The 57,671-nt window shown below is 41.7% G+C and carries 55 protein-coding genes and 2 pseudogenes (2 of these 57 cut by a window edge); 29 read left to right on the top strand and 28 right to left on the bottom strand.

Annotated elements, in window-relative coordinates; all coding sequences use genetic code 11:
- The 4 genes from hpnI to H6G96_RS18430 form a co-directional block, all read left to right on the top strand.
- Positions 1–384 carry the 3' portion of a bacteriohopanetetrol glucosamine biosynthesis glycosyltransferase HpnI gene (hpnI, locus tag H6G96_RS18415; RefSeq protein ID WP_190912787.1) on the top strand. 810 nt of this gene lie to the left of the window's left edge, so the window shows 384 of its 1,194 coding nt (coding positions 811–1,194); its start codon lies beyond the left edge, outside the window; its stop codon occupies positions 382–384.
- Positions 385–399: 15 nt separating this feature from the next.
- Entirely contained in the window at positions 400–2,052 is a 1,653-nt protein-coding gene (locus tag H6G96_RS18420) for a B12-binding domain-containing radical SAM protein (protein ID WP_190912788.1), read from the top strand.
- Between the two features lie 304 nt (positions 2,053–2,356).
- A complete protein-coding gene (hpnJ, locus tag H6G96_RS18425) occupies positions 2,357–3,811 on the top strand; it encodes a hopanoid biosynthesis associated radical SAM protein HpnJ (RefSeq protein ID WP_190912789.1) in 1,455 nt (484 codons plus the stop codon).
- Positions 3,812–3,934: 123 nt separating this feature from the next.
- Positions 3,935–4,540 carry a CDP-alcohol phosphatidyltransferase family protein gene (locus H6G96_RS18430; RefSeq protein ID WP_190912790.1) on the top strand — a complete coding sequence of 202 codons (606 nt, stop codon included), beginning with the start codon at positions 3,935–3,937 and terminating at the stop codon, positions 4,538–4,540.
- A gap of 167 nt (positions 4,541–4,707) precedes the next feature.
- On the opposite strand, the pseudogene cysC reads toward H6G96_RS18430, so the two are convergent.
- From cysC to H6G96_RS18445, 3 genes and pseudogenes are all read right to left on the bottom strand, one after another.
- Positions 4,708–5,273: pseudogene (gene cysC, locus H6G96_RS18435) on the bottom strand (adenylyl-sulfate kinase).
- Between the two features lie 117 nt (positions 5,274–5,390).
- A complete protein-coding gene (locus tag H6G96_RS18440) occupies positions 5,391–5,825 on the bottom strand; it encodes a hypothetical protein (RefSeq protein WP_190912791.1) in 435 nt (144 codons plus the stop codon).
- Positions 5,826–5,994: 169 nt separating this feature from the next.
- Positions 5,995–8,979 carry a valine--tRNA ligase gene (locus tag H6G96_RS18445; protein ID WP_190912792.1) on the bottom strand — a complete coding sequence of 995 codons (2,985 nt, stop codon included), beginning with the start codon at positions 8,977–8,979 and terminating at the stop codon, positions 5,995–5,997.
- Between the two features lie 193 nt (positions 8,980–9,172).
- On the opposite strand from H6G96_RS18445, the gene H6G96_RS18450 reads away from it, so the two are divergent.
- The 4 genes from H6G96_RS18450 to H6G96_RS18465 are packed head-to-tail and all read left to right on the top strand — an operon-like array spanning position 9,173 to position 13,027.
- Positions 9,173–9,484 carry a hypothetical protein gene (locus H6G96_RS18450; protein ID WP_190912793.1) on the top strand — a complete coding sequence of 104 codons (312 nt, stop codon included), beginning with the start codon at positions 9,173–9,175 and terminating at the stop codon, positions 9,482–9,484.
- Between the two features lie 7 nt (positions 9,485–9,491).
- Positions 9,492–10,754, top strand: coding sequence for a glutathionylspermidine synthase family protein (locus H6G96_RS18455; RefSeq protein WP_190912794.1), 1,263 nt, complete (start codon positions 9,492–9,494; stop codon positions 10,752–10,754).
- 30 nt (positions 10,755–10,784) lie between these two features.
- Positions 10,785–12,056: an AmpG family muropeptide MFS transporter gene (locus H6G96_RS18460; RefSeq protein WP_190912795.1), complete on the top strand. Its 1,272-nt coding sequence runs from the start codon at positions 10,785–10,787 to the stop codon at positions 12,054–12,056.
- A 14-nt stretch (positions 12,057–12,070) separates the two neighbouring features.
- Positions 12,071–13,027: a BadF/BadG/BcrA/BcrD ATPase family protein gene (locus H6G96_RS18465; RefSeq protein WP_190912796.1), complete on the top strand. Its 957-nt coding sequence runs from the start codon at positions 12,071–12,073 to the stop codon at positions 13,025–13,027.
- 26 nt (positions 13,028–13,053) lie between these two features.
- On the opposite strand, the gene H6G96_RS18470 is transcribed toward H6G96_RS18465, so the two are convergent.
- The gene (locus tag H6G96_RS18470) at positions 13,054–13,794 is read right to left on the bottom strand and encodes a dienelactone hydrolase family protein (RefSeq protein ID WP_190912797.1); all 741 of its coding nucleotides are present in this window, start codon (positions 13,792–13,794) and stop codon (positions 13,054–13,056) included.
- 123 nt (positions 13,795–13,917) lie between these two features.
- Here H6G96_RS18470 and H6G96_RS41435 point away from each other — a divergent pair.
- From H6G96_RS41435 to H6G96_RS42405, 4 genes and pseudogenes are all read left to right on the top strand, one after another.
- Positions 13,918–14,022 (top strand): annotated as a pseudogene (locus tag H6G96_RS41435) (ATPase); the annotation flags it as partial.
- 151 nt (positions 14,023–14,173) lie between these two features.
- On the top strand, positions 14,174–16,285 hold the full coding sequence (locus H6G96_RS18475) for a tetratricopeptide repeat protein (RefSeq protein WP_190912798.1): 2,112 nt from the start codon (positions 14,174–14,176) through the stop codon (positions 16,283–16,285).
- Complete coding sequence (locus tag H6G96_RS18480; RefSeq protein ID WP_190912799.1) at positions 16,263–17,846, top strand: DUF2357 domain-containing protein; 1,584 nt, start codon at positions 16,263–16,265, stop codon at positions 17,844–17,846. The genes H6G96_RS18475 and H6G96_RS18480 overlap by 23 nt, the downstream gene beginning before the upstream one ends.
- A gap of 22 nt (positions 17,847–17,868) precedes the next feature.
- A complete protein-coding gene (locus H6G96_RS42405) occupies positions 17,869–18,000 on the top strand; it encodes a hypothetical protein (protein WP_277932933.1) in 132 nt (43 codons plus the stop codon).
- Positions 18,001–18,201: 201 nt separating this feature from the next.
- On the opposite strand, the gene H6G96_RS18485 is transcribed toward H6G96_RS42405, so the two are convergent.
- Positions 18,202–19,473, bottom strand: a complete 1,272-nt coding sequence (locus tag H6G96_RS18485; protein ID WP_190912800.1) for an FGGY-family carbohydrate kinase — start codon at positions 19,471–19,473, stop codon at positions 18,202–18,204.
- A 157-nt stretch (positions 19,474–19,630) separates the two neighbouring features.
- Here H6G96_RS18485 and psaM point away from each other — a divergent pair, with 157 nt between their 5' ends.
- Entirely contained in the window at positions 19,631–19,762 is a 132-nt protein-coding gene (gene psaM, locus H6G96_RS18490; protein WP_190912801.1) for a photosystem I reaction center subunit XII, read from the top strand.
- 252 nt (positions 19,763–20,014) lie between these two features.
- On the top strand, positions 20,015–20,425 hold the full coding sequence (locus H6G96_RS18495; protein WP_190912802.1) for a hypothetical protein: 411 nt from the start codon (positions 20,015–20,017) through the stop codon (positions 20,423–20,425).
- Between the two features lie 219 nt (positions 20,426–20,644).
- On the opposite strand, the gene H6G96_RS18500 is transcribed toward H6G96_RS18495, so the two are convergent.
- Positions 20,645–21,370, bottom strand: coding sequence for a tetratricopeptide repeat protein (locus H6G96_RS18500; RefSeq protein WP_190912803.1), 726 nt, complete (start codon positions 21,368–21,370; stop codon positions 20,645–20,647).
- Positions 21,371–21,772: 402 nt separating this feature from the next.
- Here H6G96_RS18500 and H6G96_RS18505 point away from each other — a divergent pair, with 402 nt between their 5' ends.
- Together H6G96_RS18505 and H6G96_RS18510 are read left to right on the top strand one after the other, a co-directional pair.
- A complete protein-coding gene (locus tag H6G96_RS18505; RefSeq protein ID WP_190912804.1) occupies positions 21,773–22,237 on the top strand; it encodes a hypothetical protein in 465 nt (154 codons plus the stop codon).
- 6 nt (positions 22,238–22,243) lie between these two features.
- Entirely contained in the window at positions 22,244–22,801 is a 558-nt protein-coding gene (locus H6G96_RS18510) for a glutathione S-transferase family protein (protein WP_190912805.1), read from the top strand.
- 49 nt (positions 22,802–22,850) lie between these two features.
- On the opposite strand, the gene H6G96_RS18515 is transcribed toward H6G96_RS18510, so the two are convergent.
- The 4 genes from H6G96_RS18515 to H6G96_RS18530 all read right to left on the bottom strand — a co-directional run bounded on the left by H6G96_RS18515 (position 22,851) and on the right by H6G96_RS18530 (position 25,783).
- Positions 22,851–23,342, bottom strand: a complete 492-nt coding sequence (locus H6G96_RS18515; protein ID WP_190728108.1) for a YajQ family cyclic di-GMP-binding protein — start codon at positions 23,340–23,342, stop codon at positions 22,851–22,853.
- A 108-nt stretch (positions 23,343–23,450) separates the two neighbouring features.
- Positions 23,451–23,849, bottom strand: a complete 399-nt coding sequence (locus tag H6G96_RS18520) for an MAPEG family protein (RefSeq protein ID WP_190912806.1) — start codon at positions 23,847–23,849, stop codon at positions 23,451–23,453.
- A gap of 87 nt (positions 23,850–23,936) precedes the next feature.
- Complete coding sequence (locus tag H6G96_RS18525) at positions 23,937–24,440, bottom strand: DNA recombination-mediator protein A (protein ID WP_190912807.1); 504 nt, start codon at positions 24,438–24,440, stop codon at positions 23,937–23,939.
- A gap of 248 nt (positions 24,441–24,688) precedes the next feature.
- Complete coding sequence (locus tag H6G96_RS18530) at positions 24,689–25,783, bottom strand: DRTGG domain-containing protein (protein ID WP_190912808.1); 1,095 nt, start codon at positions 25,781–25,783, stop codon at positions 24,689–24,691.
- Between the two features lie 283 nt (positions 25,784–26,066).
- Here H6G96_RS18530 and H6G96_RS18535 point away from each other — a divergent pair, with 283 nt between their 5' ends.
- On the top strand, positions 26,067–27,047 hold the full coding sequence (locus H6G96_RS18535; RefSeq protein ID WP_190912809.1) for an aldo/keto reductase: 981 nt from the start codon (positions 26,067–26,069) through the stop codon (positions 27,045–27,047).
- Positions 27,048–27,163: 116 nt separating this feature from the next.
- Here the strand turns inward: H6G96_RS18535 and H6G96_RS18540 are convergent, their stop codons facing one another.
- Entirely contained in the window at positions 27,164–27,664 is a 501-nt protein-coding gene (locus tag H6G96_RS18540; protein ID WP_190912810.1) for a fatty acid hydroxylase, read from the bottom strand.
- A gap of 436 nt (positions 27,665–28,100) precedes the next feature.
- Here H6G96_RS18540 and H6G96_RS41440 point away from each other — a divergent pair, with 436 nt between their 5' ends.
- From H6G96_RS41440 to H6G96_RS18545, 3 genes are all read left to right on the top strand, one after another.
- Positions 28,101–28,247 (top strand): ribbon-helix-helix protein, CopG family, encoded by a 147-nt coding sequence (locus H6G96_RS41440; protein ID WP_242063320.1) that lies wholly within the window; start codon positions 28,101–28,103, stop codon positions 28,245–28,247.
- A 116-nt stretch (positions 28,248–28,363) separates the two neighbouring features.
- Positions 28,364–28,492 carry a hypothetical protein gene (locus H6G96_RS42410; RefSeq protein ID WP_277932936.1) on the top strand — a complete coding sequence of 43 codons (129 nt, stop codon included), beginning with the start codon at positions 28,364–28,366 and terminating at the stop codon, positions 28,490–28,492.
- Positions 28,493–28,781: 289 nt separating this feature from the next.
- Positions 28,782–30,902: a DHH family phosphoesterase gene (locus H6G96_RS18545; protein ID WP_190912811.1), complete on the top strand. Its 2,121-nt coding sequence runs from the start codon at positions 28,782–28,784 to the stop codon at positions 30,900–30,902.
- A 122-nt stretch (positions 30,903–31,024) separates the two neighbouring features.
- On the opposite strand, the gene H6G96_RS18550 is transcribed toward H6G96_RS18545, so the two are convergent.
- The gene (locus H6G96_RS18550) at positions 31,025–31,156 is read right to left on the bottom strand and encodes a photosystem II reaction center protein Ycf12 (RefSeq protein WP_196510408.1); all 132 of its coding nucleotides are present in this window, start codon (positions 31,154–31,156) and stop codon (positions 31,025–31,027) included.
- A 226-nt stretch (positions 31,157–31,382) separates the two neighbouring features.
- Here H6G96_RS18550 and H6G96_RS18555 point away from each other — a divergent pair, with 226 nt between their 5' ends.
- From H6G96_RS18555 to H6G96_RS18565, 3 genes are all read left to right on the top strand, one after another.
- Positions 31,383–31,733, top strand: coding sequence for a YkgJ family cysteine cluster protein (locus tag H6G96_RS18555; RefSeq protein ID WP_190912812.1), 351 nt, complete (start codon positions 31,383–31,385; stop codon positions 31,731–31,733).
- Between the two features lie 125 nt (positions 31,734–31,858).
- A complete protein-coding gene (locus tag H6G96_RS18560; protein ID WP_190912813.1) occupies positions 31,859–32,287 on the top strand; it encodes a TMEM165/GDT1 family protein in 429 nt (142 codons plus the stop codon).
- 87 nt (positions 32,288–32,374) lie between these two features.
- Entirely contained in the window at positions 32,375–32,677 is a 303-nt protein-coding gene (locus tag H6G96_RS18565; RefSeq protein ID WP_190912814.1) for a TMEM165/GDT1 family protein, read from the top strand.
- A 137-nt stretch (positions 32,678–32,814) separates the two neighbouring features.
- Here the strand turns inward: H6G96_RS18565 and H6G96_RS18570 are convergent, their stop codons facing one another.
- Entirely contained in the window at positions 32,815–33,741 is a 927-nt protein-coding gene (locus tag H6G96_RS18570; RefSeq protein WP_190912815.1) for a cobalamin-binding protein, read from the bottom strand.
- 448 nt (positions 33,742–34,189) lie between these two features.
- Between H6G96_RS18570 and H6G96_RS18575 the strand changes: the two genes are divergently transcribed.
- Positions 34,190–36,415 (top strand): ATP-binding protein, encoded by a 2,226-nt coding sequence (locus tag H6G96_RS18575; RefSeq protein WP_190912816.1) that lies wholly within the window; start codon positions 34,190–34,192, stop codon positions 36,413–36,415.
- Between the two features lie 52 nt (positions 36,416–36,467).
- Here H6G96_RS18575 and H6G96_RS18580 read toward each other — a convergent pair whose 3' ends face one another.
- Complete coding sequence (locus H6G96_RS18580) at positions 36,468–36,785, bottom strand: hypothetical protein (protein ID WP_190912817.1); 318 nt, start codon at positions 36,783–36,785, stop codon at positions 36,468–36,470.
- A 350-nt stretch (positions 36,786–37,135) separates the two neighbouring features.
- Here H6G96_RS18580 and H6G96_RS18585 point away from each other — a divergent pair, with 350 nt between their 5' ends.
- Together H6G96_RS18585 and H6G96_RS18590 are read left to right on the top strand one after the other, a co-directional pair.
- On the top strand, positions 37,136–38,218 hold the full coding sequence (locus tag H6G96_RS18585; protein WP_190912818.1) for a class I fructose-bisphosphate aldolase: 1,083 nt from the start codon (positions 37,136–37,138) through the stop codon (positions 38,216–38,218).
- A 251-nt stretch (positions 38,219–38,469) separates the two neighbouring features.
- Positions 38,470–39,636 carry a pyridoxal phosphate-dependent aminotransferase gene (locus H6G96_RS18590; protein WP_190912819.1) on the top strand — a complete coding sequence of 389 codons (1,167 nt, stop codon included), beginning with the start codon at positions 38,470–38,472 and terminating at the stop codon, positions 39,634–39,636.
- 979 nt (positions 39,637–40,615) lie between these two features.
- Here the strand turns inward: H6G96_RS18590 and H6G96_RS18595 are convergent.
- The 4 genes from H6G96_RS18595 to H6G96_RS18610 form a co-directional block, all read right to left on the bottom strand.
- Positions 40,616–41,824 carry a NupC/NupG family nucleoside CNT transporter gene (locus H6G96_RS18595; protein WP_190912820.1) on the bottom strand — a complete coding sequence of 403 codons (1,209 nt, stop codon included), beginning with the start codon at positions 41,822–41,824 and terminating at the stop codon, positions 40,616–40,618.
- Positions 41,825–41,985: 161 nt separating this feature from the next.
- Positions 41,986–42,810 carry a M90 family metallopeptidase gene (locus tag H6G96_RS18600; RefSeq protein WP_190912821.1) on the bottom strand — a complete coding sequence of 275 codons (825 nt, stop codon included), beginning with the start codon at positions 42,808–42,810 and terminating at the stop codon, positions 41,986–41,988.
- 143 nt (positions 42,811–42,953) lie between these two features.
- Entirely contained in the window at positions 42,954–44,876 is a 1,923-nt protein-coding gene (locus H6G96_RS18605) for an Hsp70 family protein (protein WP_190912822.1), read from the bottom strand.
- 14 nt (positions 44,877–44,890) lie between these two features.
- Positions 44,891–45,796, bottom strand: a complete 906-nt coding sequence (locus H6G96_RS18610; RefSeq protein WP_190912823.1) for a hypothetical protein — start codon at positions 45,794–45,796, stop codon at positions 44,891–44,893.
- Between the two features lie 254 nt (positions 45,797–46,050).
- On the opposite strand from H6G96_RS18610, the gene H6G96_RS18615 reads away from it, so the two are divergent.
- Together H6G96_RS18615 and H6G96_RS18620 are read left to right on the top strand one after the other, a co-directional pair.
- Positions 46,051–46,842 (top strand): SAM-dependent chlorinase/fluorinase, encoded by a 792-nt coding sequence (locus H6G96_RS18615; protein WP_190912824.1) that lies wholly within the window; start codon positions 46,051–46,053, stop codon positions 46,840–46,842.
- 158 nt (positions 46,843–47,000) lie between these two features.
- Entirely contained in the window at positions 47,001–47,222 is a 222-nt protein-coding gene (locus H6G96_RS18620) for a hypothetical protein (RefSeq protein ID WP_190912825.1), read from the top strand.
- 258 nt (positions 47,223–47,480) lie between these two features.
- Here the strand turns inward: H6G96_RS18620 and H6G96_RS18625 are convergent, their stop codons facing one another.
- The 10 genes from H6G96_RS18625 to H6G96_RS18670 form a co-directional block, all read right to left on the bottom strand.
- Positions 47,481–48,143, bottom strand: coding sequence for a Na(+)/H(+) antiporter subunit B (locus tag H6G96_RS18625; protein ID WP_190912826.1), 663 nt, complete (start codon positions 48,141–48,143; stop codon positions 47,481–47,483).
- Positions 48,140–48,718, bottom strand: a complete 579-nt coding sequence (locus H6G96_RS18630) for a DUF4040 domain-containing protein (RefSeq protein ID WP_190912827.1) — start codon at positions 48,716–48,718, stop codon at positions 48,140–48,142. Before H6G96_RS18630 ends, H6G96_RS18625 begins: the two co-directional genes overlap by 4 nt.
- The gene (locus H6G96_RS18635) at positions 48,711–48,989 is read right to left on the bottom strand and encodes a monovalent cation/H(+) antiporter subunit G (RefSeq protein WP_190912828.1); all 279 of its coding nucleotides are present in this window, start codon (positions 48,987–48,989) and stop codon (positions 48,711–48,713) included. Before H6G96_RS18635 ends, H6G96_RS18630 begins: the two co-directional genes overlap by 8 nt.
- On the bottom strand, positions 48,986–49,243 hold the full coding sequence (locus H6G96_RS18640) for a hypothetical protein (protein ID WP_141699846.1): 258 nt from the start codon (positions 49,241–49,243) through the stop codon (positions 48,986–48,988). Before H6G96_RS18640 ends, H6G96_RS18635 begins: the two co-directional genes overlap by 4 nt.
- Complete coding sequence (locus tag H6G96_RS18645) at positions 49,240–49,629, bottom strand: Na+/H+ antiporter subunit E (protein WP_190912829.1); 390 nt, start codon at positions 49,627–49,629, stop codon at positions 49,240–49,242. Before H6G96_RS18645 ends, H6G96_RS18640 begins: the two co-directional genes overlap by 4 nt.
- On the bottom strand, positions 49,614–51,053 hold the full coding sequence (locus tag H6G96_RS18650; RefSeq protein ID WP_190912830.1) for a cation:proton antiporter: 1,440 nt from the start codon (positions 51,051–51,053) through the stop codon (positions 49,614–49,616). Before H6G96_RS18650 ends, H6G96_RS18645 begins: the two co-directional genes overlap by 16 nt.
- A complete protein-coding gene (locus H6G96_RS18655; RefSeq protein WP_190912896.1) occupies positions 51,050–51,385 on the bottom strand; it encodes a cation:proton antiporter subunit C in 336 nt (111 codons plus the stop codon). The genes H6G96_RS18650 and H6G96_RS18655 overlap by 4 nt, the downstream gene beginning before the upstream one ends.
- 211 nt (positions 51,386–51,596) lie before the next feature.
- Positions 51,597–53,012: a cation:proton antiporter gene (locus H6G96_RS18660; protein WP_190912831.1), complete on the bottom strand. Its 1,416-nt coding sequence runs from the start codon at positions 53,010–53,012 to the stop codon at positions 51,597–51,599.
- Between the two features lie 82 nt (positions 53,013–53,094).
- Positions 53,095–54,795 carry a SulP family inorganic anion transporter gene (locus H6G96_RS18665; protein WP_190912832.1) on the bottom strand — a complete coding sequence of 567 codons (1,701 nt, stop codon included), beginning with the start codon at positions 54,793–54,795 and terminating at the stop codon, positions 53,095–53,097.
- A gap of 1,027 nt (positions 54,796–55,822) precedes the next feature.
- Positions 55,823–56,566, bottom strand: coding sequence for a response regulator transcription factor (locus H6G96_RS18670; protein ID WP_190912833.1), 744 nt, complete (start codon positions 56,564–56,566; stop codon positions 55,823–55,825).
- 156 nt (positions 56,567–56,722) lie between these two features.
- Between H6G96_RS18670 and H6G96_RS18675 the strand changes: the two genes are divergently transcribed.
- A protein-coding gene (locus tag H6G96_RS18675) for an alpha/beta fold hydrolase (protein WP_190912834.1) crosses the window boundary here: on the top strand, positions 56,723–57,671 show its 5' portion. It continues 116 nt past the right edge of the window; the window shows 949 of its 1,065 coding nt (coding positions 1–949); the start codon lies at positions 56,723–56,725; its stop codon lies off the right edge, out of view.

The following is a 57,671-nucleotide window of genomic DNA, read 5'->3' on the forward strand; positions in this document are numbered from 1 at the left end:
ATTCAGCGACAGATACGCTGGTTGCTGTGTACACGAGTTTCTCGTCCCTGGGGATATTTAGGGCTGATTTTCACCTATGGCACATTTACTAGTCTGTTGTTGTTAATTACTACGGGAGGGTCAATTTTTGCTTGGGCTATATTAGTCATCACCTGGATGATGCGGTTATTTATGGGCTGGTTCGTTGCAGTCAAGGTTCTTAACGATGCGGTTGCCAAAAAATTACTCTGGCTAATCCTTATTCGCGACTTGATCAGCTTTGTTCTCTGGTATTATTGCTGGGTTAACAATACATTTGAATGGCGAGGGCGGCAACTAAAGTTGACAAAAGAAGGTAAAGTGATGCCAATAACAGCTGATGCTGCCAAGGTAATGTCTATTTAACTACTGAGAATTACGATGACTGATATTATAAAGTCTTCCAAGAACTCAATTCCTGTAGGAGAAACTTTACAACCATCTGCTACTACTAAGAAAACAAGCTACGTTCCGCATCATCATCGACGGATACTCTGCATCTTTCCCAGGTACAGCCGTTCGTTTGGCACTTTTCACCATGCCTATCCACTTATGGGTGTTAAGGCTTTTATGCCTCCTCAAGGAATTTTAATCGTGGCTTCCTATTTACCGAAAGAGTGGGAAGTCCGTTTTATTGATGAGAATGTACGTTTAGCTACCAGGGCTGATTACCAATGGGCTGATGTGGTGATTGTCAGTGGAATGCATATCCAAAAACCACAGATTAATCAAATTAATGAACTTGCCCATAGAGCAGGCAAAATTACAGTTGTAGGTGGCCCTTCGGTATCTGGTTGCCCAGAATATTATCCTGAGTTTGACATTTTACATTTGGGTGAGTTGGGAGATGCAAGCGATCGCATGATCGAGTATCTAGACCAAAACTCGGAACGTCCCCAAGCGCAAATTCGCTTTGAAACCAAGGAACGTTTGCCCCTAACAGAGTTTCCCACTCCAGCTTATCATTTGCTGAATATCAATGATTATTTTCTGGCAAATGTGCAGTTTTCTAGTGGTTGCCCTTATCACTGCGAGTTTTGTGATATTCCCGAACTCTATGGCAACAATCCCCGAATGAAAACACCAGAGCAAGTAGTTGCCGAGTTAGATGCCATGCGACAATCTGGCAATCTGGGAGCAGTGTACTTTGTCGATGATAACTTTGTTGGCGATCGCCGCGCCGCCATGAAGTTGCTTCCTCACCTGATTGACTGGCAAAAACGCAATGGCTACCCCATCCAGTTTGCCTGTGAAGCAACGCTCAACTTAGCTCAAAGCCCAAAACTGCTGGAGATGATGCGCGAAGCTTATTTCTGCACAATCTTTTGCGGTATCGAAACACCAGAACCAGATGCTCTCCACGCTATTTCCAAAGACCAAAATCTAAGTATGCCAATCTTAAAAGCCATTCAGGTTTTAAATAGCTATGGCATGGAAGTAGTATCAGGAATCATCATCGGGTTAGATACAGATACACCAGAGACAGCAGACCGAATTATCGAATTTATTCGGGCATCGCAAATTCCCATGTTGACAATTAACCTACTTCATGCATTACCTAGAACTCCTTTATGGCGGAGGTTAGAAGCAGAAGGACGACTTGTGTTTGATGAAAGCCGTGAATCAAACGTTGAGTTTTTGATGCCTTACGAGCAAGTTGTTGAGATGTGGCGGCGCTGCATTACAACAGCTTATGAGCCGGAATTTTTATATGAGCGGTTTGCCTACAATATGGAAAATACTTATCCAAACCGCATCGAAGTTCCTAACAGCCCATCTCGCGCTTCTGCGGCTAACATTCGCAAAGGTTTAACTTATTTAGCTAATATTTTGCTGCGGATAGGCATATTTAGTAACTATCGTCAGACTTTCTGGAAAATGGCCAAACCAGCACTAAAAGCAGGTAATATTGAAAACTTGATTCACGTTGGACTTGTTGGACATCATTTGATTAAATTTGCCCAAGATTGTGCCAAAAACGAAGAATCGGCTTCATTCTACTCTCAAAAAGTCCTTACCAAAGTTCGTAGTTAACTGTCAAAATATCATTTTGCTAAAAAGCAAAAAAAGATAAATTAGACTTATCAGTAAACACTTTTATTGATATATAACAGTCCTAAATCATTCGTGAACATCTCTATTTCCGATCTCTTCGTGTTCTCTGCGTCTCTGCGGTACCCTGCGGGAAGCCGCTACGCGTCTACGATTAAAAAATATTTTTCCCTAAAGAGAAAAATAGAAAATTTAATAAATGATTTAGGACTGCGATCGCATCTGCTGCTCTTTAGGTCTTATCCTAAAAAAGTATCAGTTAAAACCTCCAAAAAGGAATATACCTGTGAAAAAAACTTTGTTTCTCAGCCCTCCTTCCTTCGATGGGTTTGATGGCGGTGCAGGTTCGAGATACCAAGCCAAGCGCGAAATTACTTCCTTCTGGTATCCTACATGGCTGGCGCAACCCGCAGCCCTCGTGCCTGGTAGCAAACTTGTAGACGCGCCCCCACACGATCAAACAGTAGAAGATGTGATCGAAATTGCTCAAGATTACGAGCTAATTATCATGCACACCAGCACGCCTTCGCTGCCTAATGATGTAAAGTGTGCCCAAACAATCAAGGCTCAAAACCCGAATGTCAAGATTGGCTTGATTGGAGCGCACGTAGCAGTATTACCAGAGCAGACGCTGGGTGAAAACCCAATCATTGACTTTGTATGTCGTCACGAATTCGACTATACCTGCAAAGAAATAGCAGCAGGTAAAAATTGGGAAGAAATCACAGGTTTAAGCTACCGCGATCGCCAGGGTAATATACATCATAATCAAGACCGCTCTTTGATTCACGATTGGGATTCAATGCCCAGTGTATTGCCGATTTATCACCGCGATTTAGATATTACAAAATACTTTATTGGCTACTTACTGCATCCATACATTTCCTTTTACACTGGGCGGGGCTGTCCGGCAAAATGTACCTTCTGCCTTTGGCCGCAAACAATTGGTGGACACTTGTATCGGACTAAAAGCCCAGAAGCAGTTGGGCGCGAAATGGAAGAAGCCAAAGCGATTTTCGGTGACAAGGTGCGAGAATATATGTTTGATGACGACACCTTTACTATAGATAAACATCGAGCGATCGCAATTAGCGAACATATGCAACGACTTAAACTGACATGGAGTTGCAACGCCCGGGCCAATCTGGACTATGACACCCTCAAACAACTACGCAATAATGGCTTACGCCTACTATTAGTAGGATTTGAATCTGGCAATCAGCAAATTTTGGATGGGATTAAGAAAGGAATTAAGCTAGAAGTCGCACGGAAGTTTATGGAAAATTGTCATAAACTTGGCATTACCGTACACGGTACTTTTATCATTGGTTTACCCGACGAAACCCAAAAAACAATTGAAGAAACGGTGCGCTTTGCTTGCGATATTAGTCCTCATACAATTCAGGTTTCCATCGCAGCCCCCTATCCTGGAACAGAACTTTATCGCCAAGCACAGGAAAATAATTGGTTTAGCAATAATTCCTTAGTTGCCAATTCAGGAATTCAAATGTCTACATTGCAATATCCAAATCTCTCCAGTGCTGAGATTGAAGATGCAGTTGAGAGGATGTATCGTAAGTTCTACTTCCGCCCTAGAGCGATTATTCCAATTGTCAGTGAAATGCTCAGTGATCCTCAAATGTTAGTGCGCCGCCTGCGTGAGGGACGGGAATTTTTCTCTTACTTGAAAGAGCGTCGTACCCAAGCAACTGCTAAACCAGAATCAGTAGTTGTTAGTTAGTTGTTGGTTATTTTTATGGAGGAATTGACGATAATCCAACCAAATAAGTTATGAATTATCAATTATTAATTAAGTGATTACTGGTATACATATTCAAATACCACATCAAGTTCAAGTTCATCTATGACCATCAAGCCTTGGGATGCTCAACTTGCTTATTGGCTAGTTCGACCTCTAAAAGACAGTTGGATAAACCCCAATCATCTCACCACAGTGAGACTTGTGACAGGGTTGGCGGCTGCGGTAGCACTCGCAGTTGGCGATGCCATTTGGGCAAACATTGGAGCAGTGCTATTTGCTTTATCCAACTTTCTAGATCATACAGACGGTGAATTAGCTCGTTTGAGTGGAAAAAGCAGCAAATGGGGACATCAGTATGACCTTGTTAGTGATGCCATCATCCACATTCTTTTGTTTGTGTGTATTGGATATGGTCTTAGGGAGGGGAAATTTGGTTGGTGGGCGTTGTTTATGGGAATAGTATCTGGTGTGTCTGTTGCTTGCATCTTTCATTTGCGAAACCAAATGGAACAGCGTTTGGGCAAAGATGCCAGCCGTCAACCAAATTTCGCCGGGTTTGACATTGAAGACGTGCTGTATTTGTTTCCCATAGTTACCTTACTGGATGGACTAGAGCCGTTACTAATAGCAGCTACAATCGGGGCACCCACCTTCGCTGTATGGGTAATTTGGCAATTTCTGACACTCGCACAGCCTAAATCAAACTAGTACCGCAAGGCGGAAGTCAAAAGTCAAAAGTACTATGGAATCTACCATGAGCAGATGATAGACAATATAAATTAGAAGATGGATTTACTGCTTGAAGCGCTCGATTCCGAAAAACTGATTGCGCCGGCCATAACCTATCTCAACACAAAAAGTAGTTGAGTATTTTTTTATTTGTCAGTGCCTAAATCATTCACTTTAGCAACTATATAATGCAACTCTTCCAGCTTTTCTAAGACCTTAGTTGAACTTTCGGCAACGCTTTCTTGGTTAGTTTTGCATTCGACTTCAGGACGGAGTGGTATTTCATAAGGATCATCAATACCAGTGAAGTGCTTGATCTCGCCGGATCTTGCTTTTTATATAATCCTTTTACGTCTCGCTGTTCACAAACTTCTAATGATGCATTGACATAAACTTCAATGAAATATGGAATAGTTTGGCGCACTTCTTCTCGAATTTCGCGGTAAGGTGAAATTGCCGAAACCAATACAATTACATTATTTCTGGCAAGAAGATGAGCCACAAAGCCAATGCGCCGAATATTCTCTTCTCGATCCTCTTTACTGAAACCCAACCCTTTACATAGGTTTTGACGTACTGCATCGCCATCTAAAACTTCAACTCTGTATCCCTGTATCCGCAGTTGTTTCTCCACGAATTTACAGATAGTAGTTTTACCTGCACCACTTAGACCAGTGAACCATACTGTCACGCCATACTCATATTGTCTCATCCTACCTCTACCGCATACTTAAAATGGCACACCAAAAAATGCTTTTTTAGGTAATTTCAGGTCAATAAATACACACTGAGGGCGCTGTAGCTTTATGAGCAATACAATTGCAAACTTTTAACTTTCCTCTTGGGGATAACCATTTTTCTCACGTTTGAGACTTTCTTCTAGAGCTTGAATTTGTTCACGACGAGCTTCCAATTCTAAGGAACGCCGTGCTAAGTCTTGGTTTTGCAACGTCAAGGATTGTCGCCAATGTTCTGCTCGCTCGGCTTCGTGCTGCAAAAATTCTGGGGTAATGCCGATGGTAAGGTAGCTTTGTACCAGATGCAGTACCCAGTTGGTAGCGTCTTCTATTCTTTCAATGTCCCCTGTATGGGAAAGTTCTACTAAAACAAGCAAGTTTTCACTCATAATCTTTCCCTTTCCTAACAGAATGAAAGCCTCTTCTGGAATTATCGCCCACAAGTTATCAGCTTCTTGACGCGCCAATAAGCGTAACTGGTGCTGGTCTAAAAAATCGTTTTTACGCACCTGGGCTAGATATAGCATGAGGGTCGCTTCGCTCCAATTAAAAATTAAAAATTAAAAATTAAAAAAGTTTAATAAAATAATAAGTCCCAGAATTGAGATTTGGATCTTGTTAATTGGTAACGGGTAATTGAGAATTATTAACACTCCCATTACCCATTACAGTTATCCTAGGCCACGCAGGCCATGCCTACATTAACCCCTTCAGACGCTCGCGCAAAATTTCAGCTTGCTTCTGTGCTTCTGCTAAGGCATCCCGCGCCCCTTGTACCACGTCGGCTCTAGCTCTATCTACGAAACTAGGATTGTTTAATCTGGTACTCAGGGATTGAACTTCGGCTTCAGCTTTACTCAAGCTTTTTTCTAGTTTGGCACGCACAGCTTCAATATCTACCACACCGCTTAGAGGAATTAGCACCTGTATTGTACCAATTACACCTGCGATCGCATTTTCTGGTTCTTGTGATTGCTCTAATTCTTTCTGCGGGAAAAACTGTGTCCATAACTTTTGTCTAGCTTGGGCAGTTAATAAATTTTGGCTAACAAACCTCGCTGTGTAACCAAAACCGACTAGTTCAAAGAAAGTTCCGACGATGGGAATGTCATCAATGGCATTTCCCGCAGCTAAACCCAATCTACCAAAGATAATAGCCACGATAATTAAGCCAATTGTCTTCAAACCCTTTTGAGGTTTTTTCGCAGTAATAGTTTGGTTTTCTTGCTTGTCGGTAATAGTTAAAGTCTCAACTTTCGCCAAATCTTTAATATAATCTTGTCCAGCAGTGAGAACTTGCCGCTCTTTCTGGCTTTCGGTTTGCAAATTCGCTGTCACTTTTACCCCTGGCTTAATATCTGCTTCAGCACGCAAATTCCGAATTGTGCGGATAGTAGCAATCAGTAATTCAAACTGTTCTTCCAAGGTTGAATCAATCAAGTTTGCATCTATCTGGGGATAGACTTGTAACGGTAAAGTTTGCGGTGAATCTGCTGATTGTTGGGTGAGAGTTTGCCAAATTTCTTCGGTAACATGAGGCATGAAGGGATGAAGCAGTTTCATAATCCCTTCTAGTATGTAGCCGAGGGTTTGCTGTGCTACCCGCCGCGATACTGGGTCTGCATCTGCTTGCAATCTAGATTTCACTAGTTCAATATATTGATCGCAGAAATCACCCCAGATGAATTCGTAGAGTCCTTTTGCTGCTTCCCCTAAACCATAATTATCGATGTAATCGGTGGTTTGTTTGATAACTTGATGATACCGCGAGATAATCCAGCGATCGCTCAATTCGGTAGCTACTGGGTTCCCCAATTGTTGCGGCGTTTGTCCATCCAAATTCATCATCACAAACCGGGCAGCATTCCACAACTTATTTGCAAAGTTGCGCGATGCCTCAACAGAAGGCGATTCATCCTTTTTGCGATCATATTCTAAGCGGATATCTTGACCAGCACCAGCCACTTCCCTAATTAAGGTATACCGCAAGGCATCAGTACCATATTTGTCAATTAATAACAACGGGTCAATGCCATTACCTTTGGTCTTTGACATCTTCTGACCTTTTTCATCCAGCACTAAGCCGTGGATGTAAACTGTTTTGAAAGGTATTTGCTGCGTAAAATGCCCAGCCATCATAGTCATTCTGGCTACCCAGAAAAAAATGATGTCAAAGCCTGTTACCAAAGTAGTAGTCGGGTAATAAGTTGCTAAATCCTGAGTTTGTTCTGGCCAGCCCAAAGTCGAAAATGGCCAAATTCCAGCAGAAAACCAAGTATCTAGCACATCTGGGTCTTGTTCTAGCTTGACATTTTCACCAAATTGTGATTTAGCTTTTTCCCAGGCTTCAGTTTCCGATTTTGCCACCACAAAGGGCGTATTATCGGTAATTTGCCCATCCGTTTCACTGACGGCGTACCAAGCCGGAATTTGGTGTCCCCACCATAATTGGCGAGAGATACACCAATCAGTGAGTTTTACTAGCCAATCACGATAAACCTTTGTCCAGCGTTGGGGGACAAACTCTGGAGAAGTTTGCTGGTCGAGGAATTCGAGAGTGTTGTCAGCTAGGGGGCGAATTTTGACGAACCACTGAGTCGAGAGGAGGGGTTCAATAGGTACTTTACCGCGATCGCTGTAGGGAACGGTATGCTTATAATCTTCGATCTTCACCAAAAAGCCATCTGCTTCTAGGCGAGAAACGACATTCTTTCTAGCAACAAAGCGGTCTTGTCCTTGAAACTCCCCAGCATTTGCATTGAGAGTGCCGTCTTTGTTCATAATGTTGATAAACGGCAGATTGTGACGCTTACCCATGTCAAAATCATTGAGGTCATGGGCAGGAGTTATCTTCACGCAACCCGTGCCGAAAGTGGGATCAACATATTCATCGCCAATGATCGGAATTTCTCGTTGTAGAATTGGCAGAGTTACAGTTTTGCCGATGAGATGTTTGTAGCGATCGTCATTGGGATTAACCGCTACAGCCGTATCACCCAGCATCGTTTCTGGTCGAGTTGTCGCCACCTCTACAAAACCGGAACCATCGGTGAGGGGATAGCGGAAGTGCCAGAGATTTCCATTTACTTCTTGATTTTCTACTTCCACATCAGACACAGCCGACTGAGAAGCAGGACACCAGTTAACTAAATATTCACCACGATAAATTAAGCCTTCCTCGTAAAGCCGAGTAAACGCCTCCACAACAGCTTTAGATAAACCCTCATCCAGGGTAAACCTTTCCCGTGACCAGTCCACCGAGACACCCAAGCGGCGTAGCTGATTCAGAATCGTTCCCTCAGACTCCGCCTTCCATTGCCAAGCGCGTTCTAAGAACTTCTCGCGCCCCAATTCGTAGCGAGTCTTACCCTCTTTTTTGAGTTGCTTTTCCAGCATACTATGCACCGCGATGCTGGCGTGGTCAGTTCCGGGTAGCCACAGGGTATTGCGCCCCTGCATCCGGTGGTAGCGCACGAGGGTATCAATCAACGCACTTTCAAAAGCGTGACCCATGTGCAAACTGCCAGTGACATTCGGCGGTGGAATGACGATGCAGTAGGGTTCGCCGCCTTTGTTGGGGTCAGCTTTGTAAACTTGGTTGTCTTCCCAGAATTTTTGCCACTTGGCTTCAGTGGAAAAGGGGTCGTAGAGACTGGGGAGATTGGGAATAGTTGCGGTCATGCTGGGCAAACTAACTATGGAAGGACTCTAATAAATTTTGCCACAGGGTTGGAGAGGGTTTGTTTAGCAATTCTCTAAATCGTGGATATACCCTTAAAAAATCTATCTGGAAATGCGAAATCTATTTTTGACCCTTGTAGTTATCTTGCATAAATTCCGTAGCTGACATCTGTATATTCATCCAGAAAGACTCATGAAATTGAAACCAGGTTTATTTCAACTCATAGTGTTTGTTATGACTGTATCCCTACTTGCTTCTTGTGCGACAACCCCAGAAGCAAGACAGTCAGATTGCATCTCCACAACGTCGGCGAACGCTAAACAACAACCCAATAACTGTTCACCCTCATCTAATGGTAGCGGCAGATCGAGTGGTTACTCTGGTGGGAGTAGCATTAGAAGATCCGGTTTTGGTGATTCATCGGAGTCCGGGACTTCCAGAGGTTCTTCTAAGGGCCGTAGTGGTTTCGGTAGTTTCGGTCGCGGTGGTCATGCGGGTGGATAAAAGAGTTATGAATATTTTCAACAGTCCTCAACGAAAGCGTCTATTTCAGTCAATGAAAATGGGTTGGTACAACTTTGCTCCTATTGAAGAAGGAACAGGTATACCTCTAACTGACCAAGAAACACCTTACGCTCTTTATTATTGCCATCAAGTTTTACCGCAGACGATACAAGAAATTCAGCAAGCATCGGAATCAGTCGGTAGTGTTTTAACGCAAGTGTGGCAAATTATCCGCACTCTTGATGAGGATACACTACTTTACTATGGATTTCCGGAAGCTACCATCAAGTTAGTTAAATATGACTTCCTTGCACCATTTTGTATGCGTCTTGACTGGTGCTGGAATCAAGAAAAGGGGATAAAAAAGGTAGTAGAAACTAATCCCCAAACTCCTAGTTTTTGGTTTGAGTGTACGGATGGCAATAATAAAGTCGCCAGACATTTTGGATTGCAAGAACCAGATTTAAATGCTCAAAAAATATTAAAAATAACACTTAATCAGCATATAAATAGAGCCGCATTAAATTTGGGTAAACCAATTACAGACTGTCGCGTAGCATTTACAGCTCTGAATAATGCCGAAGATTTAGGTACTATGCGATGGCTAAGAAATTATTTGGAGTCAAAAAGTAGCATTTTACCCTTAGAATATCTTGGCATCAAAGATGGTGAATATCTATTTGACCAGAGAACAAAAAAACCAATAGATATACTCTTTATGTGGTATCCAGTGGAATGGCTAATCCATGATACTGATGAAAAAGGTGAAAGATTATGGCCGGCTCTAGAGCAACTAATTTTTGATAATAAAATTGTGATTGTGAACTTCGGTTCTGCCTTTGCACTGCAACCAAAAAGTATATTTGCTCTAATTACAGATTTGGGATATGACTTTTTTTCTGGCAAAGATGCTGGGACAGTCTGGGAATATTTTCCTAAAACATCACTGAGTGCAACAGCAATAGGTAATTCATACTTTGCCAAACCTATTTTAGGAAGAGAAGGTGAAGGAGGATTTGCAGTTAATTCAGGAAACATCTCTGTGCGTAGTAATAATAATGACCCTTGGTATACACAACAGAATTATGTCTATCAAGAGTTATTAGAATTTCCTAAATTAGAAATTGATGGCAAGTCAATGACTCAGGTTTGGGGAGCTTGGCTATATAACAATGGTAATGACAAATTTATATCTGGAGGTGTAGGAATGCGCCTTTCTGAAGGGGAAATTACAGATAACTTATCTTATTGGTGTCCGATTGGATGCTAATTTTAATAACACCGATAATTAGAGGCAAACATGAAACCTCAAACCACCACCCCTTCGCCCTGGACATACATACCTACCCTCTACTTTGCCTCTGGCATACCTTACATTATCATCAATACAGTTTCTGTAATCTTTTACAAAAAGCTCGGAATAGATAATACTCAAATTGCCTTGTGGACAAGTTTTCTCTATCTACCTTGGGTCATCAAAATGTTTTGGGGCCCAATTGTCGATATTTATTCTACCAAACGTCAATGGATACTTTATACCCAATTTGCGATGTTCGCTTGTTTGGGTTTGATAGCCTTCTCCTTGCAACTGCCAAATTTCTTTTTCATCTCCCTTGCGATATTAACAATAGGAGCATTTATTTCTGCAACTTATGACATTGCCACAGATGGCTTCTATCTGCTGGCTTTATCTCCAGAACAACAAGCCTTATTTGTTGGCATTCGCTCACTGTTTTATCGAATGGCTGTCATTTTCGGTTCTGGAATATTAGTAGTCTTAGCAGGTCATCTTGAAGTGTCTCTGAACAACATTCCCTTAAGTTGGACTATAGCCATTGGCTTCTCAGCTTTAATTTTAGTAATCCTGTTTATTTTCCATCGCCTAATTTTACCTTTACCTGAATCAGATAACCAACGACAAATACAAGCTAGGGAAAATATACCTTTTTGGTCAATCATTAGCTCATACTTTTCTCAAGATAAAATTATAAATATTTTAGCATTTATATTGCTTTACAGACTTGGCGAAGCAATGCTTGTGAAGATAGCCTCTTTATTTTTATTAGACAAACCAGAAGTAGGCGGCTTAGGGTTATCAACATCAGATGTCGGGCTAGTCTACGGGACATTTGGGGTAATATCCTTAATCTGTGGAGGAATTTTAGGAGGCTTGCTAATTTCTAAATATGGATTAAAAAGATGTTTATTCCCTATGGCTTTAGCATTGAATTTACCTAATATTTTTTATGTGTATATGGCTTACACTAAGCCTTCACTAACATTAGTCTATCCCTTGGTTTCATTGGAGCAATTTGGCTATGGTTTTGGATTTACAGCTTTTAGTGTTTATTTAATGTATATTTGCCAAGGTGAATATAAAACTTCTCATTTTGCTATCTCCACTGGCTTTATGGCTTTAGGAATGATGTTACCCGGATTAGTTAGTGGTTATTTACAAAAAGCACTTGGTTATCCATTATTTTTTGTCTTGGTCTGTTTGCTCACGATTCCTGGAATGATTGCTCTGTTTTTTATTCCTTTAAAAGAAGAACCGAAACGTCAGAATAATTAATATTATTACAGTTCATGAATTATGTTTTGGGAATAGATGGCGGCGGTAGCAAAACTATTTGTGTTTTGATGAATGATTTGCGTCAAGTGTTAGGTCGCGGTGAAGCAGGGCCATCTAACTATCAGAGTATAGGTATTGAAGCCACTTTACAATCTATTCAAATAGCAATTCACAATGCGGTTGAGACAGCAATAATTACAAATACTCTAAAGATTGACGCGATATGCTTGGGTTTAGCAGGTGTAGGTCGTGCAGCAGATATAGAAATAGTAAAAGGTTTAGTTAAAGAATTACAGAATAACAAATTGCCTATTACTTGGGCATTACAGCCAGCCAATATTGTAATTTGTAACGATGCTTTGATTGCCTTAGTTGGTGGAATTGGTCAGCCTGTAGGAATTGTGGTTGCAGCTGGTACTGGTTCGATAGTTTTCGGACGAAATAATGAAGGATATACTAAGCGAGTCGGCGGCTGGGGGTATATTTTAGGAGATGAAGGTAGCGCTTATAAAATTGCGATCGCAGGCATGAACGCAGCATTAAAATCTTATGATGGACGAGAGATTTCAACAAGTTTGCTAGAGGGTTTCAAACAGCATCTTGATTTAGAAAGTATAGAAGATTTAATAGAAGTAGTATATCGGCGAGAATGGGGAGTTAAACAGATAGCTGCTTTAGCACCAGTTGTAGATTTTGCAGCAGCGTCAGGTGATATAGTAGCGAATCTCATAATTGACGATGCTGTAAAAGAGTTAGTAAAAGCTACATCTACAGTAATTGATGCGATTTTTACTACTGACTCAGTTTTAGAGGTAGTTACAACGGGAAGTGTATGGCGCGGTAGATGCAAGATCCATGAAAGATTTGCAGCGTCTCTTGTTAATAATTTTCCTAATGTAAAGGTGATATTTCCGAGGTATGAACCTGCTTATGGTGCTGGTTTGTTAGCATTGCAGACAACTCAAAATTGACGCGAAGAAAGCAATAATAGGAGTTTTTAGTTTGCAAATATGCGCCCCAAAAAAGTTACTATTTCAGACCAAGCTGCGGTGGTAGCACTAGAATCATAACGATAACCGTCGTCGCGCATGAATGTATGTTCTGCTTCATACAAGAAAACTTGGTGAGGTATGTTAGCATTCTCAATTGCTTTTATTATGATTTGGCGATCGCTATCTGGTATATGAGGGTCAAGAGTACCAAACACCATTAGCATCTCGCCTTTGATTTCACTTACCCTCTGGATTGTATCGGCTACCTCTTTACCCAGTTTGCCACTGGGAATACCAGTCGGGTAACAGCAGATACAAGCCCGAATTTCGCTTTGAAATGCTGCGCGGAAAGCTAAATGTCCACCAATACAAAAGCCGAGAGTGCCTATTTTATTTGGAGAAACCGCACTCTCTGTTTTCAGAAATTCAATCACAGCAAGGCAATCGGCATCATAATCAGCTACCGAGGTTCGACGCGCATCGTCATTTCCCCGCATCCTTCCAAGATCGTCTGGCTCAATTACTAAACCAACTGGCTCAATTCGGTGAAAAATTTCTGGCGCTGCTACTACATAGCCGTATCCTGCTAAGTAGTTAGCTAGACGAATCATTGCATCACCTAACTGATAAATATCACTGTAGAAGACAATACCAGGGTATTTTCCTGCTGCTTTGGGAGCCGCTACATAAACACGCATTAAGCTGCCATCTACTCTTAATTCAACATTGCACTTAGTGATTTGCACTTTTTTGTCTCCGTGTTACGCTTGCTGTCATTAGCTTCTACACTGTAGCGCCGCAGCATCCGGTTACTTTCAACTTACAATTTGGGGTTCTTTTACCATCACTGCGATCGCTTAATATCCCCAGTTGTTAAGAAGCTTTCTGAGGTAAAAGTAATTTTTCCGAGGTATGAGCCTGCTTACGGTGCTGGTTTATTAGCGTTACAAAGGTTAGCGGGGGAAGCGAAATGAGAAAGCGATCGCATTTTAACAAAGAAACCAACCGCAGAGGCTCAGAGAACACAGAGAGGTTAAAAGTGCGATCACATTTCCAAACCAGTAAAGTAGTTGTATGTAGTGTAATATGTCACAATAATAATTTTAGTTATTGTTATTAGGCCAAATGACAGAAGTTTTTGTAAATCCAGAATGCCCATTTTCATTAAAAAGTTTTGACCTTCTTACACAATTAAAAGAACATTCAACAAAAAAAGCTTTTTATTTAAGAAATGAAAAAGATTTCAAAAAATATATTGAACAACCATTTGAGCAGCTGTACCAGCTTGTTATTGCTCAATTATCAGGTGAAATAATAAAATACATTAATACAGATACTCAGTTAGATAATGATTTAAGTGAGCCATTTTTTGAATACAATTTGTTTTCAAAAACAATGGAACTTCAATGGAATAATGCTCATTTTTTTATACGAATTATTCAATATGGTTTATGGGTTGGTTTATATATCCCTGAGAAAAGTTTAAGTAGAAAAAAATTTATTCAAAATGTACAACATAACACAATTCTCAAAGAAATACTACTCCAAAATATACGAATAGATGATAATTTTTCTCTTTTTTCTGAATCTAGTCAGCAGATTAGTAAAATTAATCGTTTAGCTGACTGGTTAAAAATTGTAGCTCGGCAAAAGACCGCTACTAAGTGTATTCAAGTTACTAAGTATATTGCATCTGATGAAATATTAAATTTTGAATATCAACAGCTAACTAATGAAATAAAACAGATGTTTGAAGGCATTTTCCCACTATTTTTGGCTGCAACGTGTGATGAACCAATTACAGCGATTGAAAAATATTTAGCTCAAATTAATATAGTTGCTCAATATTACTTTCTAGAAGGAGTGAATAAACATAAAGAAGGAAACTATCAAGATGCTATTGAAAAATTTGATCTAGCTTTAGAACAAGCTCCCAATTCAGCTAATGTTTATCGATATCGAGGAAAAGTAAAAGCTGAATCGGGATATATTGACGATGCTATATCTGACTATAATTATTTACTACTTATTCAACCTAAAGATTACGCAGTTTACGATGAGCGAGGTCATATTTACTATAAACTTGAAAATTATGATAAAGCCCTTGATGATTATAATCAATCTTTACATATTAATCCTAATTTCGCTTTAGCCTATTACCATCGAGGACTTACCTATTTAGAAATTAATAATCAACAAAAAGCTCTTGACGATTTATGCAGAGCTACAGAATTATTTTACAAGGAAAAAGACGTGGATAATTACGAAAAAGCGCAGCGTATCCTTAAAACTATTTATCCAGACTATTCTGAACCTTTGTTTACAGAGATTAATCAAAATATCCGTTCTAAAGGTCTGCGTATTTCTGAAAGTATCTTGCGACGCTACCACTTAGCTCTCAAAACGAGAAAATTTGTAATTATTTCAGGAACTAGCGGGACTGGAAAGACTTGGCTTACCAAAGCTTACGCTGAGGTAGTAGCGGCTGAATACCTTTTAGTTCCTGTAGCTCCTAATTGGACTACTAACGAAGATTTGCTCGGCTACTTCAATCCAATGGACAAAGAATACCATTACACTGCGTTTAGCCATTTTTTAGAAAAAGCAGCCCAAGAGTATGAGCAAGCTCAAACAGAAAAACGCACCCCCAAACCTTACCATTTAATCTTGGATGAGATGAATTTAGCACGGGTAGAGTATTACTTTGCCAAGTTTCTCTCAGTTATGGAAGTTAGGATGCGTGAAGGACTAGCCCAAATTGAACTTGCATCCGAAAAACAAGTTTTGTTACCACCTAACCTTTATTTTATCGGCACAGTCAATGTAGACGAAACTACTCACAATTTTGCTGACAAAGTTTATGATAGAGCGCAAATGATAGAAATTGAGGTTTGCCGTAATGATTTATTTGAGCATTTGGGTGAAGTTGAGTATCGTGAAATTTTAATGGAAGTTTGGGATAATCTGCATCTAGTAACCCCATTTGCTTTTCGTGTTTTAGATGAAATAAATAACTATGTGAATGAAGCTAAACTTTTGGATATATCTTGGGAAGAAGCTTTAGACGAACAGTTGTTACAGAAGATTCTGCCGAAATTAAAAGGTGCTGATGATAGGGTGGGAGAAGCCCTTAAGGCATTTGTTGATATTGCTGAAAATAAATTTAATCTAAGCCACGCTAAAGCTAGCAAAATGCTAAAAACATTTGAACAACATGGATTTACCTCCTACTTCTAAACTGAGTTTTCTTAGCCGCGAAGGCGAGATTATAGATGCTCCAAGTGAGTGGCAACCTGCTTGGCTGGAAGTTCATGTACCTCAAGAAAAATTACAACAAATACGGCTTTGGCTTCAAGATAAAAAACTCCCACTCTTAGTAATGGATTTAAGTGGAAAGTTTCGAGTACTAGCTGAGTGGCCTCGCTCAAACCCTGGCTACTACCGACTGCGACTTGAGTATCAAAATGAGATTGAGGAACAGATAATTGCGGTTTGTCCTCAGAAAATTAGTCGTGAAGCTTTTGCTCAGATGCTAGAGGATCTCGATTCTCGTCTGCCAACCTCAGTAGCGATAGGCTTACAGCGTACCGGGGCTTTAGCTGGTCTGAAATTACCACAATTAGGCGAAACTACTTTAGCTCAGGAACTACTTCGCTTACGTCGGGCTATTAATGGCACAGGCAAAAGACCTGGACTGAGTGAGATTTTGAGTCAACTTGCTCGTAATCCTCATCAAATTCTCAAAACTAATGAAATTTGGGTTCGGCAAGATCAAGTCCGCAAACCTCCTCTTGGGAGTCTAGTTCAAGCTTTTTTTCGAGGGCATAACTTGGATGTGAGTGGAAGACCTATTCGCGTACCGGATGTCCGAGTTGAGCATACTGTTGATGTTTATGAGAACCAATTGGTTAGGTTATTTTTCGAGCTTGTCAATCAGAGACTTAGACGAATTCAGCAAGCTGTTAAAGCTGACCCTAAAGGTAAGCCTTTGGAAGAGATTAAGTCTCTGTTTTACCAATTAAAAAAGGCTCGTCAACAAGCAGCTTTTCTGGATGAGGTGAGTCAGCCTAAATATTTGCCCAATCAAATTACGATGGTTTTGTTAAACCGTCCACTTTACCATGCTGCTTTGGAAGGCTATCTGGAATTTATCAGAAGTCCTGCTGTGCGTTTGAATGATTCAGACCTTGATGCACCTTTGGAGAATCTCTACAAACTTTACCAAATTTGGGGAACTTTGTGGATAATTGCAACGCTGCTGGAAGTAGCTATAGACAAAGGATACGAAGTTGAAACCCAGTGTTTAGTTGCTAGGGATAAAACGGGAGTCTACGTTAGAATTTTACCCAATGGACAACCAGCATTAGTTTTAATTCACCCGCAACACAAGACAAAAATTAAGTTAATTCCTGAACGAAGCTATGGCAAAGATGGAGAACTGCAAAGCGCCAGCGTTACATTGCGGCCTGATATAGCAGTAGAGATCAAACTAGCTAATGGCTCTCAACAAGTTTATTTATTTGATCCCAAGTACAAACTTGAGAGTGAGCCACTGGAAAACACCAGCAACGAAGGAAAACCTAAAACTGCTGATATTCAGAAGATGCACACTTACCATCACGCTATCCAAAACAGAGAAGGTAGCCAAGTAGTTAATTATGCTGCGATTATTTACCCTGGTTCCTATGTATCTCATTCCAACGCTGAAATTGAGGCTCTTCCAGCTTATCCTGGGGCTGAAAGTATCCTACAGGAGCATCTACGTCGCGTGCTAAATAAAGCCCTCGAAGTTTCCTGACAATGAACCATCTGGACTTCTGATGTCGGACTTCACGAATCCGGTAAATGGCATTCATGGCTTTCTTTTACCATTACTGCGATCGCTTAATATGCCCAGTGAAAGTTTGTGCGATCGCCTTAATACACCCGTTACCTTAGCGACGGTAGGCTAGTTAAAACTCACACCAATAATTAATAAAGGGGACGGATGACATTCGCTTGCTGCGAAGCACCCATCCCCGAATAGCTGCCCAGATCATGAACCTGGAATCTATAGTCCGGTATCTAATAATCACAGTATCGGCCGAGATATGTAGATTGTCACTGGGATAGATACTGATTTACGAAATACCTACGAAAAGATTGTTACACAATTAATCTTGTTCACCCTTAATTCCGCCTCCCATCGCCAACAGCGCCGTTCCATAAGCTGCTTCTGTGTACACTGACGCGACTACAGGAACCTGCAAATAACGCGCCCTAATCGCGGTCCAAGTTTCATTTGCCGCGCCACCACCAGCAGTATAAACACGGCTCAACTTGTCTGCGCCCATTCGCTGTAATAATTCATACCCTCGCGCTTCTATGCGGGCAATACTTTCTAACAACCCATGCAAAAATTCCACTGGGTTATCTGGGCGTGGTGACAAACGTGGCGGTAAATTGGGATCGTTAATCGGAAAGCGATCGCCTGCCTTCAATAACGGATAATAATCTAACTCGCTGGCTTTTGATACATCAATCTCCCGACTAAGGCTTTCTAACTCAGCATTTGTGAAAAATTGCTTTAGTACTGCACCTCCAGTATTAGAAGCACCACCAGTCAGCCACAAATCCCCCAGGCGATGGCTATAAATCCCATATCTGGCATCTTCTTGCCGGGTACGACTTAACAACTTTAGTACCAACGTTGAACCAAGGGAAGTCACGGCTTCACCAGGTAATTTTGCCCCACTGGCAAGAAAAGCCGCAATACTATCAGTTGTACCTGCACACACCAGACAATCACGGCGGAAACCGAACTTATCCGCGATTTCAGGACGCAATTGGGCAATGGGAGTACCAGGAGGTAAAACTTTGGGTAGCTGAATCGGTATTTCTAGCTTTTCTAACCATTCTGGGTATTTCAACTCTTCTACGTCATAACCCAGCTTTAAAGCATTATGGTAATCGCTAATACCCAACTGTCCATGTAGGAGAAACGCCAGCCAATCTGCTTGATGCAGGAAATATCTAGCTTGACTAAAAGAGGGTTGTTGCCTCATCCACAAAAGTTTGGCTAGGCTGGAGGTGGCACTCAACACGGTATGATTGGGGGGTACGATGCTCCTCAAATGCTCTAGCACCAATGATCCCCGCGCATCGTTGTACAGTAACGGTGCATCTGTTGGATTGCCAGCAGCATCGACCAGTAAGACGGTGGAAGAAGTACCATTAATTGCGATCGCTTTAATTTCTCGCCGCAATTGATCAGGTATTTGTTCCACCAGCATAAACAAAGCCTCCTGCCAAATTTTGGGCGTAACGGCGGCTGGTGAGTCCTGGAAGGGATATCGCACCTCAACCTGGATGGTAGTAGTTTCCTCGTCAATCACCACACCGCGTGCGCCAGAGGTGCCAAAGTCGATACCCAAATACAAATTCATAGTTTTATGAATTTTTTTGATAAACAATCATTAAAAACTACTGACTAATAACTGCTTTTGTTGCATCTTGTAACAAGATATTCCACAATCTTGGCAAAACAAGGAAAAGTAGTAAACGAACTGTTCAAAATCTATTCAGGTTAGGAGGTTTTCAGCCATGCCTATCTTAGATACTCTGTACATCGCTCAGGTGTCTTCCATCTCGGATACTCAAGTCTACATCGCTCTAGTTGTGGCGCTGATCCCAGGAGTTCTAGCTTGGCGATTAGCCACAGAACTTTACAAATAACGGTACGATGTGACACAGTTAAAAAGCTAATAATCCTGGCAGTACGGGGTGCAATTTCCAGACGCTTGTGGCTTTATGCCATAAGTTGCTAGAAAGCTAGCACTTACGTAAGCCAGGTTATTTTTTAACCAGTGCGACACTTGTAGCTATTTCATAAAAATGAAGTAATATGACAGCTAAATCAAGCAGTAATTAGCGCCAGAGAGCTTTTACAGTGCTTCCCTTCACCAAGCGAGGTTATTTTTTAGCATCATGAACGCGATTCAACCCTCCAGACCACCGTTACAACCTATACAAAAACGCCGGGTCATTCCTCGACCAAAGCGGCATCTTCGTCAACGTTCTTACCAGGTGATGGCAGTGGAAAGCACAGCAAAAATAGCTGTTAATCTCGTCATTACAGCCGTTGCAGCATCTGCTTTAGCACAACTTTTGCCTTATCATTGGTCACAGCAAGGAAAGTTGCGAGAGATTAGTACTGAAGTCAAGTTGATGGAAGGACACGTCAATGGTTTGCAGACAGAATTTAGTCGTAACTTCGATCCTCAGCAAACTAAAACTATTATGCAACAACAGGGATACCGATTTGATCCCAGCCAGCGTCGCGTGGTGTTGATGAATCCAGATCGCCGAGAAGATGCACAAACAGACTTATCACCCTAAGACAAATAGCGAATTTGGGATTATTTAAGTTTCTTATGATTCTGGCTACGTATACACTGGGTGTTAATTTATATTGTTGCTAATAAGTAATGGCTAATAGCTAATTTTTGAATAACTATATAGTTATCATTTATTAGTCATTAACGATACAGGGTCACTAAACTCTAATTCAAAATTTAATAATTTATTTTGAATTTTGAATCTCACAGAAGGATTAATCTACCAAATAGGACGCCCAGGAAATAACAAATCGTTTAGCCAATTTTCGATTTGTAAACGCAAGCGAGAACCAGTAACGTCCCTAGTTGTTTCGCTCGAAGGCAGTTGAGTGAGGGCGCGACGATAATCAGCGATCGCACAATTCCAGTCACCCCAAAGATGGTAAGTCCTGCCGCGTTCAGCCCAGATATGACCTTCTAGCTGACCGAAAAGCAGTGCTACCTCAAAATTCTCAATTGCCTCCTCATATTGCCCCAAATCACGCCAGGTAATGCCTCGGTTAATCCACGCCCGGACATGGCGAGGATTAAAATCAATCGCTTGATCGTAGTCGACAAGTGCTGCTGCTAATTCTCCACAAGCTGCGTAGTAATTTGCCCGATTATTATAAGCACTAGCCAAATAAGGATTAAGTTTGAGGGCGGTGTTATAGTCAGAAAGCGCTTTTTGCGTTTCGCCACTTTGGAAATAAATTAGCCCCCGGTTGTTGTAATTAACCGCATTATGGGGATGGCGGGAGATTAGTTGGCTTAAAAGTGCGATCGCCTCAGTATAGTTTCCTTGTTGAGCCAACCTCAAAGCACAAGAGCGTAAATAGCTATCTCCCAAAGTAGATGCGTCACCGTCATTTTTCCTACGTTCTTGGGCTTTATGTATAATATTTAGCGAAAAGTGATATTTGTTACTTTGCTGGTCACCGTCAGCTAAGAATGAGTGAATATTCATCTTTTTCTACATTCAATCAGTGCTTTGTGGAATCAAATTCTAGTTTTTGCCTGTTGGTGGTTTTACCACTATGTCTATTTTTAAAGTATTTAGGCTTACCTAGAAGCCATCTCAAGAGAGAACTGTAACCTAGTAGGACAAGAGAAATCTATGCCCTAGATAAACAAACAATTGATCCTCAAACCTAATCATGAATACTTCATCCCCAGGGTGAATTCCAGAAATAGCAGATATGAATCTCAAAGACTGGTCAAGTAGTGAGGGCTACAAATTGGTAGAATGCCAACAAGCCGTTCTTCTAGAGATGAGAAAGATGGTAAGGAGACAAGGGAGATAATGAGAATAACCATGCCCCATTCCCCAGTCTCTAGATTTAATTTTTAAGTTTTGAGAAATTTTCCGATGACAACCGCAATTTCCTATCCCAATGCCCCTGATTTAACAACCGATGATTACATTGTTATCGGCTTGGCAACCTGCTTTGTCAAAGAAGATGGAGAAGTTTATCAAATCGAAGTTATAGAACCAATTCCCTCTGCGGCTTTGGAAGCGCTTTTAAAGGGCATCCCTACCTCCTATAAGCTAGCTCATGCAACAACTTTGGGATCTGTGCTGGATGGCGATTCACAACTGTTGCCTGATGGCTTCCCAGAGTCGGCTCAGTTTGGAGAAGAATTTGTGCCACGAGTATTTGCAGCAGCGCGTACCTACAAGCGTCGTGAATCTGCAAAATCTTTAATTCCTTTAGGTACAAACTACACTGAATTTAAATATTCTACTGAGCGTAAACGCGTATTAAATGCTGCTAGAGTCGTCACTAAAGAAGACAACATTAAACAGCATTCTCACACTCACAAAGTTCTTTAAGTAATTATGCTAAAACTTTACGGGGGCGCTCGTAGTCGAGCGTCAATTGTTCACTGGTATTTAGAGGAACTAGAAGTTCCCTACGAATTTGTCAAGCTCGATATGCAGGCGGGCGAACACCTCAAACCTGAATATTTGGCAATTAACCCAGTTGGTAAAGTTCCAGCAATTGTTGAAGGGGATTTTAAACTTTGGGAATCTGGGGCAATTTTGCTGTATCTTGCCGATAAGTATAGTAAAACTTCACTTTCACCTGAGGAACGTGCTGTATTTTCTCAATGGGTTTTGTTTGCTAATGCTACCCTTGGGCCAGGAATTTTTGTAGAAGCAAGTCGGGAGCGGGAAATGCCCCGCTTGTTGACTCCGTTAAATGAAATTTTCAGTAAGCAACCTTTTTTGTTGGGTAATGAGTTCACTGTTGCTGATGTGGCAGTAGGGTCTATTCTGAATTACATTCCCATCATGCTGAAGCTAGACCTCAGTTCCTACCCAGCCATGTTGAACTATATGAAGCAGTTATCTGAGCGTCCAGCATTTCAAAAAAGTATTGGGGGACGGGCTTAAAGTAGTTCGTAATTCGTAACCGAATTATTTGCTACGAATTACGAATCTTTTAACGATAATTTGTAAATTGCAAAGCCACTGGGTAGTCTTCTTGTTTCAAGCGTTGCATGACTACTTGTAAGTCATCTTTAGATTTGGCAGAAACTCGCACAGCATCCCCTTGGATGGAAGCTTGTACCTTTTTGAATTCGTCCCGAATCAATTTGGAAATTTGTTTGGCGATTTCCTGACTAATGCCTTTTTTGAGTTTGATTTCTTGACGCACGCGATTACCACTGGCTGATTCAACTTTGCCAAAATCAAAGATCTTCTGGGAGAGGTTACGCTTGGCAGCTTTCTCTCGCAAAATGTTATGTACAGAATCTAAGGTGAACTCGCTGTCAGTACTAACGTTAATGCTCTCTTCGACTAACTCGACAGTAGTTTCAGTGTCTTTGAGGTCGTAACGACCTTTGATGTCTCGGATAACTTGATCGACGGCGTTAACCAACTCTTGTCGGTCAAAGTCGCTCACAATGTCAAAGGAAAAAGTAGAAGCCATAAAACATTTTAGATTTTGGATTTTGGATTTTGGATTTTGGATTAGGCATTGGGCATTTCTCCCCCTGCTTCCTCTGCCTCCCCTGCTCCCTCATCCCCCGTTCCTCACTTAACTAGTAGCTTGGACGATACTCAAGAAAAAGAGAGTGACAGAGCTAAGAATGCCAATGGCAAACATCAGCGATCGCAAAAGGGGTATATTCAAAATATAAAAAATTGAGTAGAGAAAACGGGCCACCACAAAAGCGATCGAAGCCACTTGTGCTGTAAAAGAATTTACACCTGTTACGTATGCCATCAATGCTGCTGCCGCAAACACCATAAATGCTTCAAAGCTGTTTTGATGTGCCCAAGTAGCTCGTTGGGCGTATGGTGGCAATTTATCAAACATAGCGCGAGGAGTAGAAAACATTTCATACCCAATACGCGTACGGGCATAAGCTACCAGCAAAAATGGCAGGTAAATTAAAACGGCAGCAGCAGCGATCGAGTACAAAAAAATAATCATAATTTATTAAGCATTGGTTATGAGTCATCAGTCATTAGTCATCAGTCATTAGTCAAATACCAATGACAAAAGACAAATGACAAATGACTAGTCAAAGTAGAAGAGGGTCACTACTTTTCTTTGTTCTTCTGCATCTTGACAAGTTTGCAACAGGGTGCGACTGTCGTGGAATGCAAAGCAGATCAGTTGCTGGCAACGAGAGACAATTTCCTTGTTGCACAGGTAACTAGCTTCAGCAAGGGACATATTATCATTACTGGGATTTTCCACTAGATGCATTACCTGTTCTAGTTGCTGGCGTGATTCCAAAGGCTGGCGTTCCAGGCTTTGGGGTAGAATCACCGTCAACAAATTTGCATCAGCTCGCGTTGCTCCCTTGATAGCTGCTGAATTTGTACCTGTAGCACCAGAAGTAATGATGCGATTACCCGATAAAACTAGGGCATATGTCATCATTTCAATAAGATTCTGATGCGTAATCGGAACGTGACGAGAACCCAGCAAGGCGATTTTTTTGGAACCCGTTTGCTGGATTGTCGCTAGTTCTTGCGCTAATGTATCGAGGTTAATAAGGTCTGTTGACTGGCTCAAAGATGGACATAATCCGAATTAAACGACCCAGATATTTTACCAAACAGCGTGTAGGTGCGAGGAAAACTTGAGTTAGACATTGTTACTAATTTTCAATTGTTTGGTTAAGTAACTCCATTACTTGGGGAAAAAAGAACAGCACGCCGTCGCCTGGGAGGTGACAGCGAGCCGGCTGTGCCCTTATCAGCAATACAGCCTCCTAACTGATAACTGAGCATTGATGCTCTCAATTATTTGAGTTAATGAGGTTAAGACAATGCTGCTGCGGGAGTTAAACCAAGTTTAGACAACAAACGGTCAATGTCAAAATGCTCAGACATTAACTGGCGAATACAGTGAACCTTAATCGGCTCGTGGAGGCGGACTTGCCCAAAAGTGCGGTCAACAATTTCGACAGTAGTGAGAGTGTCTAAGTCAACAGATAAAATGGGGATTTCTAGTTCTTCAGCGCGACTGAGAATGAACGGCGGCGGTGGTAGTTGCCCAGTGAGAATTAAACATTGGGTAGAAGTTTCTAAAGCTGCTTGCTGAATTTCAACGCGATCGCCTCCTGTTACCACTGCCATATTTCGGCGTTTTCGGAAATATTTCACAGCAGAATTGACATTCATCGCTCCAATTGCTAAACTCTCCACCAACAAATCTAAGCGATCGTTGCGGCAGAGAACATCAGCTTTTAACTGTTTGACTAGTTCGCCAACGCTGACGCTGCGGAGCAAAGCATTGTTCGGCAGCATTGCTAGTACCGGAATCCCTTGCTGTTCCAAAAAGGGACGCAAGAGAGTGTCAACTGCTTCTAATTGGGTGACAGGAATATCGTTGATCACAACTCCAAACAAGCGATCGCCTACACGCCCTTTAGCAGCCAACAGCGCCTCAACCGAAAGCAACGATTTATAGCGGGTTACTAGCAGTACACCAGCATCTAATACTTCAGCCATTTGCAGCAAAGACAAGTCAAACAAATTACCTTCGGAAAAATCACCAGGCCCCTCCAGTAACACCAAATCTCCTTGGGACGTTTGCAAATATTGTTGTATTAGGGACTGCTGATAATCGGTTTTGTCTTCCCCTCGTAAGCGCTTTTGTACATTGAGTTCATCCAAAGCCAGCATCGTAGGTGCAACACGGTTTTCCGGCAAATTGAGGCTAAGAGCGATGAATTGGACATCTTCCTCAATTACGGTTCCACTAGAGGAATTAAAACACGTACCGAGCGGTTTACCGTAGGTAATATCCAGTCCTCTTTGCTGTAGCTGATGAGACAAACCCAGAACAGTTGCAGATTTACCGCTGTAAGTCTCGGTTGATCCAATCAGCAAATATTTAGGGGATTTTGGCACACATGCACTCCTAATTTCAAAAGTCAGAAGAACCCAGCTAGGTGTTTCCTAATTCTAGTTCCTTCTGGCAAAAGCCTCTCGCTCTCACAAATTAAGGTTTCCCAGAATTAGCTTCTGAATAAGCAGGAGTAAGCGAACTCCTTCGCACTGCACCAGCTATTAATGGGGGATGCAGAAGTTTTACAGTAAATACTTCTAAGTGTAGATGAATTGCTGATCAGGAAAGGGATAATTCTGAAGAACTTGATTTTATCTAACTAATTACTGACCAGGAGATTATTTAATGAGAACCAGAAAGCTAGGGAAACTTGGGTTAGAAGTTTCAACTATCGGACTTGGTTGCATGGGAATGTCTGAGTTTTATAGTGGTCGTGATGAAATTGAGGCGATCGCTACAATTCATCGAGCATTAGAATTAGGAGTTAATTTTCTTGATACTGCTGATATGTATGGGCCTTTTACTAATGAGCAACTAATAGGCAAAGCAATTAAAGATCGTCGAGATAAAGTAGTATTAGCAACCAAGTTTGGCAATGTCCGCACTGAAGACGGTGGTTGGAAAGGCATTAGTGGCAAACCAGAATATGTCCATCAAGCTTGCGATGCCTCATTAAAACGTCTGGGAGTGGAAGTGATTGACCTCTATTATCAACATCGCGTAGATCCAACCGTACCGATCGAAGATACTGTAGGAGCAATGGCAGAGTTAGTCAAGCTTGGAAAAGTTCGTCATTTGGGGCTTTCAGAGGCTGCTCCTGCGACGATTCGGCGAGCTGTGAGAGTTCACCCCATTACGGCACTCCAAACAGAATACTCTCTTTGGAGTCGAGAGCCAGAGGATGAGATTTTACCCACTGTGCGGGAATTAGGAATTGGGTTTGTTCCCTATAGCCCATTAGGAAGAGGGTTTTTATCAGGTGCAATCACCAGCCCTGATGATCTAGCACCTGATGACTATCGCAGAAATGCTCCTCGCTTTCAAGGCGAGAATTTTTATAAGAACCTACAATTAGTCGAGCAAGTCAAGGCAATTGCCACCGAAAAAGGAGTGACTTCTAGTCAACTTGCACTAGCATGGCTTTTGGCTCAGGGAGAAGATATTGTCCCAATTCCTGGTACAAAACGCCGTACTTACTTGGAGGAGAATGTTGCAGCTACCGAAATTAACCTGACTGAACAAGAGTTGAATCGGCTGGAAGCAGTTGCACCTAAAAATGTGGCCGCAGGTGAGCGCTACCCTGACATGAGTAGTGTTAACCGTTGATCCATTAACGAAGCATTAGTAACAAGTCTACAAAAAAGCTGCGATACCTTCGGTAAGCTTCGCTAACGCAGCTTTTTAGGAACTTTAAAAAGTATTTAGGTCAGCGATCGCTTCAGTCAGATTCGAGAGTAGCGAAAACGAAGTCTGAGTAGCCGAAGCCAGCGTAACCACATTTGTGCAGGTTGTTCAAAGAACGTGAAAATATCACCGAAACCCAAATTAGTTTTGTGATGGTGCAACCAGTGCCTCTCAGGAGTAGTAATAAATAGAATTTGGCATAAAATATTGACAGGTTTTGAAGTTTGCCAACCTAGTACACTTATGTGTCTCCACCATACGTGAAACTGACCAAGCAGTAATCCAGAAACAACGCCGATGGGAGAGAAAGACCACAAGACTACTGCTAAAAATACATAAGGCAAAGCTCCTAAGATACCATCTAAAAGAACCTGGGGATTAAAAGTCAAAATAGCGTAGTGGCGGAAGTCTTTCTTCCAGGAGTGGTGCGTTTTTAAATGTAGGCTACCAAAAACGTGCTCGGGTATGTGGTAAAAGAATGTAGATAGAAAATCACCAAAAAACAATAATAACCAAGCAACAGCGATAGCCTCAAGCATTTGTACTCCTCAAGTTTAGTAAAAAAAACTCCACAGAAAATATGCAAATTTTATGCTGTAGGCGTAGACACCTGATTTTCTACTTGCAACCATCATGTGTGCATTTTATAGGTCTACACTCCAGTTAATTTGGCTCAGAGTATATGTAATTGGGTGAGTTGCAGCTTCATAAATCTACAATCCTTAATGCAGTAAATAGCAACTCGTAAAAACCTCCAATTTGGCTTCTAGCTCTGGATTAATAGTAAAATTACATCTAAATCACGATAGAGATACCGTATTTTACCATAGTTACTACATAATTTTCTTACTAACGCATACAGAGCAAGCAAAGGTTGAGTTAAAATTAGTACAAGTTTAGGTTAAGGTGTTCTTCAGTATTTTTAATACTAAATTGATTGCAATTAAGCTTTAAAAAATTTTTATCTGTTTCACCATGAACAAAAAATGGGCTATCAAGCGAATCACTATTAACCTGGCATCAAATGAAGCCAAGAACCTTGAAAAGTATTGTGAACAGACGGGCAGACCAGCAACTGATGTGATTCGAGAACTCATTCGAGCCTTGCCAGTGACGAAATGAAAGTAGATTTACGAACTATTTAATACCTTGGTTCATTCTCAGATATAAGTATTAAAATTTAGTCGAATTGGAGGTGTTAAATTAACTAGTGGTAATTTTTTGTAAGGATTGAGAGTTTGTCACTACAAGCAATTGTCTCGAAACCCAACTTTGGGACATTGCGGCTTGAACTCCGTCCGACTTGGCGCTTTCCTGGCGATCGCTCTTTGTATATTATGGATGATGGTAGGATAAACGTGTTTTAGATAGCAAATAGTTAAATCGGCGCTTAGAAACTGCGTCTGCACAGGCAAAACGCACGGAGGTAGAGTTTGAAACACTCAATTATTCCTTAGTCCGCCTCCGCAGACTACCCTGCGGGTGACGCTCCTTCTCTGCGAGACGCTACGCGAACGTCGCTACCTCTGAAAGCGTTCTCGTAAGAGTAGCCGTAAAGCGTCTATATTTGTGTAGCCGCGTTCGCGTCAGCGTGCCGGAGGCTCTATTCCATTCGTCCTGCTCTTAGTTAATATAAAAAATTCCTAAGTTTATACTGTGCTAGACCGACCTGTATCTGAACTCTTAAAACCTAGCAGGCGCTTACCTAATCAGCGCTGGCAAATCTATCCGCAGAAACCAGAATTTGCCCAAAAGCTGGCAGTTTTAATTAATATTTCACCGATTATCAGCCAGTTACTAATTAATCGGGGGATCGAAACACCAGAACAGGCGCAAGCATTTTTAAATCCAGAGTCTTTAGTCTTACCTTCGCCGTTAGAGGATTTCCCAGATTTGGCAATTAGTTTGGAGTTGTTGCAAAATGCGATCGCCTCTCAAACAAAAATTGCTATTTGTGGTGACTATGATGCTGATGGGATGACCAGCACTGCTCTACTTTTGCGTAGTCTTCGCACTTTAGGCGCACAGGTAGATTATGCTATTCCCAGCCGGATGCACGAAGGCTACGGTATTAATAAACGCATAGTTGAAGAATTTCACAGCGAAGGCGTGGGATTAATCCTCACTGTAGACAATGGCATCTCTGCGTTTGAACCAGTTGCCAGAGCTAGAGAACTTGGTCTTGCAGTGATTATCACCGATCATCACGATATCCCCCAAAAATTACCACCAGCTAATGCTATCCTCAACCCCAAATTAATAGCTGAATCCTCACCTTATCGGGGTGTTGCTGGTGTTGGCGTTGCATACATTTTGGCAGTCTCTCTAGCACAACAGCTAGGGGAGACTAAGGGGTTGATCCAGCCGATGCTAGCACTGTTTACACTGGGAACGATCGCAGATTTAGCTCCCTTAACTGGCGTGAATCGCCGTTGGGTAAAACGTGGTTTACAGCATTTACCCAAATCCAACTTAGCTGGGGTGCAGGCGTTGATTCAGGTAGGCGGCGTGCAGGCGAGAGGAGAAGGGGAGCAGGGGAGCAGGGAAGCAGGGGGAGCAGGGGAAGTAGGGGAGAAAAAAAACATCCCTAACTCCTCAAATCCTAAATCACTGAAACCTGAAGATATCGGTTTTCGCTTGGGGCCACGAATTAATGCTATTGGTCGAATTGGTAATCCCCAGACTGTCATTGAATTGCTGACTACAGATGATATGGGGTTGGCGCTGGAAAGAGCAATGCAGTGCGAACAAATCAACGCCTCTCGCCAGCTAATGTGTGAGCAAATTGAACAAGAAGCGATCGCTTATGTAGAAACAGAATTTGTTACATCTCTACAACAAGATCGTGTATTAGTTGTGGTTCAACCTAATTGGCATCACGGCGTTATTGGGATTGTCGCTTCCCGATTGGTAGAACGTTACGGTGTTCCCGTGTTTATTGGTACTTATGAGGATGAGGAACACATACGCGGTTCTGCACGCTCGATTCCAGAGTTCCATGTATTTGAAGCTCTGGAATCTTGTCACGATTTACTAGGGAAATTTGGCGGACACAAAGCAGCCGGAGGATTCTCTCTACCAGCAGAAAATTTGCAGATGTTGCGATCGCGTTTGATTAAATTTGCTAACCAGTGTCTTGAACCGCAGCATCTCAAGCCTCTGCTCAAAATTGATGCTGAAGTCAACCTGAATCAAATTAATCAGCAGCTTTATCAACAGCTTAATGCTTTGCACCCCTGCGGTATGGATAATCCCGATCCAGTTTTTTGGACACCTAATGTTCAAGTGGTTGAGCAAAAAATCGTCGGGAAGGGTCACATTAAACTGACAATTGCCCAAACTATTGATAATCAGGAGTATAAAATTAAAGCGATCGCTTGGCGTTGGGGCGACTACTTCCGCTTACCACCGCGAGTGGATGTTGCTTACAAACTCCGAGAAAATTACTTTAACGGTAATACCACTATCGAGTTAGAGTTAATAGGTGCCAGACTGCCAATTCAGCTTCAACAATTTTTTGCTTCGCCACCAACCGCGTCAAGCACCACCTTTGAGTACAATCAGCGAAAGTATACTTGTGGTTTCTATAAAAACGGTATTGAAGCAGAATTAAGAATTAAAAACTCTGAAGGTAAAGTCTTAGCTATACAGCCAGGACATATAATCGGTTTACTGGGCAATAATCGTCAAAACGCTAAAGAAGTTGATATCTCTCAGCCACAGTATGACAGTATTATTCAAGCTGCCCTTAAAGCGTTAAGAGTTAGGAGTTTTTAATTAATTTATCACTTATGACTGGGATACTGTAAGTGCTGATTTATGAGTTATGAGTTATGAGTTAAGAATAAAATTTAATTCCTCACCCCTGACTCCTAACTCTCAATCAGCACTCAGAACTTTTATAGGTTGCCGTTGCGAAATGCCAGCAAAAAGATTACCACTGGACCAGCAATCACAATTAGCGCCACGGACAACAGTTGGAAAATAACTTCCCAATTGATACTAGTAAAAGCGTTAAACAAAGCGTCCATTTTTCCTTTTCTCCTCCCAATTGCCTTAAAAAATTCAATAACTTAATCACAAAACCCGCAATCGATCATATCTGGCCAGGGCCTGTTAGATTTAATTTACTTAACAAAATTATAAGAAAATACATAAAAACGTAAAATTAATAGCATGGGGCATTGGGCATTGATTATTAATTTATTTTCCCTGTTCTCTGTTCCCTGTTCCCTGTTCCCCACTCCCTAATTCAAAATGGCAACTTGGCAATGTGTAAAACAATGTGGAGCCTGCTGCAATCTTGATCCAGCAGAGCGTCCAGATTTGGAAGAATATCTCTCTCCACCAGAACTAGAAATCTACCTCAGCATGGTAGGCGAAGATGGATGGTGCGTTAATTTCGACCATACCACGCGAGAATGCCGCATCTACTCAGATCGTCCTCGTTTCTGCCGTGTGGAATCAGAAATATTTCAAGATATGTATGGGGTTGAACCAGAAGAAGTTAACGATTTTGCCATTGACTGCTGTCGCCAACAAATAGAAGGTGTATACGGCGATCGCAGTCTGGAAATACTACGCTTCGATAAAGCTGTTGGGCTGTAAGGAGGATGCAAAGACACAAAAACAGCCCATATTTTTTTGTCCTCGCTTATGTAGTTGCAATTTATTACAACAATCTGAGAATATGATAGAAATATGAAAACATTTAGCAACCAAAACTACTGCCCGTGAAACTTGATTCTGCTCCTTTGGAGATTTATGGCATATCTCAAACTAAGATCGAGGTAGAACTGAAAGACAGCACTGATTTTAACTTAACTCCTGCGATCGCCCAACCAGTTGAGCCTGGAGTTGCCGATAGTCCTCAAAAGCAGCAATCACCGATAGTAGTTTTTGGTACAACTTTTGTAACCATTTTTCTAGCAGAAATTGGAGATAAAACTCAGCTTTCCACTCTGTTAATGAGTGCAGAATCTCATTCGCCGTGGGTGGTATTTATCGGATCTGCTGCTGCACTGATAACCACCAGCTTATTAGGTGTGCTTTTAGGTAGTTGGATAGCCACCCGACTCAGCCCAAAAACTGTAGAAAAATCAGCAGGCGTGATGTTGTTGGTGATTTCCCTAATGCTGTTTTGGGATGTATTTCAAGGTTAGTTAGAAGTTAAGAGTTAGGAGTTAGAAATATTAAATTTTTTTCCCTGCTCCCCCTGCTCCCTCATCTCCCCACTCCCCCTTAATAATATGGATTGGCATCTTTTAGGATTAAGCTTTATTACAGTTTTTTTATCAGAATTAGGTGATAAAAGTCAGCTAGCAGCGATCGCACTTTCAGGACGTTGTAATTCTCCGCGTGCAGTATTTTTTGGCGCAGCAGGCGCACTGCTATTAACAAGCTTATTGGGAGCATTAGCAGGGGGTGCAGTAGCGGAATTATTACCTACACGTTTGTTAAAAGCGATCGCTGCTGTAGGATTTGCCATCCTCGCTGCACGCCTGCTGTTATTTAACAATGAACCATCAACAGATTCTGAAAAAACACTATAAAAACAAATCAGGAGTCAGAGTTCAGAATTCAGAATACTCTATTGCTTCATGGATGGAGTTTCAACAAAGAAAAATGTTTAAATTTTGTTTTACTCGAATTCATACTGAATTATGACTCCTGAGTTCTGAATTCTCCTTTACAAAACTTCCCAAGCAGTTCCTTTGTAACCGTATTGAAAAATTTCTGGATGCAAGATTTCTGCCAAAATTTCTAAAGAATCTACCAATCGAGGCCCTGGACGATTGAAATAAGAATTGCCATCAGTGATGTAGACCCTACCAGCTTTGGTAGCGTGCAGCTTTTCCCACTCTGAACGTTGAGTTAACAAATTAGCTTCTTGGCGAGTGCGATTCAAATCAAAGCCACAAGGCATAAAGACAATTATATCTGGATTAGTTGCTAATAGTGTTTCCCACTGTAAGACAGGAGAAGGCTGACCTGTAGTACAAAATAGAGACTGTCCTCCGGCTAAGTTAACTAATTCAGGAATCCAATTTGCGGCGGCCATTAAAGGATCAGTCCACTCGATACAGGCGACAGTAGGCTGTTCATTTAAAGAAAGTCCTTGGACTTTTTGCTGACAAATTCTGACGCGAGCTTCTAAGTTTTCTAACACTTTAACCGAGTCTACCTCGAAAGCGTTGCCGACTCGTTCAATGTCAGCCCAAACATCTTGGAGAATATTAGGTTGTAAAGAAATAATTTGGGGTTTACTATCAATGAGTGTAGCAACTGCCTTTTCAACATCGTGTAAGCTGACAGCACAAACATCGCACTGGTCTTGAGTGAGAATGTGGGTAGGCTGCAATTTCTCTAAAACATCTGTTTTGATTTGATAAATGCTGAGAGCAGATTGCAATAAATTGTTCACTTCATCATGAATTTCGCTGCTGGAGGCACTGGAGTCTAAGCGTGCTTCGGTACAAATGGGGCGATTGTGAATTTCTGGAGGGTAATCGCATTCGTGCGATCGCCCAACAATAGCATCAACCAAGCCTAGTTTCGCTAAAATCTCTGTTCCACCGGGAATCAGGGAAACAATTCTTACATTACTATTTGTCATCGCTCCACCTCCACAAAACCTGCTGTCATTCCAATTTTTGCAAAATTTGAGTGATTATGCATCTTTCTCTAGGAGAATCAAGCGTGTGTTTGGTAGCCAGCACTAGGCAAAAAATTAAACTGAGTGTTAAGTATTGGTTAGGTATTGGGAATCTTTCCTAGTCCCTAGACCCAAATTTAAAATACTGTAATACTTGGTAGTAGAATTACTTGCTAGTAGAATTATTTTAAATGCTAATTATCCCCTGGCAAAAACCACTGGAATGAATTAACAGAAACGATGAACAAAATTTAGTTTAAAACTTGTTATCCAGAATAAAAAGTTTTGATGAGAAAAATTATGCTTTCCGGTTATGAAAGACCATATCAAGTAATTGTAGTTATACAAAAACGGTTCTAATTTTTCTGTAAAACTGCAAGGCAAAATTATTTCTTCTTGAGGTCAACTAATGCAGGTGGTGTCAGCTAGAGATATTACAGAGCACAACCAATCCCAAGAGGCTTTACAAATCAAAGAAAATCGTCGGCGAAAACAAAGTCAGACATTGGTGCAGCTGGCAAGAAGCAAGACGTTTCAGCAAGGTGATCTCAACGCCGCCTTAAGGGAAATTACAGAAACTGCTGCTCGGACGCTCTTAGTAAAGCGAGTCGGGGTGTGGTTATATAATGAAGAACGTTCAAAAATTGAATGCATCAATTTATATGATGTAAATACCAAGCAGCATAGCTTTGGTAACTCGTTTTTAAAAAAAAATTATCCAGCTTATTTTCAGGCTTTAGAAGAAGAATGTACCATTGCCGTAGATGATGCCATAAACGATACAAGAACCCAAGAATTATCTGAGTGTTATCTTTCTGTTTTGGGGATCACATCCCTGCTGGATGTACCGATTTGGCTAGATGGTCGTTTAGTGGGCGTAGTGTGTAACGAACACATAGGCGAAGGTCGCCAATGGACTTCGGAGGAAGAGACTTTTGCTGGCTCGATTGCAGATTTCGTGACGCTAGCTATAGAAGCAAGTGAGCAAAACGTCATACAGGAAGCACTGCGACAGAGTGAGGCGCAATTCCGGGCGATTTTTGAGTGTTCCTCTATCGGCATTGGACTTATAGATATGAAAGCGCAGATAGTCGATACTAATCTGGCACTATGCAAGATTTTAGGATATAGCCGAGAAGAGCTATACGGCAAGCGCTTTACAAATTACACTTTGACACAAAGGGGGGATTTCAAACTTTACAAACAATTAATATCAGGAATTTACACAGATTTAAAAAGAACTTCTAGGGTAGGTTTCCACCCTTCCAAACATCAGGAACCGTTTGTCGAAAGACATCGCATTGAGATGGAAAGACGCTGTTTGCATCAAAACGGTAGCTTAGTTTGGACTCATATCTCTGTTTCTGTTATACCAGGCAGTAATGGTGAGCCTGAGTTTTTTCTAGCCATGATTGAGGACATTACCGAACGTAAGCAGACAGAGTTGAAACTTCGCGCCTCTCAAGAAGCAGCAGAAGCCGCCAGTTTGGCAAAAAGTGAATTTTTAGCAACCATGAGCCATGAGTTGCGAACACCTCTGAATGCAATTATGGGTTTGTCGCAGTTGCTGCAACAACAAATAGTTGGTTCTCTCAATGAAAAGCAGAACGAATATGTAAGTTGTATATATAGTAGCGGTGAACACTTATTGGCACTGATTAATGATGTCCTTGACTTATCTAAGGTAGAAGCAGGAAAAGAGGAACTGTTACTCTCACCTTTGTCAGTGTCAGATTTATGTAATTATGCCATATGGACAGTGCGCGATCGCGCCTTAGAAAAGGGATTACAACTCACCTGTGAAATTGACCTAGAAGAGGATATTTGTATTGCTGATGAGCGGCGGATTAAGCAAATGCTACTTAATCTGCTCACCAATGCCATTAAATTCACCCCAGCAGGTCAGGTATCATTGGTAGTCAAAAAAGTATTGTCGGGTATAACATTTACAGTTTCAGATACTGGAATTGGTATAGACTCAAATCAGTTTCAATTTCTATTTGAACCATTTAAACAGCTTGACAGTCAGTTAAATCGGCAGTATGAAGGCACTGGTTTAGGTTTAGCCTTAACACGCAAATTAGCGCATTTGCATGGTGGAGATGTTACCGTTACATCCACTTTGGGAAAGGGTAGTCAGTTCACTGTGTTTCTACCAAATCCAGTGTATCCAGGAGAAGAGGAGAGTGGAAGAGGAAATAATTGTTCTTTCTCTCCATCCTTTTCTAATCCCAAGACTAAACGCATTCTGCTTGTGGAAGAAGAGGAAAACACTGCCATACTGCTGCAAGATTATCTTCAAGCAATTGGCTACCAAGTTACCTGGATAGATAACGGAAACGACTTTTTAAAGCAGGTGCAAAACCTACAACCAGATTTAGTTTTTTTAGATTTCCACTTAGTAGGAGATGTTAGCAAATGGAATTTACCAAACATCCTTAGACATGAGCCTTCTTGCAAAAATTTGCAAATTGTTATTATTAGCTCTACTGAACCTCCAGAGCAGGAAATTACTATGCTTTCAGGAAATGCAAATGACTACCTCATCAAGCCAATTCGGGTAGTCCAATTAGAGTCAATATTGATGCGATATTTGAGTAACAGCGATTTTAAGCTCAACGAAACACCAATTTAGAACCAAGTATTCGGCATTTATATTGCCTTTTAAAATCCACTTAGGTAGATATTTACTGCTTATGCTGGCGTAATTGCTCTACTATATAATCTTCCAGTTCTTGCCTTTCTCTCTTACTAGCATTTCGTTGATAAGTTCTTCCTGTTTCTTGTATAAACTTGCGTTTCTCGCTTGGAGAAGATTTTAGTTTACCTCCACTACCTTGCAGCTTTTGCTGTAATTCTTCCCAAGTCTTTTCGCCCACATTTTCACCCAGTTTAACCAGTACCTTTGGTAGTAATATTCTTGCTTCTCTTTGAAAATCTTCTTCTGTCTCAAGTGAAGCTAAATCTATATTGCTAAAGTCGATATCGATTTGAAACTTATTCATAGAATTGTATTGGTTCTTTCAATGATTATTATTACAATGGAGGTCTATAAAGATTACTTTCCAACCTTGTTGTTGTCAGATTACGAGTATCAGAATCGAAATATATCAAATTAATTATCAGTCTGCAATTCACCAAAATCCTCGAAAGTACGATTTTTTATTCGTGGATCTTAGCCCAAATCATGGTTATATCTCAGGTAATCATTGATTTTATCGATTTTTAAAGAATGATTTAAGACTTTTATATCAAAAGGAATATACATCCAGTTAATGCAAGTTTAACCAAGTTACGAGTATTAAAAATGCTATCTTAAAGGCAAGGTCATTTGCTCAATTTCTGGGGAAAAACTATGACTACAACGCTCATAGAGGCTAATTCTATCGAGTCATTGCTAGGTAAAGAGGCTGAAGAACTGCTTACCTATAAAGCAAAACTTCCTGCTGATTTACTACATTTGCCGGGGCCAGATTTTGTAGATCGCATCTGGCTCGACAGCGATCGCAATCCTCAAGTATTGCGTAATCTCCAGTTACTCTATTCTACTGGTCGTCTGGCATATACTGGGTATTTGTCTATTCTACCGGTAGACCAAGGGATTGAACATTCAGCAGGTGCGTCTTTTGCACCCAATCCGATTTACTTTGACCCAGAAAATATTGTCAGACTAGCGATCGCCGCAGGTTGCAATGCGGTTGCTACCACTTTGGGGACATTAGGCATCGTTTCGCGCAAATATGCCCACAAAATTCCCTTTATTGCCAAAATAAATCATAATGAATTGCTGACTTTCCCCAATCAATTTGACCAGGTATTGTTTGCTGATGTAGAACAAGCTTGGAATTTAGGGGCCGTTGCCGTAGGTGCGACAATTTACTTTGGCTCAGAGCATTCTACTAGACAAATTCAGGAAATCAGCAAAGCTTTTAAACGCGCCCATGAACTGGGGATGGTCACAATTCTCTGGTGCTATCTGCGGAATAACGCTTTTAAACAAGATAAAGATTACCACCTTGCTGCTGACCTCACTGGACAGGCAAATCATTTGGGTGTAACCATTGAAGCCGACATTATCAAACAAAAGTTACCTGAAACTAACAATGGTTACGGTGCAATTGCCAAAGCTACTGGTAAGAGTTACGGCAAAACAGATGAGCGAGTTTACACAGAATTGACAACTGATCACCCAATTGATTTAGCTCGTTACCAAGTGCTGAATTGCTACTCTGGGCGTGTAGGACTGATTAATTCTGGTGGCGCGACTGGTAAAAATGACTTCGCCGAAGCAGTTCGCACTGCTGTAATTAATAAACGGGCTGGTGGTTCGGGATTAATTTCTGGGCGAAAGACCTTTCAACGTCCCTTTGAGGAAGGTGTGAAGTTATTTCATGCCATTCAGGATGTTTACTTATCGCCAGATGTGACGATAGCTTAAGGAGTGGGGAGATGAGGGTAATCATCCATTACCCTTACACTCTACCTCCAAAGGAGGCTTGGTCAGATTGATAGCTGTTTTTAATAGAAGGTCTTTCGTAGGGGCGTACAACTGTGCGCCTTTGGATTTTATAGACTAAGAGTGCAAATGTTTGTTAACTAGACCAATTAAGAGAATTCTGAAGAGGCAAATCTTGGTAGAGATTCTGGGATATCCTTAGATAAGTGAAAGATTTGCCAAAAAAAGTAAGAATGAAGCTGGCAGCAAGAGTAAGTCAGGTAACACCTTCATTAACCTTAGCGATCGCAGCCAAGGCTAAGGGACTGAAGGCGGAAGGAATAGATGTTTGTAGTTTTAGCGCTGGAGAACCAGATTTTGATACCCCAGCGCATATTAAAGCCGCAGCAATCAAAGCTTTGGAAGAAGGCAAAACCAAATATGGTGCAGCAGCTGGAGAACCAAAGTTAAGGGAAGCGATCGCCCATAAGCTTAAAATTGATAATGGTCTTGATTACAAGTTAGAGAATGTTATCGTCACCAATGGCGGTAAGCATTCTTTGTACAACTTGATGGTGGCACTAATTGATCCAGGTGATGAGGTAATTATCCCTGCACCCTACTGGTTAAGTTATCCCGAAATGGTGACTTTAGTCGGTGGAGTCCCAGTAATTGTCCCCACAGATGCAACGACGGGTTATAAAATTACTCCCGAACAACTTCGTAAAGCAATCACACCCAAGACAAAGTTATTTATTCTCAACTCTCCATCTAATCCCACAGGGATGGTTTACACGCCAGATGAAATCAAAGCGCTGGCGCAGGTAGTAGTAGATGCAGATATCTTTGTCGTTTCTGATGAGATTTACGAAAAGATTCTCTACGACGGTGCAGAACATATCAGCATCGGTTCTCTTGGGAAGGAAATTTTTGACCGCACTTTGATCAGTAATGGGTTTGCGAAGGCTTATTCTATGACTGGTTGGAGACTTGGTTATTTAGCGGGTCCTGTGGAAATCATTAAAGCAGCGAGTTCCATCCAAGGGCATAGTACATCTAACGTATGTACCTTTGCCCAATATGGTGCGATCGCGGCGCTACAAAGTCCTCAAGATTGTGTCGAAGAAATGCGCCAAGCCTTCGCCAAACGTCGACAGGTAATGCTAGACAGACTCAACGCCATTCCCGGTTTGAGTACCGCAAAACCAGATGGCGCTTTTTATCTGTTCCCTGATATCAGTAAAACCGGTCTAAAATCCCTAGAATTTTGTGACGCTTTGCTGGAAAAACATCAAGTTGCAGTCATTCCCGGAATTGCTTTTGGCGCTGATGACAACATTCGCCTTTCCTACGCCACAGATATGGCGACGATTGAAAAGGGAATGGATAGATTGGAGAAATTTGTCAAGTCGCGTATTTAGCTAATTGTCATTTGTCATTTGTGAGGAGAATTTACCAACTCTCCAATTTTTTAACTCCACCTTTTCGACTGAGAAAGGGTGGAGTTCATTTTTAATATTGCCTAAAAAGGCATCGTTTAGCTGAAGTAGCAACATTGTAGCTTATACCATTTCACTTTAATAATGATACAAATACGCTGGGAGGGGCATGGCAATGCCCATTTGTGTCAACTTAACGTGAAACCCTTGTCAAAACGTGATACTGAGTTCATTTACTTACCGTTACTCACCGCGTTACCCCACCCTAATACCAATTCACAATTCGCAATTCGCAATGGGCTAACGCCCCGCTACGCTAACGCAATTAAAAAACTTAGATGCAGCAAAGCTTCTAGGGGTTACATCTGTATCAGATTTTTCGTGAAATGGTATAACCACTGCTTGAATTCAATAAACGACCAGCCGAATTCAATAAACGACTACCCGAATTCAATAAACGACTACCCGAATTCAATAAACGACCAGCCGAATTCAATAAACGACTACCCGAATTCAATAAACGACTACCCGAATTCAATAAACGACCAGCCGAATTCAATAAACGACCACCCGAATTCAATATATTTATTGCATAAATTCTCAAAACCTCACCCCAAACCTGATTTACTAAGGTTTTAGCTTTAGTTTTACCCTACCCTAACCATCACTGCGATTAAGTAGGTAATCTTTGGGATTTAAGAAGAAATTCGACTTGTGTGTACACGGTAGCTTGTAAAGAGGGAGGGAATTAGATTTGTTTTTCCCCCCTTTCCAAAGGGGGATTAAGGGGGGTAAAACGCCTGTGAAATAAGTATTTGAGCTTAAGTTGACACCAATGGGCAATGCCATGCCCTTTATTCTGTGTATCTTCATAAAAGATTAGTATTAATTTTTGCTCAGTCCCATTATAGGTAATTTAGCGGACATGACATAACTCCTGAATTCTGGCTTGGAAGTATTCTTATATCAACATACCAGCAATACAAGCGGTGATAAAACTGGCTAACAATCCGCCAATCATTGACCTTACACCCATTCGAGCTAAATCATGCTGGCGATTAGGTGCTATTCCAGTAATGCCGCCAATCGTCATTCCAATTGAACCTATATTCGCAAAATTACATAAGGCGTAAGTCGCAATAATTACTGCGCGTTGGGAAATTTTATCATTTTCAATTAGTGCCTTCAAATCCAAAAAAGCAATAAACTCATTCAGAATTGTTTTTGTACCCAATAAAGCCCCAACTTGCCGACAATCAGCCCAAGGTACGCCCATCAGCCAAGCTACGGGAGCCATAACAAAAGATAAAATCCACTGTAATGACAGTTGCTGTAAACCCACGAATGCCCCCAACCATCCTAGCAGGGCATTCAGCGCAGCTAATAATCCTAAAAAGGCAATAATCATTACGCCGACGTTAACAGCTAACTTCACACCATCAATTGCTCCCGTTGTAGCAGCATCAATTACATTTACATAATTGGTTTCTACAACCGCTTTTACCTTCCCAGTTGTCTCTGAGACTTCTGTTTCTGGATACAACAGTTTTGATACCACCAACGATGTGGGAGTAGTCATAAAGAAAGCAGCAATCAGGTGTTCTGTTGGTATCCCAAAAGAAAGATATGCCCCTAGAACTCCACCTGCAATTGTGGCAAAACCACCCGTCATCAAGGCATGGAGTTCCGATTGCGTCATATTCGCTATATAAGGTTTAACCATCAGCGCCGACTCTGTTGGCCCTAAAAAAATATTACCTGCACAGGATAAAGATTCAGAACCCGATGTTTTCATCGTCTTCATCATTACCCATGCCATCACATTTACTGCTCGCTGTAAAATACCGTAGTAATACAAAACGCTGATGAAGGCAGAGAAAAAGATAATTGTCGGCAGCACTTGGAAAGCAAAAAAATGATCCTTAAAATTTTCTCCAAAGACGAATTTTGCACCAACATCAGAAAATGCTAAAAATTGGCTGACAATATCTCCCAGAGATTTAAACACATTCAAGCCCCAAGGAGTTTTAAGAATTACTAGCGCAAATGCAAACTCCAATCCTAAACCCCAGACCACTATTCGCCAACGCACCGCACGACGATTAACAGAGAAAGCGTAGGATATACCGATAAAAACTAAGATTCCCAACGCAGAAATGGCGCGTTCCATGTTTACTCCCGGAAGTGTATCGCAAAGGCACATGGTCACAAAGCATACACAAAAATCCGCGTGTTTTTATGGTTTTGTAGCCAATTAAGTAAGCATGAAAAAACTAAACTTAAATTTTCGTTACATATTTATAACTTTTTTTACATACTTATTTACTTAGTTCACTTCCATTGCACAGGATCTAATTGATAGTAACGTTGCAATTGCTCATAAAGTGCCGGATGCTTGGATAACAATTGGTGGGGCTTTTCAAAAAATGTCTCAGTCGCTACAGCAAAAAATTCTGCGGGATTTGTTGCACCATAGCTATCCATTACCGTCTTTACCCCTTGTAGAACATCATTACAAACTTGCTGATATGCTTCTGTCATCACCTTCGCCCAAATAACATAGTCTGAGTTGTGTTGCAGTATAGGAACTCCTTCAGCTTTACCATCTTCTTGATCTAACTGATGGGCGAATTCATGAAGCACAACATTACGTCCATCTTCCCAGTTATTAATGTCTTGTTTCACCTGTTCCCAAGACACTACTACTTGGTCATTTGCCCACGATTCACCCAGTCTTGCCACACGCCTTTCTTCAACAACATATTTTCCGATGGAAGCCGTTTCCTCAACAAAATAAGCATTAGGATAGACTAGAATTGAACGAAGTCTAGGGAAGTATTGCCCACGTTCATTTAATAAGAGTAAACAGGCGATCGCAGCAAGAGTCAGTTTCATTTCCTCCGTCACCTGTAATCCTTTACAACCAATAAATTGCTTTTCTGCTAAGAATACTTGAATATGTCCCTGAAGTCGTCTGATTTCATCGGGAGAGAGACACGGATAAATAGGAAGATTATTCTCAATAATTGCATTCCATAGTGGAGGAAAAGGACGGCGTTTGAGACGGTTTCTTCGCCTTTTAACTAAAACAGGATTGATTAAAATCCCGGTTATAATCAGCCCAATAATGAGAAAGACAACTATTGTTTTAATCATTGACTTCTGAACAGATTACATATTTAATTCACGGTAAAACAGAAAATCTAGATAACATAATTGTTCTTGTTGTGTCTCAATAACTAAAATTTAAATGGGGCTTTTCCCTCTTTCCTAAAGTTTACTAATTCCACATATCACCACTATTGGATCAGAATTATGCAAGATTGAACCTTGGTCGAAAGGGTTTTTTGAAGCCCTTGCTCAACTTTGCTAATCAGTTTATCAAAAGCTTCTTTATCTGCTGTCAATTGTTCTTGAAGAACTTTCTCTAACTCAGGCTTTATTTGCTCACACATCTCCTCGATTTTTTTATCACTCAAAAAACTAGAACGAACCCAACTAGGTACATCTACATTCGTCTTGATTACTTCTTGAACACTCTTGCGATTTAGCTCCATTCCTGCCGCCATCACCGAAGCTCCATATACTAGGGCAATAGGCCAGGTTAAATGTCCCGTTAGTATGAGAGTGATGATGCTAGCTACAGTGCCTCCACCAATTACTACATTGACAATAAAGCCCACTGTCTCAGCCAAAATAGCATCTCCAATTCGTAGCTCTGGGTTAACAAAATTTGGGTCAATACTATCCTGGAACCTTAAGCTGCTTCTAGGTATCTGAAACTTTCTACAGATTGGATCAGTTTGTGCGGCTAAATCGGGTTGGATTTTATTGCTAAACCAAGAAGCGCATTGATAATTAATTATCTGCACAGCGCGTTCGCTTTTGAGCCACTGTTCTGCCCGACTGATTAAAGATGTTTCTAAATCCGCTAAAGTCCGTATTTTGTTTTTTTGCCAATCTTTTAAAGCTGGTTTAACTGCGTTGACGAGCAAGCCGTCTGTCAAAGGCTTAGTTAGTGATTCGATTAACTCCGGGATATGCCTTTCAATCAAACCTTTAAGCGTATTCGAGGTAAATAGTTTGTTGACTTCTTCCTTAAAAGCAGCAGCACGCAGATCCCATCGCCCTACTCGTGCTAAACCTAGTGCAATACACCGTTCCGGTTCTGGATCGGGGCGAAGCAGCGTTTCTGGTTCGGGAAACATTTCTTGACAAAGCAAGTGGGTAAACTTCATGCGAGATGCACCACCAGTCATCAGCAGAAGTTTCGGCACGATTCCAAGTGTTTCCAGCTTTTCTTTCGCCTCGGTTAAAGAGTCGCTAAACGATCGCACCCAGCTATGATGCCCCAGTTCCGGTAAAGGCTGCTTTAAGATTTCCTCCATCATCAATTTATTCACTTGGGGAATAAAATAAATCTGTTCGTTAATCGACTCGAAGCCACGCGCAAAAGATTCAGGATCGCTGTATAGCTGCTCATTAGAAAAATAATCTTCTTTAGCTTTGCGACAAGCAAGTTCACAACGAGCTTGGTGATGCGGATATTCCTTAAATACTTTTTCGAGTAATGCTTTTTGCTCGTGGTTGGCGAGAGTCCGGGCAAAAATAGCTTTGTCAATTAGAGATGCACCTAAAGTATTACTCCCAAAATCTATCGGGATCTCTTCTAAGCTCTTAACCAGAGTAAAATCTGTGGTTGAAGAACCAATATCGACAATTAGCACCGATGCAACAAGTTTGTCATACTCCAGTTTCCCGGCTTCTTTGGCTTGCATAAAAGCAGCCCGCGATTCGGGTACAACATTGAGTTGGGGAATACCAGCTTCTTGAAGTAGCTTTTGGTATTCTGTGCGATCGCTAATTGTCCATCCTGAAGGACAACCTATGTAAAAATAGCTACTTTCCCCACCTTCCAGTTGTTTGCTTTCTTTCAAAAGACGGTAGTAGGTTGCTACAAAAGTGCTAATTATTTCCCGATATTTGGGATCATTGTTGGGTTTTTGCTTGAAAGAAATTGTTAGTTGGGTAACGCCAGCTTGAATTAAGGCTTGTTCGCCGACAAGATAACCTAGTTTAGGGTGCCAACCAAGGGCTGTAATTTGGTTCTTCTTGTTATTAATCTCCAGCATCTGCGGGGGGTCGATGCTTTCCACTATCGCTTTAGCTACAGCCGTTTCACCGTGCCCCAAATCAAAACCGATTGTTTCTAAAATTTCCATACCCTTATTGTCTATTATTCTCTAGAAGCGGAATATGCTGGCTCAATTACCCTACCGCGCCGAATCAAGCGATCGCCTTTCAACAGAGCCGGAGTTAGAGTTACGTGATCTTTGGTATCGGGGTCGATACTTGGCTCGAAGTCAAAATAATTGCGATCGCTATGCGGGTCATTTGGTCGGTAAATTTGAGCGTTAATTCCCTGAGACATTAAAATCTGTGGTAAAAGTTTTGCAAGTTCATAAGCCATTTGGGGTTTATCAAGTTTTGATGCGCCCATTAGCCTTTGCAGAAAATTCAATAACTCTGGCAGTTCTTCTATTGCTAAGTCGCCTTCATGTTTATTCCATTCTTCTACTCTAGCTACTGCTAGGTCGATAGTGTTGAGAGCATCGCCAAGATGATCTAAAAATACTTTGCTATCAACCCGAAGTATAGGTTTAGGTAATTCCAATAGCTCTGAAGACATAGAATTTTGCTGGCTCCTTAACTCAAGTTGAAGCACAACTTCTACCCCTAGAAGTATAGAGGTTAGTAAGATAGCCATCCATGCACCTGGGGTAGTTTTAGTTAAAGAGAATAAAGAACTTAAGATGCCTATATAAATTAATCCTTTTAGCAGTTTTAGGATTAATCTACTGGAAAAAAACTTTGTACTTGGGTTGGTAAATTGCTTTTGCTCTATTGGAGCAATTTGAGAATAGTTAGCCGCAGCAAGAGTAGCGATGGACTGCCGCAGGGTATCTAGGAAAAAGGAAGCCAGACGAATTTGAGCCAGATTAAGTTTTTCAATGTAAATTCTTTCGAGATTATCAAGTCGATTTTGAACCAACTTAACTATCTCCTCAATGTTGGTTGTGTTATCAATATCTGTCTGAAGTTGGTTGCGTTCTTCGTTAAAAAGTGAACTGATTGTTTTCATTGCGTTGAGTAAGACTTTAATGTTACTAACAAGAGTGAAATGAGCAGACAACTACTTATTTCAACCTGTAATCACATGATGACTGATGTGATTAATCTAGGTTGTGTGGTTCTAGAATTTTTTGACTGGAAAATTGCGCCTAATGTTATGTAGAAATCTTGCATATAGTTGAGATCGCACCTAGACTGCTGATGAGGCAGGTTCACTGGCTCGTTTAAACGTGCAAATTACTACCCATCAGAAGGAGCAGCAGAATGTTTATCTGCGTCATTGCAGACTACGGTACAGGAGATCCGGCATTTACAGAAGTCACACAACGTCTGCTGATGGCTTCTCCCGATGCCCAAATTCATTTGCTTTCGGTTCCAGCATTTAGTACATTGGCAACGGGATTCTGGATTGCCCAACTAGGACTCAACCCGGGCCCTAGCGATCGCCTAATTTATCATAACTGTGCGCCTCGTCAGGATGATCCCGAAGCCCGTCGAGACAATGAAGGTGAAGGACTAACTTATGCCCTTTTACCTAATGGTGTAAAAGTAGTAGGTGTGAATGCAGGCTACACCCTCTCCTTTATCAAAGACTATACAAAGGAGTTGCGAGTGGTTAACGTTTCTCGTGGTGGATCGCAGTTTCGCTCACGGGATGTGTTTCCTCCGGCTGCGGCGGCCATTATGAATGAAGATTTTAGCCTTTTGGGAGATAGCCTGAAGAGTGAGCAAATCCCCGATGTTCCACCAGATCGAATTGCCTGGATTGATGGCTACGGCAACATTAAAACAACTATTGGGGCGCATACACTGAATTTAGAGCCTCAAAGCAAGATCGTGATCCGAATTGGAGATGTGGTGAGTGATGCAGTGTATTCTGATGGCAGCTTCAAGGTGTCTGAAGGAACTTTAGCCTTTGCTCCTGGTAGTTCCGGTTGGTCTAGAGGCGATTCAGGAGAACCATTGCGCTTTTTAGAGCTATTTCTGCGAGGAGGGAGTGCTTGGGAACGCTTTGGCCGTCCCCGTGTGAATCAGCAAGTAACTCGAATTGCCTAAAATCGGGTAGTTGGTTTGCGATCGCGCTGAGGTAAGCTGTTAAGCATTTAATTTGCACATCGTCACTATCCAATTTGTTCTCCCCCTGCCTTCCAAAACGATTGATTATTTTTTTACTGAAGCTAAGTACAGCTTTGCGTAAAATCGTAGCGTTTTTAATGCAAGGGGATACATTGGCATTGTCAGTCGATACATTGGCATTGTTAGTCGATACATTGGCATTGTTAGTCGATGCATTAGCATTGTTAGTCGATACATTAGCATTGTTAGTCGATACATTGGCATTGTCAGTCGATGCATTGGCATTGTCAGTCGATGCATTGGCATTGTTAGTCGATGCATTGGCATTGCAGGGTATTGAAAAAGTTAATTCCCTATGAATTAATGAAATGCTGTAATAAGTGGCCTGTGCCCCCTTGCAATCTTAATAATAAGTCTTTAGGCGTTGCATAAATGCGGGATGAATTGGTGGGTGAAACTATTGGTAATTCGTTCTAAATTGGACGAAATCATCCCATGATTCAGCAACGCCAGTCTTTAACACCAAAGAATTCTGGACGTAAAAAATCCACCAAGTCTGAGGCAATTCCCAGTGAGTTGGGAAGCTTACACTGACTGCAAACCTCAGTGTAGGTAGTTCACAACAATCCCCGATAACGAATAAAAACCAAAATCACCGCCCACGACCCTAACGCGACTTTGACTGCAACTAGAATATTCAGCAAGGGGACAATTCCCCCACTCAAAAGTGCGCCCATTTCCCCGTGCGGTAACTCCACTCCAGTCAGAGTTATAGCCGCCAGTACAATGAAAACAAGAACCGAAACCTTCTCCCATGTAGCGGCGTGGTAACGCTGGTAAATCCCTTGCATCCACTCCGGTGATGAGGTAATGGCAATCAACCCGATCGCAGTTCCGCCTGCGACTCCGGCGGCAAAACCACCGCCAGGGCTGAGATGCCCCCTAATAGCTAGTTCAATACTTACCAACGCGGCAATAGTTGCTCCCAGACGCGCCAGCACAATGGATGGTTGATCCGTAAAACGATAGATCGCGCAGGACGGCTTTTCATTCGCTAGCAGAAAGTATGCACCCATAATTGCGATCGTAAATACCACCACCTCGAAGATCGTGTCATACAACCGATTTCTGAGAATGATCACTGTTACCGCATTGGGCATACCACCATCTTTAACAATCGATTCAACGATCGAGAAATCCGGTACAACTGGCGCTGAATTCGGCAAGACGAGCATTTTTACAAACAGCGCTATCCCTGCTGCAATGTAAATCCATTTCATTTATGCTTCTCCCCTTCAGATGCTGTATTTACATAACTCAGGATTGTCGCTGGTGATGCAAGTTCGGTTTGCATAATTTCATAGATGCGTTTCACCCTAATGGCGGTGTGATAAAACTGTTTTTCGTCCTCACCTGTTACGTGGTTTGGATCAGTGTATTCTCGTCTGACACAGGTCGCATGGACTTCTTTATCCATCAGCGCCCGTTCCAAAGCTTGGGTATTTGGGTAGGGAACCAGTTCTAGACGCATCTGGCGTTTACGAAAAATTGTGCGTAAGTCATCCATTAGTTGCCCAAAATGGTGTTCGTCATCTGCCTCACCTTTCAGCAACCCAAGACGCATCACCAGGGATGAACGCACTGCTACCGCGTAAAGCGTAATTGCCAGCATAGTACCCACCAATGCTTCGGTTAAAGCAACATCTGGCGCTCCTAAAACCGCATATACCAGTGCCGACACCGCTCCTAATATGCCGCGAATTACCAGCGCATGGTATGGATTGACCTGAAATACCACCATACACCCAGCCAACGGCAACAGGGCGATGATGATATAGAGATAGCTATCATTCATAGTTTCCCTCGCTACTAGAACAGTAAGCCAATACATATCCCAGCACTGTATTCCAGATGGCCAAGGAGATGAGAGCGAGAATGAGCAGCGGCCATTCGCTAGGTATCTTTAAGAGCAGCCCGATGATGATACTCATCGAGCCAAGGGTGTCTGCAACCGAAAGACTATGGAGTTTGAATAATAGCGATCGCTTGCCCAACAAAGGAAAGGTTCCCCAAAACCAGAAGAAAAGTCCTAAACCTATGCATATATTACTGAAAAAGTCAATCATACTTCATTCATTCGTTTGATTACATGAGCCAGCAACATTAAGCCAGCATTTCCTACACTTAGGATGATCACCCCGACAACACCAATCATCCAATCATCACGGAAGACGGATACCACCAGGATCATGATTGAACTTTTGGTGGCAAAACTGGCAAATGCGAGCATTTTTTGCCAAATATCATCATCTTGCCATGCCTCATACATGGGGATGAGCATTGCTAGAATCATTGCAATCAATACCAGATTCAGGATCATACTTTTCTCCTCCGTCGCACCCAATGTACTTCGTACCAGCCTGCTTCGTGGTATTTCAAAACAATAGTCTTTGGTGTAAAGGTAATTAGGAAGATATCTAGAAATACAAGCCCTGGTGTACGTCCTGGTTTGGCTCGTTCCATCGTTATCTCTTCGTATTTATGCGGGCGGAGGATGATTTGAAATGCCTCCATATACGCCTGCGGAATCGCCACTATAATTTCACCCAGTACACGCAGCCAATCTTTTAATGATTCCCTTGCTGTGCGACCACCCGGCAATAGAAGTGCGATGCTGATGCCTATGATGATATTCGCCACACTGAAATCGGCAGTGAGCAAAAACCAGATAGTCAGCCGCAATATTAGATTTAAATACCCAACCATGCAAATCCCTTCCAGAACAATAGGATTAAAATCAGACTCATGACACCGATCAAATGGTCAAATTGTTCAAGGACACGCGGCAGCTTGAGTACTGAATGTTTAAAAATTAGTAAATACGCCAACCATCCAATGCCGATGGTTGCGAGGGGTTTAATGATATTCGCAACGGTGTACGCCTCGTAATACGCAATGTTAGCTAGGAACAGCCCACCGACTAACAGAATTATGGCTGCCCAGAAACCAGGCTTTACCTCTGCTTTTCCCCCACGCGGCAGAAATATGAATTTGGCAAAGGATATTGCTGTTCCCAGGGCGGCAATATTCATAGCGATCACTTGCCAAGGCAGCAAATTCTTTGTCGTCAACACTTTCGCGCCAAAGCCAGACAACAAGGGAAAACCAGAGATCGAGAAGCTGGCTATAACTAAGGCAATCCAGATTGGGGTAGCGATCGCTTGATGTTGTAGTTCCTTGAAATTGCGACTCGGTAAAGCTCCGGCAATTAGAAAAAGCGCCGATTTTACCAATCCGTGTGTCAGCGCATAAAAACCACCCACGGACGGCGCAGCGAGGATAAAGCCCAACTGTGAAACCGTGTGAAATGCCAGCATCCGCTTGGTATCTTTTTCAAAGACTGCATAAAACACTCCCAGAAGCGCCGTCCCAACTCCAAAGGTTCTTACTATCGGATCAACCTCTGCTACCATCAGCGCACACCGCACTAATGGATAGACACCAGCTTTTACCACAACTCCCGACAGCATCGCCGACACTGGCGTTTCCGATTCGGAGTGAGTCAACGGCAACCATAATCCTGATACAAAAATTCCTCCTTTTGTCAAGAGTCCCAAAAAAATCAGGGCAAGGGCTTCTGGAGGTGCTACGCGCAAACCTGCAAAACTAAAGGAATGATGCGCCTGATATACCAACACCGCGCCAACCAGATAAAAAAGCATTCCCACGTTGCTGATAAACAGGTAACGTAAGCCAACCCAAATCGAGCGGTCAGTCCGGGGATAGGCAATCAACAGAAACGCAGCAATACCACTCACCTCTAACGCCACGTATAAACTGATCAAATCCGCACAAGCAAACGCGGCATTGATACTGCCATGCAAAATGATCAGTTGTGCGTAAAAAAAAGCTGTTTTATCGCTGTGCCAACAGTAGAGAATGACTGCTGCCGTCACCAGCGCATTAGTTAAGATAAAGTAGCCGCTTAATTGATCGACTGTTAAAATAACGCCAAAATTATCTAGTAACTGTAGTGTCAGTGGCGATTGAGTGACAAATAGCTGCAAGGCATATCCTGCAGAAGCCAAAGCTACAAACAGTGCGAGGTATTTGTCAAGTTTGGGGAGTAGATAAATGACGAACCCCAAAAACAACGGTAGTGCAATCCATGCGATGGTAATGCTATTCATGGCGTGTTATTCTTCTCAATTTCGTTGCTTTCCAAAGTCGGATTATCTCGTGCCAACTTCATAACGCCGACCAGCATTAACGCCTGAATCGAAAATCCGATCACAATCGCTGTCAATATAACCGCCTGGGGAACCGGATCGGCGTATCTGATATTTTTGACGTTGGAAATAATTGGTGTGAATAAGCCATTTCGTGATGCAATCAGCACGTAATAGGCGATAACCCCGGTACTCATGACATCCATAGAGATGATCTTCATAACGAGGTTCTTTTTCAGGATGATGCCGAAAAATCCGCAAAATATTGTTGCGAATACGCAAGCTTCTAACACGGGAATTGCCTGTTGGATAAGGATTGAAAAAGAGGAAAAGGGGCAGGGAGCAGGTAGCAGGGGGGATAGAACAGAATTAGGATTTGAAATTTCGGCTACGCTCAGTAACCACTTCACCTGTAGCTTGCTTCCCCGCAGGGGTACGAGAACCATTAGTAGAGAAGGAGTTATTTCCCCCTGCTCCCTGCTCCCTGCCTCTTCATTTGCGGCACTAGCCGATTAAATTAGCTTCCTTTAAAGCTTCTTTTTCTTCTGGTGATTGTTTGAATGCAAACCGCAATAAAGGCGGTGCTAAGAAGGTTGTCAGAATCACCATAATAACGATCGCAGCTTGCAATGGTTTATCAAGGGTACCACTAGCTGCACCAATGGCGGCAAACACTAACCCAACTTCGCCACGGGGAATCATCCCCACACCAACCGCTAACCGATTAATTCCAGGTTGACCAAAAACCGACCAGCCTGTGACAACTTTACCGATAATTGCGATCGCAATTAAGAAGGTAGCAATAATTAATCCTTCTCGATTTCCTGGAACTAAAGGATTAAGAACGCTTAAATCAACTTTCGCGCCAACTGTCACAAAGAAAACTGGTACTAGGATATCAGCAATCGGTTTAACTTGCTCATCTAGCTCTTTGCGTTTATCGGTTTCATCCAAAACTAAGCCAGCCGCAAATGCGCCTAAGATAGCTTCTAAATGGATGGCACTACCCAGAAAAGCCATGAAGAAGGCAAAAATAAATGCTGGGATAATTAAGTTGCCTCGCGTTTGCAATTTATTAGCAATGGCAACAAAACTCTGATTGAAATATTTACCGAGGAGAATTGAGCCTATGAGAAAAACTGTAGCGCTGACAATCAAATAAATGACGTTGAAAATATCAACCTCACCAGTTTTGGCAAGACTCGCAACTACTGCCAATACAATGATGCCTAAAATGTCATCAATTACAGCTGCACCGACAATAATTTGACCTTCACGAGATTTTAACTGCCCAATTTCTGACAAAACTTTTGAGGTAATCCCAATACTCGTAGCAGTGAGCGCTGCACCTGCAAAAATCGCTGGAATTACTGGCGCATGAAACAATAATATTAATCCTGCCGTACCAGCTGCAAAAGGAACAGCTACCCCAACACAAGCAACAATTGTTGCTTGATAACCAACTTTCTGTAATTCTTTTAAGTCTGATTCTAGACCAATTTCAAATAACAGAATTATCACACCTAGTTCGGCAAGCACAGAAACAACTTCGCTCTGGCTTTGAAAGATTGATGTGACTGCATCAGGACTGAGGTTGTTAATGAATTGCAGGATAGTCATGATAATGGAGTCGCTACCAGCTGCTCCACTGTCAGGAAACACTACCAAATGGAGAGCAGAAGCACCCACAAGCACCCCACCAACTAATTCTCCTAATACAGGGGGCAAGTCCATCATTCTAAATAATTCGCCACCAATTTTACTAGCCAGATAAATTACTACTAAACTTAGCAATACTCCAGTCAGCACAATAGGAGCATATTCTGCCTCGTTAGTTGTTGCTAGTAAAGGAGACTGTAAACCTGCGGTGAGGAAATTTAACCCGGTAAATGAATTAACTATTGGTTCTGAAAAAATCATGTTTTTGCTTGTGTTTCTGATTCATTTTGGAGCCAATTAAAAAATGTAATTCGTAATTCATAATACAATTACGAATTACAAATTACGAATAGGTGTCAGTGTAGTTACTAACGCCAGAAGTATTAGCAGAACTTGCATAAGGATTAACTAAAGCAACGGCTTGTTTAAGTGCATCTACACGATCTACAAACATATAATGCTCTGGTACAAACCTGGAAATGCCAAACTTGTCTAAACGCTTTTTGACTTTGCTAGTTGCACCAACAACTAACACATGACGACCTTGTTCACTAGCATCTTTGATAGCGTTTTCAATTGCCAAAGAAGCAGTCACACCCAACATTGGTACATCGGTCAAATCCATAATCAACACATCAGAGTCTGCCATTGCTGAATGTTCACGAGCGATCGCTTTGGAAACTCCAAAAATCATTGGCCCACTCAGGTAAAATAGCAGGATACGTCCATTGCCGAGATCAAGCCATTTTTTCTCTTCGTCATTCAAGACAATTGCATCATCAGTATCGCTAATTGTCTTCACTTCCTGAGCTTGTAATTCTGACAGGCGATTGATAGTTAAGATATTAGCAATGAACACTCCCACGCCAACAGCAACAATTAAGTCAACAAATACGGTTAAGAATAATACACCGTACATGATGATTGTGCCTTTCAGGGACACCTTATGAGCGCGTTTTAGGAAGCTCCAGTCAAGAATGTCAATCCCCACTTTCAGAGCAATACCAGCCAATACCGCCATTGGGATAGGTTGAGTGACACGCGCAGCCCACAAAACTACAATTAACAAAATTAACGCGCGAGTTAAACCAGATACAGCTGTACTAGCACCAGTTTGGATATTGACTACTGTTCCCATCGTTGCACCAGCACCAGGTAGCCCACCACACAAACCAGATACTAGATTACCAATACCTTGACCAATCAATTCTTTGTCAGATTTGTGTTCAGTACGAGTCAAACTATCTGCAATTACTGCTGTCAATAAAGTATCAATACAACCCAACATCCCCAACATTGCTCCATCAACAATCATCACTGTGATTTGGGATGCAGTAAAGGTAGGGATTTGTAATGTGGGCAGTCCTATGGGAATTTCACCGATTCGTCTAATATCTACACCGCCGAAGATGGTTAGAGAAACTATAGTTCCGACAATTAAGGCGACGAGTTGCGGGGGAACAATGCGCTTGATTTTGGATGGCATGAAGAAAATAATTGCCAGCGTTAGCAAGCCCAAAGCTGTTTCGGCAGGATTAATCTGAGTTAATAACTGAGGCAGATTTTGCACCATCCCCAGTACGCCACCTTTAGGATTTGGCTGTCCGACAAAAGGAGCAATCTGCAAAATAATCAGGATTACCCCAATCCCAGACATAAAGCCAGAAATCACGCTGTAAGGCATGAGGGTAATGTATTTACCCAACTTAAATATCCCAAAAAAGATTTGAAATATTCCCGCTAGCATGACTACGGTAAATGCCATTGCCAAGCCGTTTTCGGGGTTAGCTGCGGTCATAGAACCGACAATCGCAGTCATGACTACGGTCATTGGCCCAGTTGGCTCAGAAATGAGGGTTGGTGTCCCACCAAATAAGGCCGCGAAAAAGCCGACACAAACTGCACCATAAAGGCCAGCTACAGGCCCAGCACCGGAAGCAACACCGAATGCCAACGCTAGAGGTAACGAAACGATCGCAGCAGTTACACCACCGAATATATCCCCTCGTAAGTTTCTAAAATGGATCGTATTAGTTAATGACATACTGGGGTTTTGGTTACAAAAACAGCAAAATAAATTTTGAGTTGTAAAAATCGCCAGCTACTTTGAGTAAGTTTCATGTTTTATTGCCATGAAAATTAGGCAAAGAAAAGTTTAATGCTTTGCAAAGCAGCAGGCTATAGTACCCTTCTACCTGGTCAGTCGCTGAATACGAATTTCCACTAGAAAAGGCTTAGGCCAAAGATGGTTCAAAAATTGGACTGAAAAAACTTACAGAAATTGCAAGTTTTATTGATTGCCAAATTTAATCGGATGAAGAATAGTTTACAGCTGTATATGTCAATGTTGTTGATTCACAACCCTCAATATTAAATAAATATTAAATTACTTTCATAGATAAAAGGCTATGCTTGTTGACTAATCTTTAATTGCACTAATTAATACAATATGTAAAGTTTATATTAATTATTATTGCAAAAGTTTTTTGACTAAAAAATCAAACATAGAGCAAATGACTTCAGGTATGGGGATACGTTGATTTGCACTTTTAAGGGAACTCCAAAAAATAAATTATCCAATTTTTGGACTTCACTACGACTTTCCCTCCCCCTGCCCCTGCCTCTATAGCGATGGTATATTTTTTATTTGGAAGTCCCTAAGCACTCTCAATATAGCGATTCTCAATTGCGTGAAATACAGACCTAACCACCAACCTTTTAAGAGCGAGCGTTGGGGAGTAAGGCTCAAAGAATAGTTGAATAGTTGGTTTGAATGTGTAGAGTGTTTTTGCCAGAACCGTTTATTGAAAGTTCATTCGTCGACTTCTTGAGAATCATTAGCATAACGGTATAAAGAGTATCAAAACTGGTGCAAATATCGCAGTTTTGATAGACCCTATTAAAACCCTTAAAATAATTTCCCTGTGGATCAGCTTTGTAGAGACGTTGCATTACAACATCTCTACACAGTAGTAAGTTCCGCCAATAACCTTAACTAAGCGGTAAGGAACAAGAGTTTCTGAGAGTTCTTGCCTAAATCATGGCAAAGTTTAAGGAAATTTAGCGTGATTTCATTCAACCAGTGTTGTGGACACTCCCTCACTTGCTGGAGGTATACCGGGTAACTCAAGACAATATCCAGCACCATATACTGTCTTAATATAGCGGGGATGGCGAGGATCTGGTTCTAGCTTGGTTCTCAAGTGGCGAATATGCACTCGAATGGTTTCAATGTCGTCATCAGGATCGTAGCCCCAAACTTCTCTGAGGATTTCGCTAGGAGAAACTGTTTGACCGTGGCGTTGTAATAAGCAGTGAAGTAACTCAAATTCTAAGTGAGTCAATTTCACCGTCTCATTGAACCATATTGCCTCAAATCTTTCGGGAACGAGGGTGAGTGAGCCATAGTTAAGAATTTCACTATGCTTTGCTGCTTGGGGAATGCGGTCAGTACGTCGCAAAAGTGCCCGCACCCGTGCCAGCAGTTCTTCAACTTCAAAAGGTTTGGTGAGGTAGTCATCTGCGCCAGCATTGAAGCCTTCCACCTTGTCCTGAGTTTGGCTCAAAGCCGTCAACATTAACACAGGAATCTCAGAGGTGCGCTCGTCGCGGCGCAGGCGTTGGCAAACGGTAAACCCATCTACTCTAGGCAACATTAAATCGAGCATGATCAAGTCTGGTTGAAGCTGGAGGGCCAGCGCTTGACCTTTGATGCCGTCTTCAGCCTGACTAACATCGTAGCCAGCCATTTCTAAGTTGACGGCAACTAGTTCTGAAATCGCTGGGTCATCGTCTATGACAAGAATCCTCGGCATTCTTAAAAATTATTACTACTTATTAAGGATAAATAACAACCTTTGATAGATACAAAGATTTTTGAATCAATGATGAAAAAGGTTTTAAATCTTACATAAATATTAAGATTAAATGACTGTGAAATCAAGACTCAACTACACGAAATCTTATAGTCTATGATGTGTTATACTCCCCCCTACAATCCGTCTTGGTTTTTACAAAACGGTGTGATCATGACTGTATACACCGCTTTGTGGGGAAAACGTTACTGGGAAAGTACTACTTTATTACCAGAACCGTCTTATCACGAAAAAATCTTCATTGGTGGCCAAGGTGTGCCAATATTTGGCTTGGTTGCCATCCCGGAAAATGCTCACAGCACGATTATCGGCACTTATGGCATTACTGGAGAGTTAGAGACGGAATGGTTTTTGAGGGTGCTAGGACGTAAAGCCTACGCTCAAGGATATGCTGTGGTGTTATTTGATTGGCGGGCCCACGGCAAAACGGCCGAATTGTCGCCGACTCTAACTTCTGATGGTTTGTATGAGGGGGAAGATTTTGTTCGCATCGCCGCCGCAGCTAAGGCAATGGGATGTCCCGGTAAATTTTGGTTTACAGGGTATTCTTTAGGAGGACAATTGGCGCTATGGGCGGTGAAGGTGGCTGGTGAGGTGATTGGGGAGTATGAAGATTTAGGACTAGAAAATAGCGATATTGGCGGTGGTATGGTGATTTGTCCTAGTTTGGATTCGGAGCGATCGCTATCTTATCTAGTTACAAAACCCTTCGGCAGATATTTGGAAGCGGGGATTGCCCAGAATTTAAAAAAACTGGCATGGCGAATTCATGATGCTCATCCGGGAAGTATTGACCCAGCAGCGATTGAACGGGCGAACAGTATTTGGGGTTTTGATAATGAACTGGTGATTAATCGGCTGGGTTTTCCTTCTGTGGAAGCATATTACCAAGCGAGTAGTGCTTTACAAATATTGCCGCAAATCTCAAAACCGACTTTGATTTTGTATGCTGCTGATGACCCACTTTTTGACCCAGCTATCATACCGGAATTAGAAGAAGCCTGCGATCGCAATTCCGCAATAGATTTATTACTCACTCAGTACG

The sequence above is a fragment of the Nostoc sp. FACHB-892 genome (assembly GCF_014698795.1).
In the GTDB taxonomy this organism is placed as follows: Bacteria; Cyanobacteriota; Cyanobacteriia; order Cyanobacteriales; family Nostocaceae; genus Nostoc.

What these genes read in the sequence shown, in the direction of transcription:
- H6G96_RS18630 (WP_190912827.1), bottom strand. Translation starts at nt 48,718, where the DNA reads ATGAATGATAGCTATCTCTATATCATCATCGCCCTGTTGCCGTTGGCT.
- H6G96_RS18595 (WP_190912820.1), bottom strand. Translation starts at nt 41,824, where the DNA reads ATGGAACGCGCCATTTCTGCGTTGGGAATCTTAGTTTTTATCGGTATA.
- psaM (WP_190912801.1), top strand. Translation starts at nt 19,631, where the DNA reads ATGCCTATCTTAGATACTCTGTACATCGCTCAGGTGTCTTCCATCTCG.
- H6G96_RS18450 (WP_190912793.1), top strand. Translation starts at nt 9,173, where the DNA reads ATGAAATTGAAACCAGGTTTATTTCAACTCATAGTGTTTGTTATGACT.
- H6G96_RS42405 (WP_277932933.1), top strand. Translation starts at nt 17,869, where the DNA reads ATGTCGGACTTCACGAATCCGGTAAATGGCATTCATGGCTTTCTTTTA.
- H6G96_RS18565 (WP_190912814.1), top strand. Translation starts at nt 32,375, where the DNA reads ATGGATTGGCATCTTTTAGGATTAAGCTTTATTACAGTTTTTTTATCA.
- H6G96_RS18610 (WP_190912823.1), bottom strand. Translation starts at nt 45,796, where the DNA reads ATGAAAACAATCAGTTCACTTTTTAACGAAGAACGCAACCAACTTCAG.
- H6G96_RS18465 (WP_190912796.1), top strand. Translation starts at nt 12,071, where the DNA reads ATGAATTATGTTTTGGGAATAGATGGCGGCGGTAGCAAAACTATTTGT.
- H6G96_RS18520 (WP_190912806.1), bottom strand. Translation starts at nt 23,849, where the DNA reads ATGATTATTTTTTTGTACTCGATCGCTGCTGCTGCCGTTTTAATTTAC.
- H6G96_RS18460 (WP_190912795.1), top strand. Translation starts at nt 10,785, where the DNA reads ATGAAACCTCAAACCACCACCCCTTCGCCCTGGACATACATACCTACC.
- H6G96_RS18650 (WP_190912830.1), bottom strand. Translation starts at nt 51,053, where the DNA reads ATGAATAGCATTACCATCGCATGGATTGCACTACCGTTGTTTTTGGGG.
- H6G96_RS18500 (WP_190912803.1), bottom strand. Translation starts at nt 21,370, where the DNA reads ATGAATATTCACTCATTCTTAGCTGACGGTGACCAGCAAAGTAACAAA.
- H6G96_RS41440 (WP_242063320.1), top strand. Translation starts at nt 28,101, where the DNA reads ATGAACAAAAAATGGGCTATCAAGCGAATCACTATTAACCTGGCATCA.
- H6G96_RS18420 (WP_190912788.1), top strand. Translation starts at nt 400, where the DNA reads ATGACTGATATTATAAAGTCTTCCAAGAACTCAATTCCTGTAGGAGAA.
- H6G96_RS18625 (WP_190912826.1), bottom strand. Translation starts at nt 48,143, where the DNA reads ATGAAATGGATTTACATTGCAGCAGGGATAGCGCTGTTTGTAAAAATG.
- H6G96_RS18645 (WP_190912829.1), bottom strand. Translation starts at nt 49,629, where the DNA reads ATGGTTGGGTATTTAAATCTAATATTGCGGCTGACTATCTGGTTTTTG.
- H6G96_RS18575 (WP_190912816.1), top strand. Translation starts at nt 34,190, where the DNA reads ATGCAGGTGGTGTCAGCTAGAGATATTACAGAGCACAACCAATCCCAA.
- H6G96_RS18515 (WP_190728108.1), bottom strand. Translation starts at nt 23,342, where the DNA reads ATGGCTTCTACTTTTTCCTTTGACATTGTGAGCGACTTTGACCGACAA.
- H6G96_RS18665 (WP_190912832.1), bottom strand. Translation starts at nt 54,795, where the DNA reads ATGTCATTAACTAATACGATCCATTTTAGAAACTTACGAGGGGATATA.
- H6G96_RS18585 (WP_190912818.1), top strand. Translation starts at nt 37,136, where the DNA reads ATGACTACAACGCTCATAGAGGCTAATTCTATCGAGTCATTGCTAGGT.
- H6G96_RS18445 (WP_190912792.1), bottom strand. Translation starts at nt 8,979, where the DNA reads ATGACCGCAACTATTCCCAATCTCCCCAGTCTCTACGACCCCTTTTCC.
- H6G96_RS18495 (WP_190912802.1), top strand. Translation starts at nt 20,015, where the DNA reads ATGAACGCGATTCAACCCTCCAGACCACCGTTACAACCTATACAAAAA.
- H6G96_RS18570 (WP_190912815.1), bottom strand. Translation starts at nt 33,741, where the DNA reads ATGACAAATAGTAATGTAAGAATTGTTTCCCTGATTCCCGGTGGAACA.
- H6G96_RS18510 (WP_190912805.1), top strand. Translation starts at nt 22,244, where the DNA reads ATGCTAAAACTTTACGGGGGCGCTCGTAGTCGAGCGTCAATTGTTCAC.
- H6G96_RS18455 (WP_190912794.1), top strand. Translation starts at nt 9,492, where the DNA reads ATGAATATTTTCAACAGTCCTCAACGAAAGCGTCTATTTCAGTCAATG.
- H6G96_RS18540 (WP_190912810.1), bottom strand. Translation starts at nt 27,664, where the DNA reads ATGCTTGAGGCTATCGCTGTTGCTTGGTTATTATTGTTTTTTGGTGAT.
- H6G96_RS18605 (WP_190912822.1), bottom strand. Translation starts at nt 44,876, where the DNA reads ATGGAAATTTTAGAAACAATCGGTTTTGATTTGGGGCACGGTGAAACG.
- H6G96_RS18555 (WP_190912812.1), top strand. Translation starts at nt 31,383, where the DNA reads ATGGCAACTTGGCAATGTGTAAAACAATGTGGAGCCTGCTGCAATCTT.
- H6G96_RS18485 (WP_190912800.1), bottom strand. Translation starts at nt 19,473, where the DNA reads ATGAATTTGTATTTGGGTATCGACTTTGGCACCTCTGGCGCACGCGGT.
- H6G96_RS18600 (WP_190912821.1), bottom strand. Translation starts at nt 42,810, where the DNA reads ATGATTAAAACAATAGTTGTCTTTCTCATTATTGGGCTGATTATAACC.
- H6G96_RS18660 (WP_190912831.1), bottom strand. Translation starts at nt 53,012, where the DNA reads ATGATTTTTTCAGAACCAATAGTTAATTCATTTACCGGGTTAAATTTC.
- H6G96_RS18480 (WP_190912799.1), top strand. Translation starts at nt 16,263, where the DNA reads ATGGATTTACCTCCTACTTCTAAACTGAGTTTTCTTAGCCGCGAAGGC.
- H6G96_RS18550 (WP_196510408.1), bottom strand. Translation starts at nt 31,156, where the DNA reads ATGGACGCTTTGTTTAACGCTTTTACTAGTATCAATTGGGAAGTTATT.
- H6G96_RS18620 (WP_190912825.1), top strand. Translation starts at nt 47,001, where the DNA reads ATGCAAGGGGATACATTGGCATTGTCAGTCGATACATTGGCATTGTTA.
- H6G96_RS18635 (WP_190912828.1), bottom strand. Translation starts at nt 48,989, where the DNA reads ATGATTGACTTTTTCAGTAATATATGCATAGGTTTAGGACTTTTCTTC.
- H6G96_RS18505 (WP_190912804.1), top strand. Translation starts at nt 21,773, where the DNA reads ATGACAACCGCAATTTCCTATCCCAATGCCCCTGATTTAACAACCGAT.
- H6G96_RS18590 (WP_190912819.1), top strand. Translation starts at nt 38,470, where the DNA reads ATGAAGCTGGCAGCAAGAGTAAGTCAGGTAACACCTTCATTAACCTTA.
- H6G96_RS18670 (WP_190912833.1), bottom strand. Translation starts at nt 56,566, where the DNA reads ATGCCGAGGATTCTTGTCATAGACGATGACCCAGCGATTTCAGAACTA.
- H6G96_RS18475 (WP_190912798.1), top strand. Translation starts at nt 14,174, where the DNA reads ATGACAGAAGTTTTTGTAAATCCAGAATGCCCATTTTCATTAAAAAGT.
- H6G96_RS18580 (WP_190912817.1), bottom strand. Translation starts at nt 36,785, where the DNA reads ATGAATAAGTTTCAAATCGATATCGACTTTAGCAATATAGATTTAGCT.
- H6G96_RS18535 (WP_190912809.1), top strand. Translation starts at nt 26,067, where the DNA reads ATGAGAACCAGAAAGCTAGGGAAACTTGGGTTAGAAGTTTCAACTATC.
- H6G96_RS18430 (WP_190912790.1), top strand. Translation starts at nt 3,935, where the DNA reads ATGACCATCAAGCCTTGGGATGCTCAACTTGCTTATTGGCTAGTTCGA.
- H6G96_RS18640 (WP_141699846.1), bottom strand. Translation starts at nt 49,243, where the DNA reads ATGATCCTGAATCTGGTATTGATTGCAATGATTCTAGCAATGCTCATC.
- H6G96_RS18615 (WP_190912824.1), top strand. Translation starts at nt 46,051, where the DNA reads ATGTTTATCTGCGTCATTGCAGACTACGGTACAGGAGATCCGGCATTT.
- H6G96_RS18440 (WP_190912791.1), bottom strand. Translation starts at nt 5,825, where the DNA reads ATGCTATATCTAGCCCAGGTGCGTAAAAACGATTTTTTAGACCAGCAC.